Annotated in this window: 52 protein-coding genes and 1 pseudogene (1 of these 53 only partly in view); 25 read left to right on the forward strand and 28 right to left on the reverse strand. The window is 64.2% G+C overall.

Translation table 11 applies throughout. The features are described from left to right. The 3 genes from FXB38_RS22855 to FXB38_RS22865 all read left to right on the forward strand — a co-directional run. Nucleotides 1-1,200 carry the 3' portion of an aldehyde dehydrogenase family protein gene (locus FXB38_RS22855; RefSeq protein WP_148753220.1) on the forward strand. It extends 297 nt beyond the left edge of the window, so 1,200 of the gene's 1,497 nt are visible here — the last part of the coding sequence; its start codon lies beyond the left edge, outside the window; its stop codon occupies nt 1,198-1,200. 120 nt (nt 1,201-1,320) lie between these two features. Continuing rightward, nucleotides 1,321-2,448, forward strand: a complete 1,128-nt coding sequence (locus FXB38_RS22860) for an alkene reductase (protein ID WP_148753221.1) — start codon at nt 1,321-1,323, stop codon at nt 2,446-2,448. 243 nt (nt 2,449-2,691) lie between these two features. Then, complete coding sequence (locus FXB38_RS22865; RefSeq protein WP_148753222.1) at nt 2,692-3,198, forward strand: GFA family protein; 507 nt, start codon at nt 2,692-2,694, stop codon at nt 3,196-3,198. On the opposite strand, the gene FXB38_RS22870 is transcribed toward FXB38_RS22865, so the two are convergent. Then, the gene (locus FXB38_RS22870) at nt 3,152-3,577 is read right to left on the reverse strand and encodes a TfoX/Sxy family protein (RefSeq protein WP_187435071.1); all 426 of its coding nucleotides are present in this window, start codon (nt 3,575-3,577) and stop codon (nt 3,152-3,154) included. The two genes, FXB38_RS22865 and FXB38_RS22870, sit on opposite strands and share 47 nt — an antisense overlap. 144 nt (nt 3,578-3,721) lie before the next feature. Between FXB38_RS22870 and FXB38_RS22875 the strand changes: the two genes are divergently transcribed. Beyond that, entirely contained in the window at nt 3,722-5,383 is a 1,662-nt protein-coding gene (locus FXB38_RS22875; protein ID WP_148753223.1) for a thiamine pyrophosphate-binding protein, read from the forward strand. A gap of 13 nt (nt 5,384-5,396) precedes the next feature. Here FXB38_RS22875 and FXB38_RS22880 read toward each other — a convergent pair whose 3' ends face one another. Further along, complete coding sequence (locus FXB38_RS22880; protein WP_148753224.1) at nt 5,397-6,776, reverse strand: LLM class flavin-dependent oxidoreductase; 1,380 nt, start codon at nt 6,774-6,776, stop codon at nt 5,397-5,399. Between the two features lie 240 nt (nt 6,777-7,016). Here FXB38_RS22880 and FXB38_RS22885 point away from each other — a divergent pair, with 240 nt between their 5' ends. The 6 genes from FXB38_RS22885 (at nt 7,017) to FXB38_RS22910 (ending at nt 12,888) form a co-directional block, all read left to right on the forward strand. Continuing rightward, entirely contained in the window at nt 7,017-8,417 is a 1,401-nt protein-coding gene (locus tag FXB38_RS22885; protein WP_148753225.1) for a M20 family metallopeptidase, read from the forward strand. A gap of 84 nt (nt 8,418-8,501) precedes the next feature. After that, complete coding sequence (locus tag FXB38_RS22890; RefSeq protein WP_148753226.1) at nt 8,502-9,413, forward strand: amino acid ABC transporter substrate-binding protein; 912 nt, start codon at nt 8,502-8,504, stop codon at nt 9,411-9,413. 253 nt (nt 9,414-9,666) lie between these two features. Further along, nucleotides 9,667-10,398 carry an amino acid ABC transporter permease gene (locus tag FXB38_RS22895; protein WP_148753227.1) on the forward strand — a complete coding sequence of 244 codons (732 nt, stop codon included), beginning with the start codon at nt 9,667-9,669 and terminating at the stop codon, nt 10,396-10,398. 4 nt (nt 10,399-10,402) lie between these two features. Beyond that, a complete protein-coding gene (locus FXB38_RS22900; protein ID WP_148753228.1) occupies nt 10,403-11,095 on the forward strand; it encodes an amino acid ABC transporter permease in 693 nt (230 codons plus the stop codon). A gap of 12 nt (nt 11,096-11,107) precedes the next feature. Continuing rightward, entirely contained in the window at nt 11,108-11,839 is a 732-nt protein-coding gene (locus tag FXB38_RS22905; protein ID WP_148753229.1) for an amino acid ABC transporter ATP-binding protein, read from the forward strand. A gap of 188 nt (nt 11,840-12,027) precedes the next feature. Further along, the gene (locus FXB38_RS22910) at nt 12,028-12,888 is read left to right on the forward strand and encodes a D-amino-acid transaminase (protein WP_187435072.1); all 861 of its coding nucleotides are present in this window, start codon (nt 12,028-12,030) and stop codon (nt 12,886-12,888) included. A gap of 142 nt (nt 12,889-13,030) precedes the next feature. Here the strand turns inward: FXB38_RS22910 and FXB38_RS22915 are convergent, their stop codons facing one another. From FXB38_RS22915 to FXB38_RS22925, 3 genes are read right to left on the reverse strand one after another with little or no spacing between them, the layout of a single operon-like run. Continuing rightward, nucleotides 13,031-13,492: a carboxymuconolactone decarboxylase family protein gene (locus FXB38_RS22915; RefSeq protein ID WP_148753231.1), complete on the reverse strand. Its 462-nt coding sequence runs from the start codon at nt 13,490-13,492 to the stop codon at nt 13,031-13,033. A gap of 25 nt (nt 13,493-13,517) precedes the next feature. Further along, nucleotides 13,518-15,137, reverse strand: a complete 1,620-nt coding sequence (locus FXB38_RS22920; protein WP_148753232.1) for an MDR family MFS transporter — start codon at nt 15,135-15,137, stop codon at nt 13,518-13,520. Between the two features lie 60 nt (nt 15,138-15,197). Then, nucleotides 15,198-16,349: an HlyD family secretion protein gene (locus FXB38_RS22925; RefSeq protein ID WP_148753233.1), complete on the reverse strand. Its 1,152-nt coding sequence runs from the start codon at nt 16,347-16,349 to the stop codon at nt 15,198-15,200. A 140-nt stretch (nt 16,350-16,489) separates the two neighbouring features. Here FXB38_RS22925 and FXB38_RS22930 point away from each other — a divergent pair, with 140 nt between their 5' ends. After that, complete coding sequence (locus tag FXB38_RS22930; RefSeq protein WP_148753234.1) at nt 16,490-17,401, forward strand: LysR family transcriptional regulator; 912 nt, start codon at nt 16,490-16,492, stop codon at nt 17,399-17,401. A gap of 168 nt (nt 17,402-17,569) precedes the next feature. Here the strand turns inward: FXB38_RS22930 and iaaH are convergent, their stop codons facing one another. Next, complete coding sequence (gene iaaH / locus FXB38_RS22940) at nt 17,570-18,994, reverse strand: indoleacetamide hydrolase (RefSeq protein ID WP_148753236.1); 1,425 nt, start codon at nt 18,992-18,994, stop codon at nt 17,570-17,572. 76 nt (nt 18,995-19,070) lie between these two features. Continuing rightward, nucleotides 19,071-22,520, reverse strand: a complete 3,450-nt coding sequence (locus FXB38_RS22945; protein WP_148753237.1) for an indolepyruvate ferredoxin oxidoreductase family protein — start codon at nt 22,518-22,520, stop codon at nt 19,071-19,073. A gap of 154 nt (nt 22,521-22,674) precedes the next feature. Between FXB38_RS22945 and FXB38_RS22950 the strand changes: the two genes are divergently transcribed. Beyond that, nucleotides 22,675-23,130 (forward strand): Lrp/AsnC family transcriptional regulator, encoded by a 456-nt coding sequence (locus FXB38_RS22950; protein ID WP_148753238.1) that lies wholly within the window; start codon nt 22,675-22,677, stop codon nt 23,128-23,130. Nucleotides 23,131-23,139: 9 nt separating this feature from the next. On the opposite strand, the gene FXB38_RS22955 is transcribed toward FXB38_RS22950, so the two are convergent. The 3 genes from FXB38_RS22955 to FXB38_RS22965 all read right to left on the reverse strand — a co-directional run bounded on the left by FXB38_RS22955 (nt 23,140) and on the right by FXB38_RS22965 (nt 25,035). After that, entirely contained in the window at nt 23,140-23,979 is an 840-nt protein-coding gene (locus FXB38_RS22955) for an MFS transporter (RefSeq protein ID WP_148753239.1), read from the reverse strand. 89 nt (nt 23,980-24,068) lie between these two features. Beyond that, the gene (locus FXB38_RS22960; RefSeq protein ID WP_246230052.1) at nt 24,069-24,596 is read right to left on the reverse strand and encodes a hypothetical protein; all 528 of its coding nucleotides are present in this window, start codon (nt 24,594-24,596) and stop codon (nt 24,069-24,071) included. Nucleotides 24,597-24,636: 40 nt separating this feature from the next. Then, nucleotides 24,637-25,035, reverse strand: coding sequence for a hypothetical protein (locus FXB38_RS22965; RefSeq protein WP_246230054.1), 399 nt, complete (start codon nt 25,033-25,035; stop codon nt 24,637-24,639). Nucleotides 25,036-25,165: 130 nt separating this feature from the next. On the opposite strand from FXB38_RS22965, the gene FXB38_RS22970 reads away from it, so the two are divergent. Next, entirely contained in the window at nt 25,166-26,086 is a 921-nt protein-coding gene (locus FXB38_RS22970; RefSeq protein ID WP_148753240.1) for a LysR family transcriptional regulator, read from the forward strand. Between the two features lie 51 nt (nt 26,087-26,137). Here the strand turns inward: FXB38_RS22970 and FXB38_RS45070 are convergent. From FXB38_RS45070 to FXB38_RS43940, 3 genes and pseudogenes are all read right to left on the reverse strand, one after another. Next, nucleotides 26,138-26,230, reverse strand: a pseudogene (locus tag FXB38_RS45070) (Rv2993c-like domain-containing protein); the annotation flags it as partial. Nucleotides 26,231-26,245: 15 nt separating this feature from the next. Continuing rightward, nucleotides 26,246-27,613: an LLM class flavin-dependent oxidoreductase gene (locus FXB38_RS22980; RefSeq protein ID WP_148753241.1), complete on the reverse strand. Its 1,368-nt coding sequence runs from the start codon at nt 27,611-27,613 to the stop codon at nt 26,246-26,248. Nucleotides 27,614-27,634: 21 nt separating this feature from the next. After that, nucleotides 27,635-27,805: a hypothetical protein gene (locus tag FXB38_RS43940; RefSeq protein ID WP_246230056.1), complete on the reverse strand. Its 171-nt coding sequence runs from the start codon at nt 27,803-27,805 to the stop codon at nt 27,635-27,637. Nucleotides 27,806-28,100: 295 nt separating this feature from the next. Here FXB38_RS43940 and FXB38_RS22990 point away from each other — a divergent pair, with 295 nt between their 5' ends. After that, a complete protein-coding gene (locus FXB38_RS22990) occupies nt 28,101-31,667 on the forward strand; it encodes a bifunctional diguanylate cyclase/phosphodiesterase (RefSeq protein ID WP_187435073.1) in 3,567 nt (1,188 codons plus the stop codon). Here the strand turns inward: FXB38_RS22990 and FXB38_RS22995 are convergent. The 5 genes from FXB38_RS22995 to FXB38_RS23015 form a co-directional block, all read right to left on the reverse strand. Beyond that, the gene (locus FXB38_RS22995; protein ID WP_148753243.1) at nt 31,641-31,982 is read right to left on the reverse strand and encodes a hypothetical protein; all 342 of its coding nucleotides are present in this window, start codon (nt 31,980-31,982) and stop codon (nt 31,641-31,643) included. The genes FXB38_RS22990 and FXB38_RS22995 overlap by 27 nt on opposite strands. Before the next feature lie 204 nt (nt 31,983-32,186). Further along, entirely contained in the window at nt 32,187-33,179 is a 993-nt protein-coding gene (galE, locus tag FXB38_RS23000) for a UDP-glucose 4-epimerase GalE (protein ID WP_148753244.1), read from the reverse strand. 14 nt (nt 33,180-33,193) lie between these two features. Beyond that, a complete protein-coding gene (locus tag FXB38_RS23005) occupies nt 33,194-34,000 on the reverse strand; it encodes a WecB/TagA/CpsF family glycosyltransferase (protein WP_148753245.1) in 807 nt (268 codons plus the stop codon). Next, nucleotides 33,993-36,287: a GumC family protein gene (locus tag FXB38_RS23010; protein ID WP_148753246.1), complete on the reverse strand. Its 2,295-nt coding sequence runs from the start codon at nt 36,285-36,287 to the stop codon at nt 33,993-33,995. Before FXB38_RS23010 ends, FXB38_RS23005 begins: the two co-directional genes overlap by 8 nt. Nucleotides 36,288-36,584: 297 nt before the next feature. Beyond that, nucleotides 36,585-37,385: a class I SAM-dependent methyltransferase gene (locus FXB38_RS23015; protein WP_148753247.1), complete on the reverse strand. Its 801-nt coding sequence runs from the start codon at nt 37,383-37,385 to the stop codon at nt 36,585-36,587. A 391-nt stretch (nt 37,386-37,776) separates the two neighbouring features. Here FXB38_RS23015 and FXB38_RS23020 point away from each other — a divergent pair, with 391 nt between their 5' ends. After that, nucleotides 37,777-38,805, forward strand: coding sequence for a glycosyltransferase family 2 protein (locus FXB38_RS23020; protein ID WP_148753248.1), 1,029 nt, complete (start codon nt 37,777-37,779; stop codon nt 38,803-38,805). An 18-nt stretch (nt 38,806-38,823) separates the two neighbouring features. Here FXB38_RS23020 and FXB38_RS23025 read toward each other — a convergent pair whose 3' ends face one another. Then, complete coding sequence (locus tag FXB38_RS23025) at nt 38,824-39,720, reverse strand: glycosyltransferase (RefSeq protein WP_246230060.1); 897 nt, start codon at nt 39,718-39,720, stop codon at nt 38,824-38,826. A 300-nt stretch (nt 39,721-40,020) separates the two neighbouring features. Between FXB38_RS23025 and FXB38_RS23030 the strand changes: the two genes are divergently transcribed. From FXB38_RS23030 to FXB38_RS23045, 4 genes are all read left to right on the forward strand, one after another. Next, nucleotides 40,021-41,088 carry a glycosyltransferase gene (locus FXB38_RS23030; protein WP_148753250.1) on the forward strand — a complete coding sequence of 356 codons (1,068 nt, stop codon included), beginning with the start codon at nt 40,021-40,023 and terminating at the stop codon, nt 41,086-41,088. A gap of 39 nt (nt 41,089-41,127) precedes the next feature. Next, the gene (locus FXB38_RS23035; protein ID WP_148753251.1) at nt 41,128-42,480 is read left to right on the forward strand and encodes an O-antigen ligase family protein; all 1,353 of its coding nucleotides are present in this window, start codon (nt 41,128-41,130) and stop codon (nt 42,478-42,480) included. A gap of 152 nt (nt 42,481-42,632) precedes the next feature. Next, nucleotides 42,633-43,778, forward strand: coding sequence for a GNAT family N-acetyltransferase (locus tag FXB38_RS42935; protein ID WP_187435074.1), 1,146 nt, complete (start codon nt 42,633-42,635; stop codon nt 43,776-43,778). 79 nt (nt 43,779-43,857) lie between these two features. Continuing rightward, complete coding sequence (locus FXB38_RS23045) at nt 43,858-44,742, forward strand: protein-L-isoaspartate O-methyltransferase family protein (RefSeq protein WP_187435075.1); 885 nt, start codon at nt 43,858-43,860, stop codon at nt 44,740-44,742. A gap of 64 nt (nt 44,743-44,806) precedes the next feature. Here the strand turns inward: FXB38_RS23045 and wrbA are convergent, their stop codons facing one another. The 3 genes from wrbA to FXB38_RS23060 are packed head-to-tail and all read right to left on the reverse strand — an operon-like array spanning nt 44,807 to nt 46,941. Continuing rightward, nucleotides 44,807-45,406, reverse strand: a complete 600-nt coding sequence (gene wrbA / locus FXB38_RS23050) for an NAD(P)H:quinone oxidoreductase (RefSeq protein ID WP_148753252.1) — start codon at nt 45,404-45,406, stop codon at nt 44,807-44,809. Between the two features lie 47 nt (nt 45,407-45,453). Next, nucleotides 45,454-46,152, reverse strand: coding sequence for a pirin family protein (locus FXB38_RS23055; protein WP_148753253.1), 699 nt, complete (start codon nt 46,150-46,152; stop codon nt 45,454-45,456). A gap of 36 nt (nt 46,153-46,188) precedes the next feature. Beyond that, complete coding sequence (locus FXB38_RS23060; protein ID WP_148753254.1) at nt 46,189-46,941, reverse strand: SDR family NAD(P)-dependent oxidoreductase; 753 nt, start codon at nt 46,939-46,941, stop codon at nt 46,189-46,191. 117 nt (nt 46,942-47,058) lie between these two features. Between FXB38_RS23060 and FXB38_RS23065 the strand changes: the two genes are divergently transcribed. Then, nucleotides 47,059-47,994 carry a LysR family transcriptional regulator gene (locus FXB38_RS23065; RefSeq protein ID WP_148753255.1) on the forward strand — a complete coding sequence of 312 codons (936 nt, stop codon included), beginning with the start codon at nt 47,059-47,061 and terminating at the stop codon, nt 47,992-47,994. Nucleotides 47,995-48,113: 119 nt separating this feature from the next. Here the strand turns inward: FXB38_RS23065 and FXB38_RS23070 are convergent, their stop codons facing one another. Next, nucleotides 48,114-48,371: a hypothetical protein gene (locus FXB38_RS23070; RefSeq protein WP_148753256.1), complete on the reverse strand. Its 258-nt coding sequence runs from the start codon at nt 48,369-48,371 to the stop codon at nt 48,114-48,116. A 157-nt stretch (nt 48,372-48,528) separates the two neighbouring features. On the opposite strand from FXB38_RS23070, the gene FXB38_RS23075 reads away from it, so the two are divergent. Continuing rightward, nucleotides 48,529-49,515, forward strand: a complete 987-nt coding sequence (locus FXB38_RS23075; RefSeq protein WP_148753257.1) for a tripartite tricarboxylate transporter substrate binding protein — start codon at nt 48,529-48,531, stop codon at nt 49,513-49,515. Nucleotides 49,516-49,613: 98 nt separating this feature from the next. Further along, nucleotides 49,614-49,979: a hypothetical protein gene (locus tag FXB38_RS23080; protein ID WP_148753258.1), complete on the forward strand. Its 366-nt coding sequence runs from the start codon at nt 49,614-49,616 to the stop codon at nt 49,977-49,979. A 59-nt stretch (nt 49,980-50,038) separates the two neighbouring features. Here FXB38_RS23080 and FXB38_RS23085 read toward each other — a convergent pair whose 3' ends face one another. The 4 genes from FXB38_RS23085 to FXB38_RS23100 form a co-directional block, all read right to left on the reverse strand. After that, the gene (locus FXB38_RS23085; protein ID WP_148753259.1) at nt 50,039-50,884 is read right to left on the reverse strand and encodes an adenylate/guanylate cyclase domain-containing protein; all 846 of its coding nucleotides are present in this window, start codon (nt 50,882-50,884) and stop codon (nt 50,039-50,041) included. Between the two features lie 63 nt (nt 50,885-50,947). Continuing rightward, nucleotides 50,948-51,415: a YbaK/EbsC family protein gene (locus FXB38_RS23090; protein ID WP_148753260.1), complete on the reverse strand. Its 468-nt coding sequence runs from the start codon at nt 51,413-51,415 to the stop codon at nt 50,948-50,950. Nucleotides 51,416-51,471: 56 nt separating this feature from the next. Then, complete coding sequence (locus FXB38_RS23095; protein ID WP_148753261.1) at nt 51,472-52,203, reverse strand: haloacid dehalogenase type II; 732 nt, start codon at nt 52,201-52,203, stop codon at nt 51,472-51,474. A gap of 93 nt (nt 52,204-52,296) precedes the next feature. After that, nucleotides 52,297-52,878, reverse strand: a complete 582-nt coding sequence (locus FXB38_RS23100; RefSeq protein ID WP_148753262.1) for a TetR/AcrR family transcriptional regulator — start codon at nt 52,876-52,878, stop codon at nt 52,297-52,299. Between the two features lie 204 nt (nt 52,879-53,082). Between FXB38_RS23100 and FXB38_RS23105 the strand changes: the two genes are divergently transcribed. Beyond that, the gene (locus tag FXB38_RS23105) at nt 53,083-54,267 is read left to right on the forward strand and encodes an alpha/beta fold hydrolase (RefSeq protein ID WP_246230058.1); all 1,185 of its coding nucleotides are present in this window, start codon (nt 53,083-53,085) and stop codon (nt 54,265-54,267) included. Nucleotides 54,268-54,328: 61 nt separating this feature from the next. Here the strand turns inward: FXB38_RS23105 and FXB38_RS23110 are convergent, their stop codons facing one another. Then, complete coding sequence (locus FXB38_RS23110; RefSeq protein WP_148753263.1) at nt 54,329-55,213, reverse strand: amidohydrolase family protein; 885 nt, start codon at nt 55,211-55,213, stop codon at nt 54,329-54,331. A gap of 305 nt (nt 55,214-55,518) precedes the next feature. Between FXB38_RS23110 and ykgO the strand changes: the two genes are divergently transcribed. Together ykgO and FXB38_RS23120 are read left to right on the forward strand one after the other, a co-directional pair. Next, the gene (gene ykgO / locus FXB38_RS23115; RefSeq protein WP_006611362.1) at nt 55,519-55,644 is read left to right on the forward strand and encodes a type B 50S ribosomal protein L36; all 126 of its coding nucleotides are present in this window, start codon (nt 55,519-55,521) and stop codon (nt 55,642-55,644) included. Nucleotides 55,645-55,778: 134 nt separating this feature from the next. Beyond that, a complete protein-coding gene (locus FXB38_RS23120; protein ID WP_148753264.1) occupies nt 55,779-56,417 on the forward strand; it encodes a tetratricopeptide repeat protein in 639 nt (212 codons plus the stop codon). The last annotated feature ends 16 nt before the right edge of the window (nt 56,418-56,433 follow it).

Raw genomic sequence — 56,433 nt, forward strand, 5'->3', positions numbered from 1 at the left:
TTGTCGCAGCTCGACACACTCGACATGGGCGCACCGCTCAGCCGCACCCGCGCCTATCGCCTGCGCGCCGTCGGCATGCTGCGCTACTACGCCGGCCAGACCACCGCGATCCACGGCGAGACCATCGAGAACTCGCTGCCCGGCGAGATCTTCTCCTACACGCTGAAGGAGCCGGTCGGTGTCGTCGGCGCCATCATTCCCTGGAACGGCCCGCTCACCGCGACGCTCTGGAAGATTGGCCCGGCGATCGCGACCGGCTGCACCGTGGTGCTCAAGCCCGCCGAAGAAGCGCCGCTGACCTCGCTGCGCATCGCCGAGCTCGCGATGGAAGCCGGCATTCCACCCGGCGTCGTCAACGTCGTCCCCGGCTATGGCGAGACCGCGGGTGCTGCGCTGGCCTCGCATCATGACGTCGACAAGGTTGCCTTCACCGGCTCGCATGTCACGGGTCAGTCGATCATCCGTGCCTCGGCCGGCAACCTCAAGCGCGTGTCGCTCGAGCTCGGCGGCAAGTCGCCGGACATCGTGTTTGCCGACGCCGACCTCGATGCCGCCGTGCCGGGTGCCGCGATGGCGGTGTTCGCCAATTCCGGCCAGATCTGCAGCGCCGGCACCCGCCTGTTCGTCGAACAGTCGATCTACGAGGAGTTCGTCGGCCGCGTCGCCGAGTTCGGCAAGAAGCTGCAGGTCGGCAACGGTCTCGATCCGAACACCCAGATCGGCCCGCTGGTCTCCGAACAACAGCTTGAGCGCGTGACCGGCTATCTCGACATCGGCCAGAAGGAAGGCGCGCGAGCACTTGCCGGCGGCGGCCGCGTCACCGAAGGTGCGTTGTCGAAGGGCTTTTTCGTCTCGCCGACGGTGTTCGCGGGCGTCCAGGACAACATGCGCATCGCGCAGGAGGAGATCTTTGGTCCCGTCATCTCCGCGATCGCGTTCAAGGACATGGACGAGCTGGTCAAGCGCGCCAACAACACCACGTTCGGACTCGGCTCGGGCCTGTGGACGCGGGACGTCACCAAGGCGCATGCAGTCGCGAAACGCTTGCGTGCCGGCTCGGTGTGGGTCAATTGCTATCAGGCGATGGACCCCGCCGTGCCGTTCGGCGGCTATAAGATGAGCGGCTACGGCCGCGAGTCCGGCAAGCAGCATGTCGAGGAATATCTCAACGTGAAGGCCGTCTGGATCAAGACGGCGTAACATCTGTCCTCTGCCGCGTTCCGCGCTGGGGAATATCTGCTTTTAGAGGGGGCGGCGCCTTTTTCCGGCGGCCGCCCTCGCTATATGATCCGCATCCTTTCAAAGAAATCCGGGGCCCACATGAAATTCGAGGCGTTGTTTAGACCGTTGCAGGTCGGTCCGTACAAGCTCGCGCATCGCGTCGCGATGGCGCCGCTGACGCGCATGCGCGCCGAGCGCGAGAGCTTTTCGCCGCGGCCGCTCAATGCCGAATATTACGGCCAGCGCGCCACGCCGGGCGGTCTGCTGATCGCTGAAGCGTCGCCCGTGCTCTCGCACGGCCGCGGCAATCCGGCGACGCCCGGCATCTATTCGGAGGCGCAGATTGCCGGCTGGCGCAAGGTGACGGATGCCGTGCACGCCAAGGGCGGCATCATCTTCCTCCAGCTCTGGCATGTCGGCCGCGTCTCGCATTCGACCTATCATGGTGGTGCGCTGCCGGTCTCGGCCTCGGCGATCGCGATCAAGGCCGAAGGCATGAAGGCGATGACCGCCGACGGCAAACTCGCCGACTACGAGACGCCGCGCGCGCTGGAGACGGAAGAGGTCAAGGGCATCGTCGAGGCTTTTAGGCAGGCCGCGAAGAACGCGCTCGCCGCCGGTTTCGACGGCGTCGAGATCCACGGCGCCAACGGCTATCTGCTCGAGCAGTTCTTGCAGTCGCGCAGCAACCAGCGCACCGATCAATACGGCGGCCCGATCGAGAACCGCGCACGGCTTCTGATGGACGTCACCCAGGCCGCGATCGAGATCTGGGGCGCCAACCGCGTCGGCGTGCGACTGTCGCCGCACGGCATCGCCAACGATTCCGGCGAGCCCGATCCGATGCCGCTCTACACCCACGTGGTGAAGGCGCTCGACAAGCTCGGCCTTGCCTATCTGCACTTCATCGAGCCGCGCTCCAGTGGCGCGGGCCGTGCCGATGTTCACTGGGAGAACGTGCCGTCAGCCATGGTGCTGTTCCGCCCGCACTACAGCGGCGTGCTGATGACCGCCGGCGGCTTCACCGGCGAGACTGCGAATGCCGCGATTGCCGACGGTCACGCCGACATCATCGCATTCGGCCGCATCTTCATCTCCAACCCCGATCTGCCGCGGCGGCTCGAGCACGACCACCCGATCACCCCGTACAACCGCGCGACCTTCTATGGCGGCGAGGAGAAGGGGTACACGGACTATCCTGTTTATGACGAGCTGGCGCCGGCGTAGACTCTTTCCGTCATTCCGGAGCGATGCGAAGCATCGAACCCGGAATCCATTTCACGTCCTGGCTTGCCGCTCGATGGATTCCGGGCCCGCGCCTTTCGGCGCGTCCCGGAATGACGAGCTTGATTTGTCACGCGATCGCACCACAAACTCCGTCATTGCGAGCGTAGCGAAGCAATCCAGGCTCTTTCCGCAGAGGCAGTCTGGATTGCTTCGCTACGCTCGCAATGACGCCGGGGAGAGACAATGGCCAAAGCCGCACTCGCCGCAGGAATCGCCACCGGCCAATGCCTTTGCGGCAAGGTCACCTTCGAGATCGACGTCCCCGCGCGCTGGGCCTGGCACGATCACTCTGCCAATAGCCGCCGCGCCCATGGCGCGGCCTACGCCACCTATGTCGGCAGCTGGAAGAAGCGCTTTCGCATCACTTCGGGCAAGACCGCGCTCACCCGCTACGAGGACAAGGCGACCAAGACCGCGCGCAGCTTCTGCGCCCATTGCGGCACGCCGATCGCCTATGAGCGCCCCCGCAGCCCGCACATGGTCAACATTCCCCGTGCGCTGTTCAAGGAGCGCACCGGACGCCAGCCACTCTATCACATCGCCATCGAGGAGCTGCAGGAATGGGCCTATACCGGCGAGCCGCTGGTGCCGCTGAAGGGTTTTCCGGGCGTGGTCTGGCAGCGCTCAAAAAAGAAGAAGCGCGCTAGCGGCGAGGACCCGTTCGAATTGGGGCGCGAGGAGGCGCTTTAGCCTTCGCGTTGGCCGCCGCCGTGCGCGGCGCAGCCTTCCTCGCTGGCGGCTTGGTCGGCATCGTCGCCACGAAATCGAGCGCGCGCTTCACCCAGAGCTTGAGCCTGGCATCGGTTCGCGTGCCCTCATCAGAGACCCGCACGAACCCGGTCATGATGCGCCCGCGCATTTCCATCGGACTCGTGTGTGGCTCCTTCAGCATCCGCGCATGCGCCTCGGGGCCGACGCGAAACAGCATGCCGCCGCGGCCGCTGATGGTGCAGCACATGACGTTGTCCACCATGAAACAAAGCCCGCCCATCATCTTCTTCTCCGCGACGTGGCGTTGGCCCGCCAGCAACCTGCGAACCCGTGCGGCGGTGCCTTCGTCGTAGGCCATGACGGTCCCTCCGGCTTCGACCTATCTTTCCAGCTTCTCCTCGCGCGCGCAAGGCAGCCATGAGCGCGCTTCCTTGCGCGCATCCTCCGACTTCGGTCATCATGCGGCTCCCCCGCGGCAACGCCTGCGAGGCCTGGAGGAAACATGAAGAACAAGATCACCGGCCGTTCCGCCTTTCTCGCGTTGCTCAAGGACGAGGGCATCACGCATCTGTTCGGCAATCCCGGCACCACCGAGTTGCCGATCATGCACGCGCTGAAGGAACATCCCGATCTCACCTATGTGATGGCGATGCAGGAGAGCCTGGTGGTGGCGATCGCGGACGGTTACAGCCGCGCCTCCGGCAAGCTCGTCGCCTGCAACGTCCATGTCGCGCCCGGCCTCGGCAACGCGATGGGCTCGCTCTACAATGCCCGGTTCACGGGCACGCCTATGATTTTGACCGCGGGCCAGCAGGAGCAGGGCCACGGGCTGATGGAGCCGGTGCTCTACGGCCCGCTGGTGCGCATGGCCGAGCCGCTGGTGAAATGGGCGGTCGAGGTGACGCGGCTGGAGGATTTGCCGCGGATCGTGCGCCGTGCCGCCAAGGTCGCGATGACGCCGCCGACCGGGCCGGTGTTCATCTCGCTGCCGGGCGATATCCTAAACAGCGAGGCCGGCATTGATCTCGGCCGCTCCACCCGCATCGACGCGCGCACCAAACCGTCGGATGAGGCGCTCAGGGCTTTTGCTGCACGCCTGCTGAAGGCCGAGCACCCGGTGATCGTCACCATGGACGAGGTCGTCAAGAGCGATGCGTTGAAGGAGACAGCCGAACTTGCCGAACTGCTCGGCGCTGCCGCCTATCAATCCTCGACGCCCTATGGCTCGCACTTCCTTTCGGAGAGCCCAAGCTTCGTCGGTGCGCTGGCCCGCGTGCAGAAGGTCGCGCGCGATATGCTCGCGCCCTACGATCTCCTGGTCGCGCTCGGCGGCGATCCCCTGCGGATGTCGGTCTATAGCGAGGTCGATGCGCTGCCTGACGGACTCGGCATTGTGCAAGTCGGTCTCGCCGATTGGGAGATCGCCAAGAACTACGGCGCCGAGATAGCACTGAAGGCGGATGTGAAGGAGACGCTGCGCGCGCTGATCCCGGTGCTGAAGGAGATGGGTGGTGCCGCATTGGCGCAACGCGCAAAACAGCGGCTCGCCGAGCTTGCGCCGAAGAACTGGAGCGCGCGCCGCGCTGCGCTGGTCGAGCAGATCGGCAAGAGCGCCAGCCGCACGCCGATTGATCCCGACTATCTCGTACTGCAAATGGTCGAGGCAATGCCCGACCATGCGATCCTGGTCGACGAAGGCCTCACCTCCAGCCGCCAGATCACTGCGCTGCGTCCGCACCGCGATCGCTATGACTATCACGGTCTCGCCTCGGGCGGCATCGGCTGGGGCCTGCCGGCCTCGGTCGGTGCCAGCATCGCCAATCCGGATCGGCCCGTCGTGTGCTTCTCCGGCGACGGCAGCGCGATGTATTCGATCCAGGCGCTGTGGACGGCCGCACATCACAAGCTGCCGCTCAACGTCGTCATCGCCAACAATGGCGGCTATCGCATCATCAAGCAGCGCTTGCTCGCCTTCCATGGCGACGACAATTATGTCGGCATGGACTTTGTCGATCCGCCCGTGGATTTCGCCGGCGTGGCGAAGGCACTCGGCTGCGAGGCGATCAAGCTCAGCGATCCCCGCGAGCTGAAGGCAACGCTGGCATCGGCGTTTGGCCGGCCCGGAACGAAGCTGATCGAGGTAATGGTGGACGGGAAGGTGTAGGGCGACCCCGGGCCTACCCCTTTGTCCCCACCCGATATCCCGCCGCCGGATGCGGCGCGTCGAGCCTCGCGCGGCCGCCGCCGAACAGCTTCTCCCGCAGCGTGCCCTCGGCATATTCCGGCTTGTACCGTCCGCGCCTGGTCAGCTCCGGCACCAGCATGTCGGCGATGTCCTCGAAATCGCCGGGCGAGATCGCAAACGCGACATTGAGGCCGTCGACGTCGGTCTTCTCGAACCAATCCTCGATCTTGTCAGCAACGCTCTCCGGCGTGCCGACCACGACCGGGCCGGCGCCGCCGATGCCGACATGCTCGATGACGTCGCGCACGGTCCAGACGCGGTCGGGGTCGCCGCGGGTGACGTTGTCGAGTGCGCTGCGACCGGCATCGTTTTGAACGTGCCGGACCTGCTGGTCGAGCTCGTAGCCGGAGAAGTCGATGCCGGTCCATCCCGACATCAGCGCGAGCGCGCCTTCGGGATTGATATGCGACCGGTAGTCGGCGTATTTCGCCGCGGCTTCGGCTTCGGTATTGCCGAGGATGATCGTCATCATGTTGAACATGAGGATCTCTGCCGGGTTGCGGCCGAGCGCTGCGGCCTCCTGGCGGATCGCCGAGACGCGCGGTGCAATGATCTTGGCCGAGGGTCCCGACATGAACACGCATTCGGCATGCTTGGCCGCGAACTGCCGCCCGCGCGGCGAGGTGCCGGCCTGGTACAGCACCGGCGTGCGCTGCGGCGACGGCTCGCTGAGGTGAATGGTGTTGTTGATGCGGTAATTCGCACTCTCATGATTAACGCGATGAACTTTTGTGGGATCGGTGAAGATGCCGCGCTTGCGGTCCCGCAGCATCGCGCCGTCCTCCCAGCTTCCTTCCCAGAGCTTGTAGACCACTTCCATATATTCATCGGCGATGTCGTAGCGGTCGTCATGCCCGGCCTGCTTGTCCTTGCCGGCGCCGCGCGCGGCGCTGTCGAGATAGCCGGTGACGACGTTCCAGCCGATCCGACCCTCGGTCAGATGGTCGAGCGTCGACATCCGCCGCGCGAACGGGTAGGGCGGCTCGAACGAGAGATTGCTGGTGACGCCGAATCCCAGGTTCTTGGTGACCGCGGCCATCGCCGAGAGCAGAAGCAGCGGCTCGTTCGACGGCGTCTGCGCTGCATTGCGCAAGGCTGCGTCGGGGCTGTTGCCATAGACATCGTAGACGCCGAGCACGTCGGCCAGGAACAGTCCGTCGAAACGGCCGCGTTCCAGCGTCTTGGCGAGATCGATCCAGTAGGGCAGGCGGTTATATTCGGCGGTGCGGTCACGCGGATGGGTCCACAGGCCCGGTGATTGATGCGCGACGCAATTCATCGCAAAGGCGTTGAGCCTGATCTGCTTGGCCATATGGTCTCCCGGCGCCCTGTACTGAGCGCTCTTCGAATGATAGATGTGCGCCCCAACTTGGCGAAGTTCTTGCATATATCGCGACCTTGGCAAGGCCAAAATCAGCAGCGCTGCCGCCCTTGGCAAGCCAATCTCAAGAGAGCAAGAAGCAAATCCCAAGAGCGATCCAAGCCCCGCCACTTCCGAGCGCCAGTGTAGCCCGCTAAGCTCGCCCGCCTCGAGACCTTGAAAAAGCAAGTCATGACCAGAGCCGACGCCATCGCCCGCGCCCGCGACGATTTCAAATCCGGCGGGTTCCTCGCCGAACTCGATCGTCGCGTCGCCTTCAAGACCGAAAGCCAGAATCCATCGCGCGGCCCCGAGCTGCGCGCCTATCTGGAGCAGGAGATGCAACCGGCTTTTGCCGCGCTCGACTTCACCAGCCGCATCGTCGAATCCCCCAGCGGCAAGGCGCCGTTCCTGTTTGCCGAGCATATCGAGAGCACGTCGCTGCCGACTGTGCTGGTCTATGGCCATGGCGACGTCGTCGACGGCATGGAGGGCGAGTGGCGCGATGGCCGCGATCCCTGGCGCACGACGGTTGTGGGCACGCGCCTCTATGGCCGCGGCACCGCGGACAACAAGGGGCAGCACAGCATCAACATGGCCGCGCTCCGCGCGGTGCGGGAGGCCCGCGGCGGCAAGCTCGGCTTCAATGCCAAATTCATCGTCGAGATGGGCGAGGAGATCGGCTCGCCCGATCTCGGCAAGGTCTGCGACCTCAACCGCGACGCGCTGAAGGCCGATCTGTTCATGGCCTCCGATGGGCCGCGGCTGTCCGCCGATCGGCCGACGCTGTTCCTGGGTTGCCGTGGCGGCATCCGCATCCATCTCGACGTGAACCTGCGCGACGGCGGCCATCATTCCGGCAATTGGGGCGGCGTGCTCGCCAACCCCGCGACCATTCTGGTCAATGCGATTTCGACGCTGGTCGATGGCCACGGCCGGCTTCAACTCGACGCGCTGAAGCCCCCGCGGCTCACCAACCAGATCCGCAGCTATCTTGCCGATGTGCAGGTGGTGCCGACCGAGGACGAGCCCGCGCTTGCGGAGAACTGGGGTGAGGACGGTCTGTCCGCGGCCGAACGGCTCTATGCCTGGAACACGCTGGAAGTGCTGGCGATGTCGTCGGGCAATATCGAGAAGCCGGCGAACGCCATTCCCGGCCACGCCAATGCCGTGCTGCAGCTGCGTTTCGTGGTCGGCACAAGGGTTGATGGCCTGATCGACGCCGTCCGCGGCCATCTGGTTGCAAAGGGCTTTCCGATGGTCGAGGTGCGGGCGGCCCAGAGCTTTGCCGCCTCGCGCACCGATTTCGACAGCCCCTGGATCAAATGGGCGGCGGATTCAGTCCAAAACACCACCGGCAAGGTGCCGGCCGTGCTGCCGAACTTCGGCGGCTCGCTGCCGAACGACGTATTTTCCGAGATTCTGGGCCTGCCGACGATCTGGGTCCCGCACTCCTATCCCGGCTGCTCCCAGCATGCGCCCAATGAGCACATCCTGCTGCCATTGACCGAAGAGGCCTTGACGGTGATGGCCGGGCTGTTCTGGGATCTCGGGGAATTGCCAAAGCCGCTGACCCGAGGCCAATTAACCTGAGCCGGCATCCAGCCGAAAGTCACATTCTAATCCGGGCCGAGATGTGCTTGCATCCGGCCGCATCATCCTGAAAGGGGAGAAAAAGTGAAACATTTCCGTTACATCGGCCTTGCGCTCGCTGCGACCTTCGTCGTCAGCCAGGCCGGCGCCGAAGAGCTGACCGGCACGCTGAAGAACATCAAGGACACCGGCGCCATCACGCTCGGCTTCCGCGATTCCTCGATCCCGTTCTCCTATCTCGACGACAATCAGAAGCCCGTCGGGTTCGCGATGGACATCTGCTACAAGATCGTCGATGCCGTGAAGAAGGAGCTCAAGCTCGACAAGCTCGAGGTGAAGCTCAATCCGGTGACGTCGGCGACCCGTATCCCGCTGATGGCCAACGGCACCATCGACCTCGAATGCGGCTCCACCACCAACAATGCCGAGCGCCAGAAGCAGGTCGCCTTCACCAACACCCATTATCTGACCGCCAGCCGCTACGTCTTCAAGAAGTCGAGCGGGCTGAAGTCGATCGACGATCTCAAGGGCAAGACGGTGGTCTCCACCGCCGGCACCACCAACATCAAGCAGCTCACCGAGGCCAATGTCGCGAAGGGACTGGGTGCCAACATCATCCCGGCCAAGGACCATGCCGAGGCCTTCCTGATGGTCGAAACCGACCGCGCGGTCGCCTTCGTGATGGACGACGTTCTGCTCGCGAGCCTCGTTGCCGGCTCGAAGTCGCCGGATGACTACGTCATCTCCAAGGATGCGTTCTCCAAGCCCGAGCCCTACGGCATCATGCTGCGCAAGGACGATGCGCCGTTCAAGAAGGTGGTCGATGCGGCGACCGCTGCGGTCTACACCTCCGGCGAGGCCCAGAAGATCTACGACAAGTGGTTCACCGCCAAGATCCCGCCGAAGGGCCTCAACCTCAACACGCCGATCTCGGCCGAGCTGAAGAACGAATTTGCCAAGCCTTCGGACTCACCGAACCCGGACGACTATAAGTAGGATGCTATTTGCCTCTCCCCGCTTGCGGGGAGAGGCCGGATTCAAGCGCAGCTTGAATTCCGGGTGAGGGGGACTCTCCACGAGTCCGACTATCACCTCCCTCGCGGAGAGCCCCCCTCACCCTAACCCTCTCCCCGCAAGCGGGGAGAGGGAATTCCGCAGGAGAGTGGCCGGACATTTGCATACACGGCCAAGACCTATTTTCGAGACCTACTCAAGACGCCTGTGATTGGCGCGTTCGCGCGGGGGACACGTGAACTACCACTGGAACTGGGGAATTTTCTTCGAGCCGAACCCGATGGGGACCGGCACCTATCTCGACATGCTGCTGTCGGGACTGGTGCTGACCCTGAAGACGGCGGTGCTCGCCTGGATCATCGCGCTGGTCTTCGGCTCGATCGTCGGCGTCATGCGGACGCTGCCGTCCAAGGCCGCCGGCTGGTTCGGCTTCTGCTGGGTTGAGTTCTTTCGCAACATGCCGCTGCTGGTGCAGCTGTTCCTGTGGTACTTCGTGCTGCCGGAATTGTTGCCGAAGTCGACCGGCACCTGGCTGAAGCAACTGCCGAACGCGCCGTTCTGGACGGCGGCCATCGGCATCGGATTTTTCATGTCAGCCCGCGTCGCGATACAATTGCAGGCCGGCATCGGCTCGCTGCCGCGCGGTCAAAAGATGGCGGCGACGGCGCTCGGTCTCACGACCTTTCAGGGCTATCGATATATCCTGCTGCCGATGGCATTCCGCATCATCCTGCCGCCGCTGACCTCGGAGTTCCTCAACACCATCAAGAATACAGCGGTCGCCATCACCATCGGTCTGCTCGAGCTGACCGGCCAGGCGCGCTCGATGCAGGAGTTCTCTTTTCAGGTGTTCGAGGCCTTTACCGCTGCAACGCTCCTCTACCTCCTCGTCAACGCCGTCGTCGTGACAGCGATGCGCTTCCTCGAGCGCTGGGTCGCGATCCCCGGCTACATCACGGGGAAATAGCGCCATGTTCAGCAATTTCGATTTCGGGGTTATCATCCGCGCGTTGCCCTATCTGTTCTATGAGGGCATGACGTTCACGCTGATGCTGACGGGGCTCGCGGCACTTGGCGGCCTCGTCTTCGGCACCGCGATCGCCCTGATGCGGCTGTCCGGGTACAAGACGCTCGGCCGTATCGCCGGCGTCTATGTCGACTTCATGCGCTCGCTGCCGCTGGTGCTGGTGATCTTCTGGTTCTATTTCCTGGTACCCTATATCGGGCAGTGGCTGACCGGCGCCTTGCGGCCGATCAGCGTCGGTGCGTTCGCCTCCTCACTGATCACCTTCATCATGTTCGAGGCGGCGTACTTCTCCGAGATCATGCGCGCCGGCATCCAGTCGATCTCGCGGGGACAGCCGGCCGCGGCCAATGCGCTCGGCCTGACCTATGCGCAGACCATGCGCTACGTCGTGCTGCCGCAGGCGTTCCGCAACATGCTGCCGGTGCTGATCACGCAGACCATCGTGCTGTTCCAGGACACCTCGCTGGTCTACGTGCTGTCGATCACCGATTTCCTCGGTGCGGCCAGCAAGGTCGCGCAGCGCGACGGCCGTCTGGTCGAGATGTACCTGTTTGCCGCCGTCGTCTACTTCACCATTTCCTGTATCGCATCCTTTGGCGTGCGCCGCCTCCAGGCGCGCATCGCCATCATCCGCTAGAGCAAGTCGGTCATGATTGAAATCAGCCACGTCAACAAATGGTACAGCCCGACCTTCCAGGTGCTGACCGACTGCACCACCAGCGTCACCAAGGGCGAGGTCGTGGTGGTCTGCGGACCCTCAGGCTCGGGCAAGTCGACGCTGATCAAATGCGTCAACGCGCTGGAGCCGTTCCAGGAAGGCGACATCAGCGTCGACGGCACCAAAGTCAACGATCCCAAGACCAACCTGCCGAAGCTGCGCTCGCGCGTCGGCATGGTGTTCCAGCATTTCGAGCTGTTCCCGCATCTGAAGATCATCGACAATCTCTGCCTCGCCCAGCAGAAGGTGCTGGGGCGGTCGTCCGACAAGGCGGTGGCGAAGGGCATGCAGCTCCTGGACCGCGTCGGCCTGAATGAGCAGGCGCAGAAATTTCCGGCGCAGCTTTCCGGCGGTCAGCAGCAGCGTGTCGCGATCGCGCGCGCGCTCGCGATGGATCCGATCGTGATGCTGTTCGACGAGCCGACCTCGGCGCTCGACCCTGAAATGGTCAGCGAGGTGCTCGACGTCATGGTCGATCTCGCGCGCGAGGGCATGACCATGATGGTCGTGACCCACGAAATGGGCTTTGCCCGCAAGGTCGCCAACCGCGTGATCTTCATGGACCGCGGCGAGATCGTCGAGGATGCGCCGAAGGACGATTTCTTCGGCAAGACGCGCAGCGACCGCGCGCAGAAGTTCTTGTCGAAGATCTTGTCGCATTAGCCTCCGCCGTCATTCCGGGATGGCCCGAAGGGCCAGGCCCGGAATCCATCGGGCCGCAGTACATGAGGTGAGATGGATCCCGGGCTCGCGCTACGCGCGCCCCGGGATGACGAAGAGCGGGGTTTATCGCGCTCATCAAATCCCCTATACAGGTCGATAAATCCCCCTTTCCCGCCAGGAGACCAGCCTTGGATTCGACCGCCTACGTCAACGGCTCATTCGTCCCGCTCTCGGACGCGAAGATCTCGGTGCTCGACCGCGGCTTCCTGTTTGCCGACGGCATCTACGAGGTCTCGGCCGTGCTCGACGGCAAGCTGGTCGACAACGCCTCGCATCTGGCGCGGCTGGAGCGCTCGGTCGGCGAGATCAGCTTGAGGCTGCCGGAGACGGTCGAGCGCATCACCGAGATCCAGAAGGAATTGATCGCCCGCAACAAGGTCGTGAACGGCCTGGTCTATCTCCAGGTCACCCGCGGCGCCGACAAGGGCCGCGACTTCGCCTTCCCCAAGGGCGACGTCAAGTCGAGCCTGGTGATGTTCACCTCCGAAAAGGACATCATCAACGCGGCTTCCGCCAAGACCGGCATCAACGTGATCACGGTGCCCGACATCCGCTGGGAGCGGCGGGACATCAAGAGCGTGGCGCTGCTGGCGCAGGTGCTGGCGAAGCAGGCGGCGGCCGAAGCCGGCGCCGGCGAGGCCTGGATGCTGCAAGACGGCTACGTCACCGAAGGCGGCTCGTCGTCGGCGTTCATTCTCACCAAGGATGACGTCATCGTCACCCGCAAGAACTCCAACGCGATCCTGCCCGGTTGCACCCGCAAGGCCGTGGTCGCGCTCGCCGAAGAGCGTCAGCTCCGCGTCGAGGAGCGTTCCTTCACTGTGGAAGAGGCACTCGCGGCGAAGGAAGCCTTTGCGACGTCGGCCTCGCTGTTTGTCCAGCCGGTGGTGGCGATCGACGGCAAAAAGGTCGGCGACGGCAAGCCCGGCCCGCTTGCCGCGCGGCTTCGCGAGATTTATGTGGAGTTCGCCAGGGCGACGGCGGTCTGAGCCACACCCACCGCCGTCGTCGCCCGCGAAGGCGGGCGATCCAGTACGCCGCGGCGGTTGTTATAAACTTCGCTGTCTCTGGAATACTGGATGCCCCGCCTTCGCGGGGCATGACAGTTGCCCGCGAGGGCGCGTCGCACCCCTACGCCACCGATGCCTTCACCTTCACCGGATGAACCGCGCGGAACGCGATCGCGATCCTGTTCCAGGCATTGATGGCGCCGATCAGCATGGTCAGGTTCACCGTCTCTGCGTCGGAGAACTGCGCGCGGACCTCGGCGTAGACGTCGTCGGGCGCGCGCGTTTCCGCGATCAGCGTCACCGACTCGGTCCAGGCCAGCGCGGCGCGCTCGCGGTCGGTATAGAGCGGGGATTCGCGCCAGGCGTTGAGCAGATAGATGCGCTGCTCGGTCTCGCCGCGCTTGCGGGCATCCTCGGTGTGCATGTTGATGCAGAAGGCGCAGCCGTTGATCTGCGAGGCGCGGATCTTGACGAGCTCGATCAGCGATTTCTCCAGACCCGTCGACTGAATCTGCTCTTCCAGCGCCATCAGCGCCTTCATCGTGTCGGGGGCGGCCTGGTAGAAATTCATGCGGGGCTTCATGGTCGTTCTCCTTTGCTGGGTTGATTCAGTGAGTTCCGCCGGCCGAGGCCTGGCCGGGCTTCTTCAGGAAGAATACGGCGATCAGGGCCACGATCAGCGCCATGCCGAGCAGGTAGAAGGTGTCGCTAAAGGCAAAGATGTAAGCCTGCTTCTGAACGGTATGGCCGATCGCGACATAGGCGCGATGCGCTGCGTCGGCACGGTCGAGCACGCCGTGGTTGATGAAATACTGCGTGAGCTGTTCCAGCCGCATGCGGGTGGCCTGCTCGAACACCGAAACCGACTGCATCAGCACGTTGGAGTGATACTGCTCGCGCTTGGTCAGCACGGTCTGGAGCAGCGCTATGCCGACGGCGCCGCCGAGATTGCGCATCATGTTGAACAGGCCGGAGGCCGATCCCGCGTTCTCCGGCTCGATGCCGGCGGTTGCCACGGCCGACAGCGGCGCCATCACCAGCGCCTGGCCGATGGCGCGTACGACGTTGGGCCACAACAGCTGGTCGGCGGCGTAGTCGTTGGTCATATAGATGTTCATGAAGTTTGAGCCTGCGAACAGCACGAAGCCGACGCCGATGATGATCCGCGCGTCGAACTTCTGCATCAGGCGCGGAACCAGTGGGATCAGCACGAGCTGCGGCAATCCGGTCCAGGCCAGCACTGCGCCGATCTGCTCGGCATTGTAGCCCTGGATGCGCGACAGATATTGCGGCAGGATGAACACCGAACCGTAGAGCGCGACGCCGAGCAGGAAATTGGCGAGCATGCCGAAGCCAAAATTGCGGCGGACCAGCAGGCGCAGGTTCAACAGCGGCTTCTTGACCGTGAGCTCGATGATCAGGAACGCGCCTAGCGCCACGACTGCGATGACGGACAGCTTGACGATGAAGGGCGAGCCGAACCAGTCGTCCTTGTTACCTTCCTCCAGCACGGTCTGGAGCGCGGACAGGCCGATCGCCATGGTGATGATGCCGGCCCAGTCGCCGTCCGCGAGCAACGACAGCTTCATGGGCCTGGCGTCGAGTGCGTACCAGAGCATGCCGACCATGATCGCGCCGGGCGCGAGGTTGACGTAGAAAATGTACTGCCAGCCGAAATTCTCGGTGAGATAGCCGCCGATAGTCGGGCCGATCGCCGGCGCAAACGTCGCTGACAGCGCGAACAACGCAAGACCCACCGGTTGCTTGGCACGCGGCAGCAGCGTGATGATCAGCGTGAAAGCCATCGGGATCAGCACGCCGCCGGTAAAGCCTTGCACGGCGCGCAGCACGATCATCTGCGGCAGGTCCTGCGCCAGCGCGCAGGCTGCGGAGAGAATCAGGAACAGGATCGCGTTGGTGAGCAGATAGATCCGGATCGAGAACACCTGCGCGAGCCAGCCGGACAGCGGGATCACCACGATCTCGGCGATCAGGTAGGAGGTCGAGATCCAGCCGCCGTCGTCGATGCCGGCGCCGATCGCGCCCTGGATGTCGGCGAGCGAGGCGTTGACGATCTGGATGTTCAGCACTGCCATGAAGGCGCCGAGCGTGGCACCGACCACCGCGATCCAGGTTTTGGCAGAGACGGCCGGCGCTGCGGGAGCTGCAGCCAGAGCGGGGAGATTGGCGGCGGAAGCGGCGTTGAGGGTCGGTTGAAGCGTGCTCATGGAAGCCTCTCTCGGTTACAGAGACAGGATGCATTAGGCGGATGGTTTGGATAATCAGCGTCAGCCGCCGTTCGGTCGCGTCGCGTTGTCGGCGACGCTCCTGATCGTCTCGCGTTCGGCCACCACGGTTGCCTTGGTGTCGACGGTCGGCACCGCCGACATGCCGGGCCGCAACAGGCCCGCGAGGCTGTGATCGTCGAGCACGATCTTCACCGGCACGCGCTGCACGATCTTGGTGAAGTTACCCGTTGCATTGTCGGGAGGCAGCAGCGCGAATTCAAGTCCGCTGGCCGGCGAAAGGCTGTCGACATGACCGTGCAGCGTGCGATTGCGAAAACTGTCGACACGCAGCTCGACCGGCTGGCCGGCGCGCACATGCGTGAGCTGGGTCTCCTTGAAATTCGCGACCACATAGACCGCATCAAGCGGCACCACCGCCATCAATTGCGTGCCGGCCTGCACGTACTGGCCGACTCGCAAGCTGCGGGCGCCGACCGTGCCGTCAACCGGCGCGGTGATCTCGGTGTAGGACAGGTTCAGCTCGGCCTGGTCCGCGACCGCGCGAGCGTGATCGAGCTGCGCGGTGGCCTGCGCGCGCTGGGTGGTCAGCACGTCGATCTTGCGCTGCGCGGCGACCAGGCCCGACTTGGCGTGCTGCAATTGCGCGTTGCTGGCGCGGAGCGCCGCATCGGTCTGCTGTGCGCGCTGGATCGTGCCTGAGCCCGACTTCATGAGGTCGTCGTAGCGGGCGCGCTCTTCCTGCGCGAATTTCAGATTGGCGTCGGCAGCCGTGACGTCGGCGGTGCTCTGCTCGATGATCGGCTGTTGCAGCTGGAGCTGGGCATCGAGGTTGCGAACCGAGGCTTCGGCTGCGGCGACGTCGGCGCGGGACTGGCCGAGCGCGGCCTTGAAGTCGCGGTCGTCGATCCTGGCCAGCACCTGGCCCGCTCTCACCTTTTCATTGTCGCCGACCAGCACCTGGGCGATGTAGCCCGACACCTTCGGGGCGATGATGGTGGAATCGGCCTTCACATAGGCGTCATCGGTCGATTCCAGGTAGCGGCCGGTCGTCAGGTAATCGTAGCCAAAATCGCCGGCCACAGCGACGCCAAGGGCCAGCGCCAGCCCGAGCGCCGCGCGCTTGATCGCCTGCCGGGACGGCTTCAGGCTGATTTTATCAGTAGTTTCAGCAGTATAAGCCGCGTTCGACATGACATCCTCCGGATTCCCCAGACGTCCCGTTCCGAAGGGGCGCTGTTGTCTGGGCAGAAGATGCGCTGTTCCGGCGCTTGTGATAATCCGCCAAAAAGCAAAATGATTGTCCACTCATACTGCATAATCCGAGGCGCCCCATGGACCGGCTGACTAGCCTGACCGCTTTCGTCCGGGTCGTTGATACCGGCGGGTTCTCCGCCGCCGCCCGCAAGCTCAATATGTCCACGACGATGGTCAGCAACCACATCCAGGCGCTCGAGGAGCGGCTCGGCGCGCGCCTGCTCAATCGCACCACCCGCAAAGTCAGCGTCACGGAAATCGGCAAGGCCTATTACGACCGCTGCGTCCAGATTCTGTCCGACATCGAGCAGGCCGACGACATCGCCGGCGCGTTGCAGTCGGTGCCGCGGGGCACGCTGCGGATTCATTCCGCTACGCACATGGTGCCTTTCGTGGCGGGCGTGGTGGCAAAGCTGCTGTCGACCTATCCGGACGTGAAGGTCGATCTGCGCATGGGCGAAGCCAATGTCGACCTCATCGAGGAGGGATATGACGTTGCGCTGCGCATGACCCCGCCGCCGGATTCAAGCCTGATCGTCCGCAGCCTCGCCACCTGGCGTCACGTGCTGTGCTGCTCGCACGATTATCTCGAAAAGCACGGCCGGCTGCAGCAACTCGCCGAGCTCACCGGCCACAATTGCGGCCGTCACCTCAACTATCCCTTCGGCGACGAGTGGCGCTTCTTCGATCGCAGGGGTGCGCCGGCATCGGTGCGCATCTCGGGTAGCCTTGTCACCAACAGCGGTGAAGCGCTGCGACGGATGGTGATCGAGGGCGCCGGCATCGGCCTGCTCGCAGGATTCCTGGTGAGCGACGATCTCGATGCCGGCCGACTGGTGCGCCTGCTGCCGGAATACCGGCCGGTCGAGATGTCGATGAACGCGGTTTATCCGCATCGCCATCACCTGTCGGCCAAGGTCAGGACCTTCATTGACATGCTCGTGCATCACAGCGCCGAGCAGCAGAAGCTGATCAATCCGTATTCTTAGCTGGCGCGGTGGGCAAAGGCGCCCTTGCGCCGTGCCCACCACCTTTCGTCATTGCGAGCGAAGCGAAGCAATCCAGAATCTTTCCGCAGTAAGACTCTGGATTGCTTCGTCGCAAGCGCTCCTCGCAATGACGAGGGTCTTTGGTCTAGGCAAGAAGCTACGATCGCGTCAACGCGGCGCGGGAAGCCGCCCAAACACGGCATCGAGCGCGATGCCGATGGCGAGCAGCCGTTTGTCGCTGCCCGCGGGGCCGTCGAGCTCCAGTCCGATCGGCAGTTTGCTGGTCTCGCCAAGCGCAATCGGAATCTGGATCCCGGGAATGCCGGCATTGCTGCCGGGATCGGTGTTTTGGATGAACAGGCCGAAATTCTCGAGACTGCTGGATTCCGGATTCGAAGCGATCGCAACCCTGGGTGTGGTCGGGAACGCGATCGCATCGATCCCATTGCTTGCAAAGGTCTGCTGGTAGAGCGCCTGAAGCGCCGGCCTCGCGACATTGATGGCTTCGACGTAAAGCGGCTTTGCATCGACAAGGCTGCCGTCGGGCGCCGGCAATTTGCGCGGCAGCACCAACCCTTCATAGGTGCCCTTGACGTCGGGGCTCGCGATCCTCGCGACCATGGCCTCGATGGTCACGCCTGTGCCGGTGCGGTTGAGATAGGCAACCATGTCGTCATAGGCCTCGTAGAGCGCGACCGGAAATCCGACCCGGCCGTTGAGCTGGGTCAGCTCAGGCATCTCGATGTCGACCACGGTCACGCCTTGCGCTTTCAATCGGGCGAGCGCGGCCTGAAAGGCGGTTTCAGTATCCCCGTCGAGGTTCGCCAGCATGCTCTTCACGAGGCCGATACGGACCCGCCGCAGATCGGCCGGCCGAACGATATCACCGCCCGCGATAACGCTGTCTAGCAGCGCAACGTCTGCCATCGTCGCCGCCATCGGCCCTGCGGTATCGCGGGTATGCGAGATCGGCGCGATGCCGGCTTGCGGATAGCGTCCGACGGTCGGCCGCAGCGAGGCGCAGCCATTCAGTGCGCCGGGGACGCGCACCGATCCGCCGGTGTCGGTGCCGAGCCCGCCTGCAACGATCCGGGCGCCGATCGCGGCGCCCGTTCCGGACGAAGAACCACCGGCAATCAAGGCACGATCATAGGCGTTACGCACGCCGAACTCCGCGCCGGTCTTGAATGCGGTGTTGTAGCCGGAGATACCGAACGCAAGCTCGTGCATGCTGGTTTTGCCGATGATGACCGCGCCGGCGGCGCGCAGCTTTGCGACCACGGGTGCATCGGCCTTCGGAACGTAATCCTTCAGCGCAGGCGTGCCGGCGCTACAGGGCAGTCCTGCGACCTCGATATTGTCCTTGATCACGATGGGGACGCCGCCGAGCGGCCTGCTCCCGGCGCCCGCACCTTGCGTATCGAACGCGACGGCAGCCTTCAGGGCGCCTTCTTCGTCCAGGGTGACGAAGGCGTTGAGGTCGGCATTGGCCTTGGCGCGGGCGAGCGCCTCGGAGGTGAGCGCGTGGCTCGTGCTTTTTCCGGCGGCGAGCTCGGCCACGGCCTGGATCAGGGTCAACTGGTCGAAATCCATGATGCGTCACCTGATTGCAGGGGCGCCAACAGGGCACCCACTTAGGCCTGGAGGCTGAAGCCTTGCCGGAGCCACGTCAACCGTAAGCGTGCATCTTTGGCGACGCTGAATTTGCCAAATCCGTGAGCAGCGTTTCGGTCTCGGATCGCACCTTGTGGATCGCGGCATCTTTCACCGGGCCGTAGCCGCGGATCTCCATCGGGGCCTTCGCGATGGTGATGAGATCGGGGAGATGCGCCGCTTCGAGCCCGTCGAGCATCCGTTCGATCAAGCCTTCATACCAGACGATCAGCTCCCGCTCGGCGCGCCGTTCTGCCGTGTAGCCGAATGGATCGAACCGCGTTCCGCGCAATCCCTTCAGCCGCGCCAGCATGGCGAGCGGCATCTGAATCCACTGACCGAAGGCGCGCTTGCGCGGCCGATCGCGGGCGTCGTGCCTGGATGGCAGGAACGGTGGGGCGAGATGATACTGGACGCTGAAGCCATCCTCGAACTCGCGCTTCAATTCGTCGAGAAAGCCGGTCTGCATGTGCAGGCGCGCGACCTCGTATTCGTCCTTGTAGGCCATCAGCTTGAAGAGTGCGCGGGCGACGGCCTCGGTCAGGGCCTCGCTGTTCAGCGCGGCTTCGGCAGCACGAACTTTTGCGACGCGTGCACGATAGCGCGCCGCATAAGCCCCATCCTGATAGGCGGTGAGGAAATCGCCCCGGCGAGCAATGAGCTGGTCGAGCGTCTCTGCTTTTGGCGTCTCGTTCGCCTCCGGCAATAGGCCCGGATCAGCAGCGGCGATCCTGCCCCAGGCAAAAGCTTGCTTGTTGCGTTCGACCGCGACGCCATTGAGCTCGATCGCGCGCAGCAGCGCCGAGAGAGAAACCGGCACCAGTCCACGCTGCCAGGCAAAGCCCAGCATGATGATATTGGCATAGACGGCGTCTCCGAGCAGCCGCTCGGCCAGGGCATTGACGTTGATGCTGTCGAGATTGTCGTTGCCGATGACACGGCCGATCGCGCTCAGGCGGGCAGGGGAAGCGAGATCGGCGTCGCGGAAGCGGACGACGTCGCCGGTCGGCATCTCCGCGGTGTTGATGGTCGCGCGCGTGCCGCGGCGATAGGTGCCGGACGCCTTCGGCGAGGAGCTGACGACGAGGTCGCAACCGATCAGCGCATCGGCCGCGCCCTGGTCGATGCGGACCTGGTGCAGCGCCTCGGGACTTGAAGCGAGGCGGATGTAGCTCAGCACCGGGCCAAATTTCTGCGCAAAGCCGGTAAAATCCAGCACCGAGACGCCGCGTCGTTCCAGATGCGCGGCCGTCCCGATCAGCGCGCCGATCGTGATCACGCCGGTGCCGCCGACGCCGGTCACGAGCAGATCGTAGGGACGGTCGAGCGTGGCGGGGGCGGGGAGGGGGAGCGTGGCTGCGCGACCGATTGCATCGAACTGGGTCGCGCTCTTCTTCCGGCGCGTCGCGCCTTCGACGGTGACAAAGCTCGGGCAAAAGCCGTTGAGGCAGGAGAAATCCTTGTTGCACGCCGACAGATTGATCTGGCGCTTGCGGCCGAAGGGCGTCTCCTTCGGCTCGACGCTGAGGCAGTTGGACTCGACCGAGCAGTCGCCGCAGCCCTCGCAGACGAGATCGTTGACGTAGGCAAAGCGCTTGGGATCGGCCATCTGGCCGCGCTTGCGCCGGCGCCGCTTCTCGGTTGCGCAGGTTTGCTGGTAGATCAGCACCGATACGCCGGAGATGTCGCGCAGCTCGCGCTGCACGGCGTCCATCTCCTCGCGTGGATGAATGGTGACGCCGCCGGGCAGATCCGCGGACAGGAATTGCGCGGGATCGTCCGACACCACCGCGATGCGGGCCACGCCTTCGGCGCGGACGCTGTGCGCGATGGCATGCACGCTGATGGGACCGTCGACCGGCTGGCCGCCGGTCATGGCCACCGCATCGTTGAACAGGATCTTGTAGGTGATGTTGGCCTTGGCGGCGATCGCCTGCCGGATCGCCATCGAGCCGGAGTGATAATAAGTGCCTTCGCCGAGATTCTGGAAGACGTGCTTGTGGCCGGTGAAGCGAGACGAGGCGGCCCAGTTCACGCCTTCGCCGCCCATCTGGATCAGCGAGGAGGTCTCGCGGTCCATCCAGCTCGCCATGAAATGGCAGCCGATGCCGGCCAGCGCCTTCGATCCCTCGGGCACCTTTGTCGAGGTGTTGTGCGGGCACCCGGAGCAGAAATAGGGCGTACGCGTCGCGCCTGCGACGTTGATCGTGCGCTCGGCTTCCGGCAGCAGTGCGGCTGCACGCGCCGCAAGATTGAGGCCCGGAAAAATCGGATCGAGCCGGCGAGCGAGCACGGACGCCAAGGCGCGCGGCGACAATTCGCCGATCCAGGAGATCAGCCGCGCGCCGGTTTCGTCGTGCTTGCCGACCATGCGCTCGGGTTTTGCGCCGGGATAGTCGTAAAAATATTCCTTGAACTGGCTCTCGATGATGCCGCGCTTCTCCTCGACCACGAGGATCTCGCGCTTGCCCTTCACGAAATCCATGGCGTCGTGCAGTGCCAGCGGCCAGACCATGCCGACCTTGTAGATGTCGATGCCGATGCTGCGGCAGGCGGCTTCATCGAGGCCCATCAGCCGCAGGGCTTCCATCAGATCGAGATGCGCCTTGCCTGTGGTGACGATGCCGTAGGTGGCGTTTGGAATGTCGTAGATATGTCGATCGATCGGATTGGCTTTGGCGAAGGCGTAGACCGCGTGCTTTTTCGCTTCCAGCCGCTCCTCGATCTGCGGGCCCGGCAGATCGGGCCAGCGATAGTGCAGTCCGCCTGGTGGTGGCGTGAAGTCGGGCGTGCGGAACATGCGCGGTGGGCGCAGCGCGACGGATGCGCCAGACTCGACGATCTCCGAGATCGCCTTGAAGCCGACCCACATGCCGGAGAAGCGGCTCAGCGCGTAGCCATATTCGCCGAACTCCAGATATTCGCTGACGCTTGCGGGATGCAGCGTCGGCATGAACCAGCTCATGAAGGCGACGTCGGACTGGTGCGGCATCGAGGATGACACGCAGCCATGGTCGTCGCCGGCAACCACCAGCACGCCGCCATGCGGCGACGAGCCGTAGGCATTGCCGTGCTTGAGCGCATCGCCGGAGCGATCGACGCCGGGGCCCTTGCCGTACCAGAGCCCGAACACGCCATCGACTTCGCGGTCGGCTTGGGTTTCGACCTGCTGCGAGCCGAGCACCGCGGTTGCCGCGAGGTCCTCGTTCACGGCGGGGAGGAATTCGATGTGGTTGCGCTTGAGGCGCTCCTGGATGCGCCACAGCTCGAGATCGATGCCGCCGAGCGGTGAGCCGCGATAGCCGGAGATGAAGCCGGCGGTATTGAGCCCCGCGGCGCGGTCGCGCCTGATCTGGTCGAGCGCGATGCGGACGATGGCTTGCGTGCCCGTGAGGAAGGCGCGGCCGTCCTCGCGGTCGTAGCGGTCTGAGAGCTCGTAGCTGTCGAGTGACGGAATGGCGTCCATGGCGGGCCTCGCGCGGCATCCTGCCGAATAGGCCAAGGTTAGGCTTGGGGCGTTGGTAGGTCTTACCTATTCATCCCCGCGGTGCGCGTTAATTCGGTAGAATTTTGCAATGAAAGCGAGAATCTGGTAGATTTAATCGTTTTTTGAGGTACCGATGATCGAAGATCAGGACACGCGGATTCTCGCCCACCTCCAGAAGGACGGCCGCGCCACCAACCAGCAGCTCGCTGACGAGGTCGGCATGTCAACCTCGGCCTGCTGGCGCCGGGTGCGTGCACTCGAGGACAGCGGAGTTATTCGTGGCTATGCGGCACTGGTTGCGCGCGAGCAGGCAGGGTTCGCAATGTCCGCCATCCTCCACGTCTCGCTGGAGCGGCACGACGCTAAATTCGTCGACGAGTTCGTGTCCCGCGTCACCGGCCGCCGTGAGGTGTTGGAGTGTTTTGCGACGACGGGCGACGCCGACTATCATCTGCGCGTCGTCGTGCAGGACATGGCGGCCTACAACCGCTTCCTCGATGAGTTCATGTTCCGCATTCCCGGCATCCGCTACGTCCGCAGCAATGTGGTGCTGAAGGAAATCAAGACCAGCGTGGCGCTGCCGTTTTGAGACCGCGGCTTACACCGTCTCCGCCCGGCTGCGCCGGATCAGTTGGCGCAGCGACAGCGCGTGCAATAGGATCGAGCTTGGCACGACGAAGGCGGGGGTCAGCACGTTCGGAAAGGTGTCCAGGGCCATGCTCGGGCCGTATGGAACGATCAGCTGGAACGGGCCGGGCGACATGATCATTCCCAGGGTGATCGCGACGGCGAGATCTGCGAGGCCGAAGATGTTCCAAAGGATAGCCCCTTTCCGCCCCGCAGCCGTTCCAGCTGCGAGCGCAAGGGCCGCCGGCACGGCGAAGAGACCGGTCAGCACATCGCCAATTCCTGCCGGGAGCGCCCATAGGCCTGGCTGCATCCCACTCAGCCAGTAGACGAGCCATTGGGTGCCAAAAATGCGGTAAAGCTGAAGGGCAATGAGCCAGGTCGGCGGCATCGCATCAAGCAGCTGCCCCACTCGTTTTGACCACAGCAGCACCGGAGCACCGAAGATCACCGGCAGCAGGATCGCCACTGGCAGCAGCGGCAAGGGAGAGGTGCCCGTGCGAAATGCGCCGTTGATGGCTGCCGTCCAGGCGACGGCAGCCCAGAGCGTGAAAGGCACCATGAAGACCAGCCAGGTTGCTTGGCGTTGCCTTGCTGTCAAGTCGGTGCCTTCGAGGCCGAGCCACAAGCCAACCGCTATGAGCCCATGAGCCATCAGCCGAACGCCCAGCGCAGGAAAGCCGCTCTCCGCAAGTGCGGGTAGCGAGTAGATCAACCAGGTCCACAGCATCGCGAATGAAACGGTCCATATCAGGCTGAGCCGGACGGGACGCGGGACGATCACAGCAACGGAAACAGCATCGGTGTTCATTGGCATTCCTTCGGGAGAGGAGATCCCGGTCGCGGACAGACGCAAGGCATCTCGGACGGCATGTCGCGGATTGCGATCCGCTCGCGGTGTCACGGTGTCTGTTCTTCCGGTCCGGACCTCAACAGAATCATGAAGACCAGAACGTGGCTGACCAGCAGCAGAGGCACATAAAGGGCCGGGATATAAATGCCGGCGCCGAAGAGGCCGGGATTCTGGATCTTCGTCGCGCCCATGTAGTACGCATTCAGAAGATCCAGCGTGCCCCAGACGTTGAATATCCAGACCATCGGAACGGCGATGGACCATCGCCAGGAGAGCGCCGCCATTGAAACAAGCGCGAGAGTGGCGGCGATGAGGTCTCCCCATCCGACTTCGCTGGCGAAATCCGGGCTCAACTCCGAAGACACGAACCCGGCAACCAGGAAGTTCCCCAAGAACCTGAACGCATGGAAAGCCGCGAGAAGTCTCAAGGCGTCGTGACGCGGCATCGTGCGGACCACCGGCCAAACATAGACGATGGCCACCACCGAGCTTGCCAGGAAGGCGCCGGCGACGCTGAGGACGAACGGAAGGTTGAAGCTCGGTGGCACGTTCGGGTGTCCTTGATTGTCCGACATGTCGGGTGGGGTTCGAATCCGGTTCTGCGCCGGCGGGTGCTCAGGGTTTGGTCATGAGCAGGCGGAGTGGCATGAGCGGACCGACCGCGATGTATTCGTGGTCGATGAGATCCTGCTTGGCGAGCGGCAGGCCATCCATGATCGCGTGCCCTTCGGCGACATCCTTGACATCCAGCAGGAAGACGGTTCCGCGCCCATCGGACCGCGAATACCATTCGCGAACTTTTCCGTTGAGATAGAGCTGCACGGTCTGCCTGATTTCATCGGGCATGACGGCCATGACCTGTTCGCGTGTGACGCCGGCCTTGACGGTCAGGATGACCATGACCCCGGAGGTCGGCGGCGTGGCTTGTGCTTGGGCAAGGGATGGATCGGCCATGGAAATAGCGCCTGTCAGTGTGAGGGTGAGTGCCAGGATGACGTTGCGGATTGCCTTCATCGGTTTTCTCCGATCACGGCGGTCGCCGCGATGTCGCAGGTGTCGGGCGCGTGCAACGGTGCGGCCCATTTGCAATTCGGATGTAAGGCCGCTTTCCGCGCGCGACTATTCGCGATAATGTTGACGGGCTATGAAGCAGAACTTCACAGTCAGGCACGGCGCGCTCGACGGCGTGGAGGCGTTTCTGAGTGTCGCCCAGCATCGCAGTTTCCGCCGGGCGGCCGCTGAACTCGGGGTAACGCCATCGGCCATCAGTCAGGCGATACGAGCGCTAGAGGCGCGCGTCGGCGCAGCGCTGTTCATCCGCACGACCCGCAGCGTCGGGCTGACCGAAGCCGGCGAGAGATTCCTTGCGCGCGCAAGACCGGCCTTCGAGGAACTGATCGCGGCAAGCGGGGCGGCCCGTGAGCTCGGACAGCGGCCGGCCGGTCTCCTGCGTCTCACCGTACCGCGCTCGGTCGTGCCGATCCTGCTCGAGCCGGTGGTCGCGTCGTTCTGCCGGGCGTTTCCCGAGATTGAGGTGGAGCTTGCCGCAAGCGAAGAACTGGTCGACCTCGCAGCCGGAGGTTTTGATGCCGGCATCAGGATGGGGCAGTTCATTACACCTGACATGGTTGCGGTGCGGCTGACGAAGCCGCTACCCCTCATCATCGTCGGCAGCCCGGTTTACCTTGCCCACCGCGGCCGGCCCGAGCGCCCGGACGATCTGCGCGAGCACGCCTGCTTGAGACTGCGACGATCGAACGGTGCGCTCGCATCATGGTCGCTCAACGATAACGGCCGTTCGATCGAGATTGCCGTTTCGGGACCTTTCATCGCCTATGACTTTCCCACGATGCTCGGGGCCGCCGTCGAAGGTGTGGGTCTTGCGCAAGTGCCCGCACCACTGGCCGCCGGCGCCATGGCGAGCGGAAAGCTCGTCCATGTGCTGGAGCAATTCGCGCCGATGACACCGGGTGTGTTCCTGTACTATCCCGGCCACCGACAAATCATGCCGAAGCTGCGGGCCTTTATCGACCATGTGAAGGGCCGCTCAGGCGCCATAAGCTGATCTACCGCTCCTCCCGCACAAACCGATTGCGCAGCGTGCCAATGCCGAGCGTGTGCGCGACGTCCACTGCCATTCACTGAGCGGATCGCCTTCGACCAGGCCCCAGGAGGTTTTGCCGGAGGCGGTGAACTTCAGCCACCGCATGTCTTGTCCTCGTTGTTATTCCGCGGCGTCGCGCGGCTGTACTTTCCAGGCGCCGGCAGCCGGCCGCTTCAGCCCGAGATTGTCCCGCAGTGTCTTGCCGCGATATTCCTTCTGGAACAGCCCGCGCCGCTGCAATTCCGGCACGATATGCCGCACGAAGTCCGCGTAGGAACCGGGCACGTAGGTCGCGGCGATGACAAAGCCGTCGCAACCGCGCTCGACGAACATCTCTTCGAGCTTGTCCGCGATCTCCCTGGGGCCGCCGACCATGGCATCGTGCACTTGGCCGCGGCCGGAGAAGGTGACGAAGTCGTGCGCGCTCGGATTGCTCTTGCCGGAATTCTTCAGCACGCCGTCGCGGATGCCCAGGATGCCCTGCATGCTCTTCAAGTCGTCCGTCGTCAAAGGTTCGTCGAGATCCTTGGAGGCGAAGTCGTAATTGAGCGCTTCGGCGAGCAGCGACAGCGCGTCGATCTCCAGCGGCAGCTTGTTGATCAGCGCCATCTTGTCCTCGGCTTCCGCCTTGGTCGCGGCGCAGACCGGCGTCGTCAGATTGCAAAGTCGCATCTGGTCGGGATCGCGGCCGGCTTTCGCGGCCTCGTTGCGCACGGCGACATAGCCTTCCTTGGCGCCGGCGAGATTGCGCGCGGCGGTGAAAATTACCTCGCCCCAACGGCCGGCAAAGCGCTGGCCGCGGCCGGATGCGCCGGCCTGGATGATGACGGGATGGCCCTGGTCCGAGCGCGGCACGGTGAACGGCCCGCGCGATTTGTAGGCTGGCCCCTTGTGATCGAGCCGCTTCACCTTGCTCGGATCGGCGAAGCGGCCGCTCGTTTTGTCCATGATGAGCGCGCCGTCTTCCCATGTGTCCCAATGGCCGAGCACGACCTCCATGAATTCGTCGGCCTTGTCGTAGCGGGAATCGTGTTCGGGATGGGAGTCGCGCCCCATGTTGAGCGCCTCGCCGTCGTTCAGCGACGTCACGACGTTCCAGCCTGCGCGCCCGCCCGACATCAGATCGAGCGTCGCGAAGCGGCGGGCGACGTCGAAGGGCTCGTAGTATGTGGTCGAGCAGGTCGCGCCCAGCCCGAGCTTGTCGGTGACCAGGCCCATCGTGGTCAGCACGATCAGCGGATCCATCTTCACGCAACGGATGCCGTATTCGACGGTGTGGGCGTGGTCGTTACCGTAGCGGTCCGGCATCGCCAGCCGATCATCGAAGAACGCCATGTGGAGTTTGCCGGATTCGAGGATTCTGGCGATCTCCTGGTAATAATCCGCCGACATCGAATCTGAGCGCGAGTCCGGATGCCGCCACGAGCTTGGCAGGTTCGTGCAGTTCTGCGCCTGAAGGAAGCCGACCAGGACCATCTGCCGATTCATGCTGCTGTTCTCCGGATGGGGTCAGGCGAGATCAAGGACGGTGTCGAGCCTGTATTCGCGCGCCAGCGCGCGCAGCTTCTTGGCGTTGACGCAGCCGACGGCAACAGCGTCGGCTTCTTCCTCGGAGGCTCCAGCGGCGCGGAGCAGCGCAGCGCTGACGCGCGCGAGGCGATCGGCCTTGACGATGGGCATGGCGTTCCCTCGGCTTGGTGCCCTTAACGGGCTGCTTGTTGGGAGCCATCGTCTCAAAGCGGGGCTCCGATATCAATCTCCCGTAAACCAATACAGGGCTGCAAATTCGTGAAGAGAGCGCGGCTTTGGTCGTCAATTCCTGCCGCGCGGCGGTATTCCCGACAGTTTCGTGGCGGTCATTCGCAGCTCGTTCACTTTGATCGGCGGTTTCCCGTGCGCAATAACGACCACTTAGCCGATCCCCGTTCATAAAGCACCCGGGAGAAATCGGCAGAAATGCCCGGGAGTTAAGATCGTGCAGACGACCCTCGCGCGCACCTTTGCAGCGTTGAGTGCCATCAACGAAGCGATCCTCTACGCGAAATCGCCGGACGAGCTGCACCAGAAGGTCTGCGACGCCGGGTTCGCGAGTGGAGACTTCATGGCTGTTGCCGTGTTCCTAGTGGAGCCGGATGGCCAGCGCTTGCGCTTTGCGGCCGGCTGCGGCGACGACGTGGCGCGGCTGCGCGCAATCGAGATCACCACGGAAGCCGGCACCCCCGAAGGCATGGGCGTCGGTGGCGAAGCGTTTCGCAGCCAGAAGCTCTGCATCAGCAACGACTATCTGAATGACCCGCGCTCGCTGGCGTGGCGCGAGGGGGCGGCCAAGGCGCATATCGGCGCGGCCGCGGCCCTGCCGCTGCTGTGCAACGGCAAGAGCGTCGGCGTCCTGTTCGTGACCCGCAGCGAGGCCGGCTCGCTGACCGAGCAAATGGTGTCGCTGTTCGAGCGCATGTCGGCCAACATTTCCTATGCGCTGGAGAATTTCACGCGCGAGACCGCGCGGCAGACCAGCGAGCGGGCGACACGACGTCTCAACCGAATGTTCGGCGCGCTCAGCGCGACCAACGAAGCCATTCTGCGTGCGAAAAACGAGCAAGAGCTGTACCAGCTTGTGTGCGATGCCTCCGTGCACGGCGGCAAGTCGCTGGTGACATTCGTCTTGCTGAAGGAGCGGGGCTCGCATTGGCTCAAGCCTGTCGCCGGTACCGGTGAGAACGTGGAGATCGTCGCCCAGACGAGCTATTCGGTCGATCCCGAGAACCCCTATGGCCGTGGTATTTCCGGCGAGGTGTTTCGGACCCAGAAGCCCATCGTCGAGCGCGATCTCGCGCGTCGCACCAGGGGTACGCCGTGGGAGCAGGCCAACGTCAACACTGGCGTCGCCGCCTGTGTCGCGGCCCCCCTGATCAAGCACGGCCAAAGCATTGGCGTGATCCTGGCCTTCCTCAGCCAGTCCTGGGCCAAGGACGAGGAAATCGTCGGGCTGATGCTGCGCATCGCCGAGAACGTCTGCTTTGCCATCGACAATTTCGACCGCGAGGCTGAGAAGGCACGGATCGCCGAGGAAGAGGAGCGCCTGGCGCGCATGTATGCGGCGCTGAGCGCGACCAATGAGGCGATCCTGCGCGCACACTCGCGGGCCGAGCTGTTCGACCTCGTTTGCGAAGCAACAGCGAAGGGCGCGAAGTTTACTTCCGCCGCCATCGCGCTGGTCGATCATCAAGCCGAGCTGCTCCGCGTTACCGCCTGCTACGGGCCAAACGCGGATACGGTCCGCAACTTCAAATTCTCCACCTCCGACCAGGTGCCCGAAGGGCGCGGGTTGACCGGAACAGCCTTCCGCACGCGCCAGCCCTGCATCAGCAACGACGTGCTGTCCGACGACCGGATCACGCCTTGGGTAGCCAACGCCCGCAGCAACGGTATCGGATCCTCCGCGGCGCTGCCGCTGCTGAACGGCGATCGTGTCGAAGGCGTATTTCTCTTCAACTCGCCGGAGTGCGGCACGTTCACGCCGGAATTCGTCGAGCTGCTGCAACGGCTCCAGGCCAATGTCGCCTTCGCGCTCGACAATTTCGACCGGGCCGAGGAGCGGTCGCGGACCGAGGAGCAGAAGGAGCGCCTGACGCGCATGTTCGCGGCGCTGAGCGCCACCAACGAAGCGATCGTGCGCGCCAAGTCACGCACCGAGCTGTTTGAGCTCGTGTGTCAGGCCGCGTCCACCGGCGGCAAGTTCACCTCGACGACCATTGCGCTCGCCAAGGCCGACAACGACCAGCTCGAGATCGTCGCGGCCGCGGGGCCGTCGGCCGAGACCACGCGGAACGTTCGTCTCTCCATCGATGCCGACCGGCCCGAAGGCCGCGGCATGAGCGGCACCGCGTTCCGCACCCGGCAGCCCTGTGTCAGCAACGACTATGTCAATGATAGCCGTGTGAGCGCCTTCCATGGCGTGCTGCAGGGCGATGGCGCGCGCTCTGGCGCGGCGTTCCCGCTGATCACGCACGACAAGCCGGTCGGCGTCATGATCTACATGTCGACCGAGCAGGATACCTTCACATCCGAGTTCGTCGAGCTGTTGCAGCGTCTCGCCGACAACGTCTCCTTCGCGATCGAGAATTTCGATCGCGCCGACGAGAAGAACGAGGCGGACGAGCGCATCGAATATCTGGCGTCGCATGACAGTCTGACCGATCTGCCGAACCGCGAGACCTTCAACGGGCTGCTGCGCGAGGCGATCGACGCGGCGCAGCGCCACGATCACCGCTTCGCGGTGCTGTTCATCGATCTCGACCGCTTCAAGGTCATCAACGATTCGCTGGGTCATGAGGCTGGCGATTTGCTCCTGCTCGAGGTGGCGAACCGCTTGCGCGGCGCGCTGCGGGAAAGCGACGTGGTGGCTCGCCTCGGCGGCGACGAGTTCGTGGTGATCCTCGACCAGTGCGGCGAGATCGACGACGTCCAGCGCATCGCCACCGGGCTGTTGACGGCGCTCGCCGAGCCCATGGAGCTCGCCGGCCACGAGTGCCACACCACCGCCTCGATCGGCATCGCGATGTATCCGGCCAACGGCGCCGACGCGCAGACGCTGACCAAGAACGCCGACATGGCGATGTATCTCGCCAAGGAAGACGGCAAGAACGGCTATCGCTTCTTCTCCAAGGAAGTGAAGACGCAGTCGATCGAACGGCTATCGCTCGAAAGCGCGCTGCGCCGGGCGCTGGAGCGCGAGCAGTTCTCGCTGAATTATCAGCCCAAGGTCGACATGGAGACCGGACAGATCACCGGCGTGGAAGCGCTGTTGCGCTGGAGCCATCCCGATCTCGGCAATATCTCGCCGGCGCAATTCATTCCGCTTGCGGAAGAGACCGGTCTGATCGTGCCGATCGGCCGCTGGGTGGTGAAGGAGGCCTGCGCGCAGGCGATGGCCTGGCAGCGCCGCGGCCTGCTGCCGGTGTCGATGGCGGTCAATCTGTCACCGCGGCAGTTCGTCGACGAGCATCTGTTGCAGGACGTCGACGAGGCGCTGGCGGCCTCCGGCATGTCGCCGGTGCTGCTCCAGCTCGAGGTCACCGAGAGCATGATGATGCGCAACGTCGGACGCGCGCTGAAGGTGCTCGACGCCATCCAGAGCCGCGGCATCCGGCTTGCCATCGACGATTTCGGCACCGGCTATTCGTCGATGTCGCTGATGAAGCATTTTCCGATCGACACCATCAAGATCGACCGCTCCTTCGTGCGCGACCTGCCGCAGGATTCGGAAGACCAGGCGATCGCGCAGGCGATCATCAGCATGGGCAAGGCGCTCGGCATGACAGTGGTTGCCGAGGGCGTCGAGAACGCCGAGCAGGAGGCCTTCCTGCGGACCCATGGCTGCGACGAGATGCAGGGTTTTCTGATCTCCAAGCCGGTGCCGGCGCGGCAGATGGCCGAGCTGCTGCGGCCGATGGAGGCGCTCGTCGCGCCGCCGCTCCAACCGGAGGCGGATCCGACTGCGGACGAATCCGCGGCACTACGGCTGAAACGCGCTGTCGTCTGACGGCTGCGGGTGCAGCTCGCGGATGTCCGCTTCCTTCACTTTCGCTTTGCGCGGAAAATTATCCGGCCAGGACGGCGAGGTTTGCTCGGCGAACAGCTCGAAAATGGCATGTGCGCCTTCGGCGAAGCTCGAGCCGTCGCCGAGGCCCAGCTCGCAACACCACGCGTGTCGCATCGGCTCGTGCGCGTCGAGCACGGCCATCGCGGGTCCCCACCACCAAGCCGGTGCCGGCGAGCGTTCGTCCTCCGGCACGGCGTGCCAGAGGACGAGCTCGCCCATCACGCGCTCGAATTGCAGGCTTGCGGCCTGATGCATTCGTGCTCCTTGGACCGCGCCAGATAGCGGGCCGATGCGCGGACTCGATTGTCGCCTTCGCTGTGAAAAATCGGCTCGCGCTGTCGGTCGAGCCACGTGCGCCGCTTCCATTGGCGGCCATGCGGCGGCCGGCTTGGTCGCCGCCGCTGACTGTAACAATCTCTTTAGCCGCTCGGAGTTCCGGTCGGCAAGATAATACGACGCCTAGCGCGATTTGAGCGGATGCGCCTTCTGGTGCCAGGCCCAGGCGGTGCGGATCACGGTCGGCAGGTCGGAATGGCGCGGCACGAAGTCCAGCACTTTTCGGGCGGCCGAAGGGTCGGCGACCAGATAGGTGGGATCGCCGGCGCGGCGCGGCTTGACGGTGTGCGGCACCTCGCGCCCGGTTTCCTGCCTGATAGCAGTGAGGATCTCGCGCACGGAGAAGCCCGCGCCGGTGCCGAGATTGAAGCTGCCGCCGGTATGTCCCGTTTCCAGCAGCTTCAAAGCCGCGACATGCGCAGCAGCGAGATCAGTGACGTGGATATAGTCACGGATCGCAGTGCCGTCGGGTGTGTCATAGTCGCCGCCGAACACGGCGAACTCGACATGACCCTGCAGCGCCATCATGGCGCGCGGAATGAGATGCGTCTCGTTGTCACGCAATTCGCCGATGCCGCCGGCCGGATCGGCGCCGCTGGCATTGAAATAGCGCAGGCAGAACGCGCCGAAGCCGTAGGCCGCGCGATAATCGGCGAGCATGCGCTCGATCATCCACTTCGAAGCACCGTAAGGATTGATCGGCGCGCAGGGAAAATCCTCCGGCAGCGCCTTGGAATCGGCGTTGCCATAGACCGCGCCGCTCGAGGAGAACACGATGCGGTGGCAGCCGGCGTTGCGCATCGCCTGGAGTAGCGACAGCGTGCCCTGGACGTTGTTGATGTAATATTTCTGCGGGTCGGTCATGGATTCGCCGACAAGGCTCGCCGCCGCGAAATGCATCACCGCCGTCGCCTTATGGTCGGCAAAGGCGCGCGCCAGCGTCGCGCCGTCGAGCAGATCGCCCGTCACCAGCTCCCCGGCCACGAAGCTGCGATGACCCGTTGTGAGATTGTCATAGACGACGGGCCGATAGCCGGCAGCGGAAAGGGCACGGCAGGCATGCGAGCCGATATAGCCCGCGCCTCCTGTGACGAGGACAGTCGGCTGGTCATTCATGTCGTTCTACCTTCTCAGCGATTGAACGGCCGATTGCGGCTGAAGAGAAGATAGATCGCGCGGGGGTTGGTGGTCAAATAGCGCCAGAACAGGCGGCGCGGCTCGAGCCAGGTGCGCCAAGCCCATTCGAGTCCGATCCGCTGCATCCATTGCGGTGCGCGCGAGCGGCTGCCCGACAGGAAATTGAACAGGCCGCCTGACGTCTTGATAACGCCGACATTGGTCAGCAGCGGCGTGTATTTCTCGACGAAGGCCTGTTCAGAAGGTACGCCGAGCGCGACCCACAGGCAATCCGGCGCGAGGGCGTTGATCTCCTCGACCTTGGCCCGCAGTGCGTCGCCATCGAGATAGCCGTGACTGTGCCCGACGATCTTGAGCTTCGGATACATGTTCTGGACCCGTCTGACCGCCGCAGCGTTCTCTTCCTCGCTGGCGCCGAGCATGTAGAAGGTGCGGCCGGCAACCTCAGCCTTGCGCGCGACGATATGGAACAGGTCCGTGGTGGCAACGCGCTCCGGCAGCGGAAACCAGGACTGCAGCTTTGACGCCGCCACCAGCGGCTGGCCGTCGGCATTGATCAGATCGGCGGCGCGGAACAGGCGTTCGGTCTGCGGCTCGGTCGAGCAGCGCGCCAGCACCTCGCCATTGGCCGACGTCATATACAACGGGCGGCCAATGCGATGACGCGGATCCGTCGCCTCGATCATGAAATCGGCGGTGGCTTCCAGGTCGAGTGCGGCCATGCGAAGGCCGCCGACGGTGATCCGTGGCACCTCGGCAGTCGCGGCCCGGCCGTCCAGATTGACGCGGCGCTCAAGCATATTGTTTGCCTCGCTGGCGCGTTTGGGTCGCGGGGGCGAGCTCGTCGAGCACCACGCCGACGAGCTTGCGCTGGGCACTGCCGAGTGCGGCCAGAATCTCTTCCATGCTGTCATTGATGTCGAGGCTGGTCGGCAGCACCGCCACCAGCGCATCGGCGCTATCGAGCAGCTTGCGGCCGGCGGCAGAAAGCGGCATCGCGGGGCCGTCGAGAATGACGACGTCATAACCGCCGGCCGAGCGCGCCTGCGCGATCGCCTTGCGGATGGCATCAGCGGCCTTGCCGGCATCGCTCTCGGCCGCCGGCAACACCGAGATGCCGTTGACGGTCTTGATCTCGCGCGCAGTTTTGGCTCCGATCGAGAGCCAGCCAAGCTTGCTCGGCTCGCTCTTGCCGGGACGATTGACCTTGCTCGAGAGCCTGTGCGCCTGATGGTCCGCGTCGATCATCAGCACGCGGCTGCCGTCGCGCGCGGCTGCGAGCGCGAAATTCAGTGCGGCCACACTGCGCCCGGTGGTGTCGCCGGCGCCGACCAGCGCCATCACCGGCATGGTTTTGCCGCCGGCTCGACGAGCCATCGCCGCCCGCATATCGCGCAAGGCGTTGAGCAGCGTCGTCAGCGGAAATCCGGGGCGCAGCGTCGGCCAGCCGACGCGGGTCAGATCGACGCCACCGCCGGTGGCGAGAATGGCGCCGAGCGTGCGGATCACGTCGGCTTCCTGAAGGCGGGCGATCAGTGGTTTCTCGACCAGCGCGAGCGCAGGTGGAGGCGCGGCCGCTTCGGGCTGAGGTCTCGTAAGATCCTGCGCGGGCGTGCGCTCGCGGCGGCTCGGTTCGGGCGCGGTCGCGCCGTTGAACAGATGCTCGGCCGCGACGAACCAGGAGGCGGCGGCAAGTGCGCCGAAGATGAAGCCGATCATGGCGAACAGGCTCATCGCCGGCGGGAACGAGCGCCGTTGCGGCACCGTGGCCTCGCCGATAACCCGGGCCGCGGAGGTGTTCAGGGTCTCCTGCTCCTCGGTCTCGCGCGAGCGCTTGAGGAAGGATTGATAGACGTCGCGGCTGGCTTCGGCCTCGCGCTCGAGCTCGCGCAGGCGCACGGCGGCCTGGCTGAGCTGCACGCTCTGCCGCTTCTGCACCTCCAGCGCCCGGTTGAGCGACGCCTCATAGTCGCGGGCACGGGTCAGATCGTTCTTGGCCGATTGCGCAAAGCGCTCGATCTCCTCGCTGATGGTGCGCTTGAGATCCTCGACCTGCTTTTCGGTCTGGCGCAGTGCCGGGTGGCGCGGGCCGAGCTCGGCGGTCTGCTCCGCATATTTCTTGCGGGCGTCGGCATATTGCGCGCGCAGGTTCGCGATCGTCGGCGATTGCAGCGCTTCGGGAATGGCGCCGGCATCCGCGGCGGTCCGCTTGTTTGCCTCGATCTGGTCCAGCCGTGCCTGCGCGTCCATCGTCGCCGCGCGAGCCGCGGAGAGCCGCTGGTTGCTGGAGGAGAGCTGCTGATCAGATATCAGCGCGTCCTGGGTGCCGACAAAATTGTTTTGCGCCTTGTAGGTGGCAAGTGCTGTTTCGGCGTTGCGCAGCCGTTCGCGCAGCTCCTTCAGCCGGCCGGACAGTTCGCTGGTCGCGCGCCGCGCCGCCAGGGCCTGCGAGTTGCGGGACTCTGTCAGATAGACGTTGGTCAAGGTGTTGGCGAGCATCGCCGCTTTGGCGGGGTCGGTCGACCAGACCTCGATATCGACGATGAAGCTCTTTTCGGTCTTGCGGATGGTGATGTGCTTGTTCAGCGCGTCGAGGGCGGCGAGTTGCACGTCCTTGATGTCCGCAGCGGAGGGAGCACGGGGCTGGAGACCGATCAGGCCGAGCAGTGACGACATCGGGCTATTGCCATCACCACCGCTGCCGAATTCGGGATCCTTGTCGAGATTGGCTTGCTGGATCACTCGCAGCAATACGCTGTTGGACGTGATCAGGCGTGCCTGGCTTTCGATCACCATCGACATGCCGGAGAGATCTTGCGCGCGCGGCGTGAGCTCGCGATCGACGAGCTGGAGCTCGCGAGGATCGACGTAAAGCTGGGCGGTCGCGGTGTAGCGGGGCGTCAGGCTCTTGCCGACGGTGACGGCGAGGCACGCGCCGATCAGCGCGGCAGAAGCAATCGCAATCTTGCGCCGCCATAGCAGGCGGACGAGCTCCAGCACGTTGAAGCTGGCCTCGGATGTCCGCTGCGGGGCCTCCGACATGGTCGGATGTCTGGCCCGGTCGATCGGCTGGTTATAGTCAAGCATAATCCCCAGCTTTCATTCCAACGCCCGCGCGCTGAGGGGTTACTCTTCGCTTTACGCCTCGCACCGGGGAAATAGGTGCGCAATCAACGCAACAGGGAAAATTAACCATACTCATTGAGGGACTATTCACCGAAATGGCAAACAAAGCGTTTAAGCGCAGGTCGCCATTTGCCGCGTCGTCGTGACGCCCCGGCGGCAGCGCTCCCTCAGTGATTAACGGTTCGTTACCGTGCGTACCTCGCGGCGCGCGCGCGTGCGGCTTCGCAGCGTGACAGCCGGCCAGCGCGCGCATGACCGTCAGCGCTTTCGCAGGATGACGTGATAGTCGCCGCGGCGGACGTCGGTGCCGCGAGGAAGCACGGCGTTCATCATCGCGGCGCCGGCGTCGACGAGGGCGGCGAACAGCGGCTTGCGCTGGCGCATCTCGGGATAGCGCGGGCTCTCGACCTCGCGGCGGTAGATCATCTCCAGGCCATGGTCCACGGCGAACGCTTCGAGTTTCGACAGCGTCACCAGCGGGTGGAAGAAGGTCGGGAACGGCGCCTCGCCGGGCAGGCCGGCGGTCCTGATGCCGCGGATAGTGCGGTAGAACCAGACATGAAACCAGTGCGGCGAATATTTGGTGACGACGCCGGACAGCGAGCGTGGATTGGGCGCCCCGATCAGGATCATGCCGCCGCGCTTGAGCGCATCGCGGAAGTTTAGGAGCGCCGCCTCGACGTCGGGCAAGTGCTCGATCACGTTGTAGCAGATCACGACGTCGAACGTTTCCGGGCCGAAACGATAGGTCTGGACGTCGCCGAGGATCGCCTCGTCGGCGTAGGTGTTGTTGCGGACCTGGTCTTCGTCGATATCGACGACGATCACACGGCTGCGGCCGAGCACGTCCATGGGCAGGAAGCTCGAGGAGCCGCCGCCGGCCTCGTAGATTGCAAGCCGGCCCTGCGGCAGCTCGCGGCGCAGCACCTCGTGAACGCCGAGCAGGCTGTCGCGGGCTTCGCCGGCGACGAGGTCGAGCAGAGCCTGGGTGTGCGCGGGACTTGTGAGGTTTTGGGCACTGGTAGGCGTCGCGAGATCGATCGTGGCTGACTTGTTCATGTTTTTCTGACCGCGCTTGTTCGACTCAAATTTACAGGAAAAATATCTCGTGCCCGAAGAGCAAATCTGATGCCGCAGGCCTTCACCGGTCGCGGTGCTTACGGCCGGGTTAATCCGGCCATGCGTTAACTACGGCATTGTCCATGTTACGCTGTTGGCGGGTGATGGACTGCAAATTGCAGTACCACGCGCGCAGGAATTCGCAGGGAAAACACGCGAAAGCGGTTAAGCGCATGATAGGACGCGTCATAGCGGGCACACTAGCGTCGCGGTGCAGCTTGAGCGCTGCAGCAGGCCGTTCATCTTGGGACGTATCTGTCCCGCCCGGCCGTATCGCCTTGGGACTATGGACGCAGGGCTTTTTCAACATATCTCGGTCATCTAGAACGCCATGACGCTGATCCCGATCGATTTGTCCGCCAGCCGGATCTCGGATGCCGTGCGCGATCCCAACCGGGAGATCGCCGCGAGCTCGCGCGTCATCGATCTCTCGGTCGGCATCGTCGTCTGCATTCCCTGCTTCCGTCGCCCCGACCATCTGCGGCTGACGCTGGACTCGCTCGTCAACCAGCGCACCCCGCGCGCCTTTGCGGTGGTCATGGTCGAGAACGACGCGGCCGGGCGCGCGAGCGCGCCGGTGGCCGCGGAGTATCTCACTTCGGGCAAGCTCCAGGGCATCTGCCTGGTCGAGAAGCGGCAGGGCAATTGCCAGGCGATCAACGCCGCGTTCGAGACGGCGCAGGCGCTGTTTCCGGCTGCGACCCGCTTCCTGATGATCGATGATGACGAGATCGCTTCGCCCGACTGGCTCGAGCTGATGGTTCGCACTGCGGAGGCGACCGGTGCCGACGTGGTCGGCGGTCCGGTGCTTCCGGTGTTCGACGACCACAGCCGGCCCTGGCTCGCTCGCCATCCCGCCTTCTGTCCCGCTTACGACTACACCGGTGCGGTGCCGCTGATCTACGGCTGCGGCAACTGCCTGATCACCCGCGCGGCGTTCGAGCGGCTCGGCAGCCCTGCCTTCGATCTACAATTCAATTTCCTTGGCGGCGGAGACTGCGACTTCTTCTATCGCGGCCGCAATGCCGGCATGAATTTCCATTGGACCGCGGAGGCCGTCATCACCGAGACCGTGCCGCAAGACCGCACCAGCCTCGGTTGGATTGCCAGGCGCGGCCTGCGCATCGGCGCGATCAACTATCGTGTGCAGATCAAGGCTGCGCCAGGCGCGGCGGCGCGGGCGCGGGTGTTTGCGCGGATGCTCGGGCGGTTGCCGCTGTCGCTGGTCCGCTCGGCTCGCCTGCTGACGTCATCGAAAGCCGTCGTCGCGATGCACCCCGTATTGGTGGCCGTCGGTTCTGCGCTCGCGGCTTTTGGTTTTGATCCGAAGCCCTACAAGGCCTCGACGACCGTCTCCTGACGTGTTCGCGCCGGGGCGTCAGATTCCAAAATAAGACAGAGCGATCCTGATCGCGGACCGCGGCATCGCCTTGAGCGAGCGCCGGCCGACCATGCCGAGATAACCGAGCGCTTCGCGATATCTCCCGAAGCGGACGGCTTGCGTCGCCGCATAGGTCACGAGGTGGATTTCCGCTGCCTGCCGCAAACGGGGCGCAGTGCCGGCCGGCAGCTTGCCGAGGATCAACTCATCGTCGAACACGCGCGCGACCGCTGGAAAGAAGTCTTGCGGCGTCCGCACCGCCGCGTTCATCGTGTTGGCCGTGTGCAGGCGATAATCGAGCAAGAGTTCTGGCACGTAGGCGAAGTCACCGAGTGCGGCGAGGCGGCACCAGCAATGCCAGTCCTCGCAGTAGCGGAGCGAGACGTCGAAGCCGCCGGTGGCGCGGAAGGCGTCGGCGCGAACGAGCATGATGCCGCCGTTGACGATGAAATTGCCGCCGGCGAGCGGCTCCAGCACGTTGCCGGACGGCTTGCGGCGTCCCTTCAGGAGGCCGCGGCGGCCGATCGTCTGTCCCGCGCTGTCGATCGTGTTGTAGTCGCCATAGACCAGCATCGCGCGGGGCGCAGCCTTCGCCGCCGTCAGCAGCGTCGTCACGGCATTGGGCCGCAGCCGATCATCGGCATCGAGGAACATCAACCAGTCCCCGCGCGCGCTTCGTGCGCCGAGATTTCGCGCAGCCGATACGCCGCTGGCGTCGTTCATCATCAGACATAGCCGCGGATCGCGGATGGCATGGACGATCGCCACAGTATCATCGGTCGAGCCGTCATCGACGACGATCACCTCGGAGACATCGGCCTGCGCCAGCGCGCTTGCGATGGTCTCGCCGATATAGGCCGCGGCATTCTTCGCAGGGACGATCACGGAAACCACAGGCGACGTTGCGCGCGCATCCGCGGCCGCGGCGGCCGGTGCATCGAGCGTGGCGTCGGTGAGGGTCAAGCGATGGCTCGTCGTGTTTAAGAATCTGTTAACCAGGCCGTCGGCAATCGCGGTCTGAGCTGGCGCGGATGATACCCGCATAACGATCAAATCGTTGCTGCGAAGGCCGTCTCGTCGTCGGTTTCGTAGATTAGCGTTAAACCTGCTGCGTTAAGTCTGTCGCTGCATTTTCAGAGGTGCGACAGCGGGTCTCATGCGAGAATGCAGGCCCGATTGCCGCGGATGGATCCAGTGCCCGCAAAGACATTCGACTACGATCCGGACGACATGATCCTCAACCTGTTCTACGAGGATAAGGACGATCGCTGGGTTCCCGGCGACCGGCATCTGCGGCGCATGGCACGCAAGATGTTGTTCGGCGAGCCGCGCATGAGCGGACAGCTGCGCGTGTTCCTCAATCTCTGCGCCGGGCTCGACCGGCTCGGCATCCGCTATCGTGTCAACGACTACGGCTACATCGGGCAGCATCCCGAGGAAGTCGCCTGCATCATCGGCCGCACCTTCCTGCTCGACAAGTTTGCGTGGAAGAACCCGATCCTGCTTGGCGTTGCCGCCCACAATCATCCGCTCGACGATCCCGATCTGTTCAAGCGCCTTCCGGTCAAGAAGGTCGTGGTGCCCGGCGACTGGTATGCCGACATGTACCGGCCTTATTGGCCGGAGACCGAAGCCTGGCCGGTTGGCATCGACACCGATCTGTGGGCGCCGTCGCGCCCGCGCGACAAGACCGTCGACGTTCTCCTCTATGACAAGGTCAGCTGGGATCGTGACCGCTACGTGCCGGAGCTGGTCGAGCCGGTTCGCGCGCGGCTGATCAAGGAAGGCCGCTCGTTCACCGAGCTGCGTTACGGCGGCTACAACGAGGAAGACTATCAGGCCGCGCTGGCGCGTTCGCGCGCGATGATCTTCTTGTGCCAGAACGAGAGCCAGGGCATCGCCTATCAGCAGGCGCTGTCCTGCGGCGTGCCGGTGTTTGCCTGGGATCCCGGCGGCCCCTGGCCCGATCCCGATTATTATCCGCACCGCGTCCAGTTCGAGCCGGTGTCGTCGGTGCCCTATTGGGACGATCGCTGCGGTCTCAAATTCGTCGACCGCGCCGGCTTCGAGGACCGCTGGACCGATTTCTGGGCCGGCTGCACCTCGGGCAAATTCGATCCGCGCGGCTACATCATGGACAACCTGACGCTGGAGGAGCGCGCGCTGCAATATTACGAGATCGCGCGCAGCGTCGCGCGGCAGCAGCGGGTCGCCGCCACCTCCGGCATGCTGGTTGACGGATGGTTAACGGGGATGGGCTAGACCTCTGAGGTCCCCCATCCTCCCACCCGGCCTAGAGGCATGGATCGCAGCGCCGCAGACATGACTGACGTCGAGGCCCGTTCGCTCGGCCATGCGCTGCGCGACGAGCTCGCCAAGCTGAATGTCGTCCAGGTGGCGCGCTGCCTCATTATGGTGGCGGCCCTGCTGCTGGTCATGATCACGCTCGATCCGTTTCCGGACCTGCGCAGCGAGGACGTCGCCACCGTCGTCGGCGGGCGCATGGCGCTGAACTACATTACCTTCGGCCTGCTCGGCGCAATCGGCGTGATGCTCGTTCTCACCACCGATGCGCCCTCGCTGAAGACCCTGGTGACGCCGCTGCATCTCTGCCTGGTCGGCTGGATGCTGATCAACGTCGTTCTGTCGGAGAGCCGCGAGGTCTCGATCCAGCGCTTCGTGCTCGCAGCCAGCGTCACCTCGCTCGCGGTGATCCTGCCGCTGCTGCCGCCGACGCAGCGGAGCTTTAACCTCTGCCTCGGCGGCGCCGCGCTGGTGCTGCTGGCGCTGTGCTTTCTCGGGGTCTTTCTCGCCCCGCAATATTCGATCCATAGCGCGCTCGACATCACCGAGCCGCAGCTCGCCGGCGACTGGCGCGGCAGCTTTGGCCACAAGAACGTCGCCTCGCCGGTGATGACCATCCTGGTCTATGTCGGTATCTACCTGTCTGCCGTCGGCTCCTTCGTGATGGGGCCCGCGGTCGCCCTGCTGGCCGGCATCTTCCTGATCTTCACCGGCGGCAAGACATCGTCGGTGCTGTGCCTGGCGATTTATGCGCTGGCGTCGCTGGTCTACGTCACGCGCAGCCTGTGGCTAAAGCGGATCATCTGCTTCGCGCCGCTGATCGTGATGAATCTGCTGACGGTCGGCAGCGTCCTGAGCCCGGCGCTTGGCAGCATCACGCGAGCGCTTCCGGTCGATCCCACCTTCACCGGCCGTTCCGACATCTGGGAATTCGCGCTGGCAGCGGTGGCGGAAAAGCCGATCACCGGCCATGGCTATGCGGCATTCTGGGACGACGTGACCGCGCGGCAGACCGCAAAAGGCTCCGAATGGGCGGTGACTGCGGCGCACAGCCACAACAGCTATCTCGATCTCGCCGTCACCATCGGCCTGCCGGGCCTGTTGCTGGTCGTCCTCATCTTCGTCCTGGCGCCGCTTCGCAATTTCCAGGAGACCCAGGCTCACAACCGCAGCAACGCGCTGGGCAAGCTGTTCCTGACCATCTGGCTGTTCGGCCTGTATTTCGGGACGACCGAGACCTTCTTGCTCGAGCGGCAGAACCCGGTCTGGTTCATGTTCGCGCTCGCGGCCGCCGGGTTGCATTTCCTGGCCCGGTTCCAATGCGTCGCGCAAATGGAACCCGATCGCTGACAGCTTGTCGCAGTCGTGCGTTTCATATCGGGACACGGGGGCGTTGCGCGCGCTGCGACGGTATCGGCTTAACGATAAGCATCGACGTAACTTGTGGTCTGCGACAAAACATAATCTATCTGGACACGTTCAGTAACCGTATGCCCCCGCAAATGGCGTTTCTCAGCCTCGAGCAACTAGATGGTCGGGTGTCCAGCACATCGGGAATCTCAGTCGATTTCTTGCGTGACTGGCGACAGGCCGCATTGCGCCTGAATGCGGGCTATCGCACCGCATTCCAGCATGGTTACTGGCTCGGTGCCTGGTACGAAGCCTTTCATGGCGTAGCGCCGCTGATCGCAATCATCGCAGATCCGGCGACCGGCAAGGACATCGCGATGGTGCCGATGTTCAGCCACTTCAGGCGCGGCATCCGCGTCGTCGAGTTTGCCGATCTCGGTGTCTCCGACAACAACGCTCCGATCCTGGCCTGCGACGCGACCTTCGATGCGGTCGGCGCGCAGGCGATCGGCGCGGCGCTGGTGGATGCGTTGCGCGCCTTGCCTGACGGCTTCGACCTGCTGCGGCTGAAGAAGATGCCGGCCTATGTCGGCGCCAAGCCGAACCCGCTGCTGTCGCTGGGCCGTTCCGGCTCCTGCTCGCTCAACGGCAATCTCGTGCTGACCGGCGACGACTATGCGGACTATCAGGCGTCGATCAAGCGCATGCAGATGCCGCGCTGCTGGCGCGTGTTCAGCCGTCATGCCGGCGCGCGGTTCGAGATTGCCAACGATGTTGCCCGCGCGCACGAGCTTCTCGACGTGATGGATGTCCAGCAGCAGGAGCGCATGCAGAAGCTCGGCTCGCGGTTCGTCCTCAACGACGAGGCCCATGCTGCTTTCTATCGCGAGGTGGCTCGCCAAGGCGTTGTGGAAGGTTATGCCGTGATCTCGGCATTGGTCTGCGACGAGGGCGTCGTCGCCACCACGCTCGGCGTCAGATATGGTGCGACCTATTATTTGCTGCGGATCGGCCATGCCGGCAAGACGTGGGCGAATTGCTCGCCGGGGCTGCTCGTGACCGAGCGCACCATGGCAGCGCTGCATGCGCAGGGCGTGCGGCGCTTCGATCTCAGCATCGGCAATCACGATTACAAGCGCCGCTTCGGCGCGGAGCAGGTCGCCCTGACCGATGTCAGCGTCGCCCTGTCATGGCGCGGGCTGCCCTATGTGCTGCGCGACCATGCTGCCCAGGGCTTGCGCCGCCATCCGAGGCTCGCCGCCTTCGCGGCGCGGGCGATCGGCAAGGGTACGCGCTAGAGCCGTCCACGTTCGCGGGTTGCACGGTCACTCGAATATCGCAATGATTGTGCTATCGTCGCCGCCGCCAGGAGGCGACATGGACGATCGTTCGGACAAATTTCGCGCGTTCTATGCGCAGTTGATCTGCGCTGCAGCCAAGACCACGGACCCGCGTCTCGAGCAGGCGTTTCGCAACGTGAGGCGCGAACCCTTCGCCGGGCCCGGGCCGTGGTCGATCTCGTTCGGCGGCCATCGTTACGTCGAGACGCCCGACGACGATCCCGCCTTTCTCTATCAGAACGCGCTGCTGGCGCTGGATTCGGCGCGTGGCGTCAACATCGGCATGCCCGGCGCGCACGCCTATTGGCTCAGTGGCTGCGGCGTCAGGGAAGGCGAGACCGTGCTGCAGATCGGCGCGGGCAGCGGCTATTACACCGCCATTCTCGCCGAGCTCGCCGGTCGCAATGGCCGCGTCTATGCCTATGAGATCGACGAACGCCTGGCGGCGCTTGCACGCGAGAATTTAAAGCACTTCGCCACAGTCGAGCTGCGCGAGCGCTCGGGCATTGCGTCCGATCTGCCTGATGTCGACGTGATTTATGTCTGCGCGGGCGCCGCGCAGCCGGCCACGGAATGGCTCGCGGCGTTGCGGCCCGGCGGGCGGCTGGTGTTTCCGCTGGCGCCGGAAGGCGTGCTCGGCGGCATGCTGATGATCACGCGCCCGGAGCAGGGCGCGGCCTGGCCGGCCAAATTCCTGGGGCGGGCCCAGTTCATCGGTTGCGCCGGACTTCAGGATGCGGATGCCGGCCGCCGATTGGCCGAGGCGTTTGCGAAGGGATGGGAGAGCGTGCAGTCGCTGCGGCGAGGAGACGTGCCCGACGATACCTGCTGGTTCGCCGGCGACGGCTGGTGGCTTTCAACGGCGCCCGCATCGGCGCCGGCGGTTACCATCCCGCCGCACGCAGACATCACTCAGGCTTGACCGATGCCGGCCTAATCGCATCTGCCATGCAGCTGGTTGTGCAGCTGAAGCTTAGCCGTGCAGCTTAGCCGTGCAGTTTTCTGGCGGTCTCCGCGATCTGGCGTCCCTGATAGCGCGCGCCGGCCAGCTCATTGGCGCTGGGCTGGCGGCTGCCGTCGCCGCCGGTGATCGTGGTGGCACCGTAGGGCGCGCCACCGGTGACCTCGTCGAGCTTCATCTGGCCGGCAAAGCCATAGTTCAAGCCGACCACGACCATGCCGAAATGCAGCAGGTTGGTGATGATCGAGAACAGCGTGGTCTCCTGGCCGCCATGCTGGGTTGCGCTCGCGGTGAAGGCGCCGCCGACCTTGCCGTGCAGCGCGCCCTTGGCCCAGAGTCCGCCGGCCTGGTCCAGAAAGTTCGCCATCTGCGAGGCCATGCGGCCGAAGCGGGTGCCGGTGCCGACGATGATCGCGTCGTAATTGGCGAGGTCCTCGATCTTTGCGACCGGGGCGGCCTGATCGACCTTGTAATACGAGGCCTTTGCGACTTCGGCCGGAACGAGTTCTGGCACGCGCTTGATGTCGACGGTGGCGCCGGCTTCGCGCGCGCCTTCGGCAACGGCATTGGCCATCGCTTCGATGTGGCCATAGGCGGAATAATACAGGACGAGAACTTTGGTCATGGTGGTCTCCGTTGGGATCGGTTGAGATGATGGGTTGCTTGGATTGTTTAGGCCGCGTCCACGAGCACGAGCTCGGTGTCTTCCAGCGCGGTGATCGTCAGCCTGGCCTCGTCGCGGATCGCGGCGCCGTCGCGGGCATTGACGCGCACGCCGTTGATCTCGACTGCGCCCGCCGCGGGCACCAGGTAGAGGTGCCGCGCCTTTTGCGGCTCGTACTCGGCGCTCTCGCCGGCCTTCAGCGTGGTGGCGAGCACCCGCGCATCGGCGCGGATCGGCAGCGCGTCGGTGTCGCCTTCGATGCCGCTCGCAATGGTGACGAGCTTGCCGGAGCGACCCGACTTCGGAAACGGTTTTGAGCCCCAGGTAGGCTGACCGCCGCGCAGCGTCGGCTCGATCCAGATCTGGAAGATCCGCGTCTTGGTCGGCTCGAGATTGTACTCGGAGTGGCGGATGCCGCTGCCGGCGCTCATCACCTGCACGTCGCCCGCTTCGGTGCGGCCCTCGTTGCCGAGGCTGTCCTGATGGGTGATCGCGCCCTCGCGCACATAGGTGATGATTTCCATGTTGGCGTGGGGATGGGCGGGAAAGCCGGTGTTCGGCGCGATCTCGTCGTCGTTCCACACCCGCAAGGCGCCGTGGCCCATGTTGCTCGGGTCATAATGGCTTGCGAACGAGAAATGATGCTTGGCCTTGAGCCAGCCGTGATCGGCGCCGCCGAGTTTTGCAAAAGGTCTGAGTTCGATCATGGAAGTGGTTCCCTGATTGGAGGGGCGGGTTTGGCGTTATGCGCCAAACCCGCCGTCGACGTTGAGCACGGTGCCGGTGACGAAGGAGGCTTCCGGGCTTGCGAGGAAGACCACGCCGGCGGCAACCTCCTCAGGCCGTCCGAAGCGCTGCAGCGCGTGCTGCTTGCGCTGCGTCTCGGCGAACTCGCCGCCATCCTTCGGGTTCATGTCGGTGTCGATCGAGCCGGGCTGCACCACATTCACGGTGATGCCGCGCGGGCCGAGGTCGCGCGCCGCGCCCTTGGTGTAACCAACGACCGCCGACTTGGTGGCGACGTAGTCGGCCAGGCCGGGGAACGAGGCACGGTCGGCGAGCATCGAGCCGAAGGTGACGATGCGGCCGCCTTCACCCATCAACTGCGAGGCGGCGCGGATCGCCGCAATCACGCCATGCACGTTGACCTGGTCCTGCCGCTCCAGCGCGGCTGTGTCGGCGTTGGCGTCGTCGATCGCGCCACCATTGGCGACACCGGCGTTGTTGACGAGGATGTCGAGATGGCCGAATTCCCTGGCGACATCGTTGACGAGCTTCGTCACGTCCTTGGCGGAGGCCTGGTCTGCCCTGAAGGCGCGGGCTTTGACGCCCCGGGCCTTCAGTTCGCCGACGACGGCTTCGGCTTTTTCGGGCGAGGCGACGTAGCTGATGGCGACGTCTGCGCCTTCATCGGCGAGAGCGCGGGCCGAGGCCGCGCCGATGCCGCGCGAACCGCCGGTGACGAGAGCAACCTTGCCTGAGAGCTTCTTGGTCATTGGATTTCTCCAGTCCTGAATTTCCGATGACCCTTGGATAAGCCTCCGCCTGTGGTATAGAAATAGAAACTGTCGAAACACATTGTTTCCCTAAATATCCTGATTGGGACCGTTGCCATGGCAAAACTCCCCGATTTCGAGGCGCTCGCGATTTTCGCAAAAGTCGTGGAATTGCGGTCGTTTGCGGGGGCAGCAGGCGAGCTCACGATGTCCAAGGCCACGGTGTCGAAGGCCGTGACCCGCCTGGAGGAGCGGCTCGGCGCCCGCCTGTTCAACCGCACCTCGCGCCGGCTGGCGCTGACCGATGCCGGCCACAAGCTCGCCGACCGCGCGACGCGCCTGCTCGCCGACGGCGAGGCGGCCGAGAACGAGGCGCTGGCGCAATCGGTGGCGCCGCGCGGCCTGGTGCGGCTCGCGGTGCCGATGACGTTCGGGATCAAGGCGGTGGCGCCGCTGCTGCCGGAGTTTTTCGAAACCTATCCGGAGGTCTCGGTCGATCTGCATTTGAGCGACGCGACCATCGACCTGATCGGCGAGGGCTTTGACATGGCGGTGCGGATCGCGCGGCTGCCGGACTCGTCACTGATCGCGCGGCGGCTCTTCACCATGCCGCGCTTCACCGTGGCCGCGCCGTCCTACCTCACGAAGCACGGCCGGCCGACGCATCCGATGCATCTCGCCGAGCACAAATGCTTCAGCTACGCCTATCTCTCGACGGCGAACGTCTGGCACTACACCAATTCCGCCGGCGAGCAGGCCAGCGTCCGCCCCGGCGGCCTGCTTCGCGTCAACAATGGCGAAGCCGTGATGCCGTCGCTGATCGCCGGCCTCGGCATCGCCGAGCTCCCAGAGTTCATCGTCGGCGATGCCATTTCGTCCGGTGAAGTCGAAGTGATCCTGAAGGACTGGAAGCAGGCCGAAGGCGCCGTGCACCTCGTGACCCCACCGGGCGGCCCCCGCCCCGCGCGCGTCGAAGCGCTCGGCGACTTTCTCGCAGCGAAGCTGCCGGGCACATGCAAGCGGCAGTCGAAGAAGGGTGGGAAGGCGGGGTAGCCGTCGCAAGATAGGCACGGCTTCATCCGCTCGTCATTGCGAGCGCAGCGAAGCAATCCAGAATCGCTCCGCAGAGACACTCTGGATTGCTTCGCTACGCTCGCAATGACGACTTCGGACTACGACACCTTCACGCCGTCGATTGCGACAATGCGCAAGCTCGGCTTTACGGTCTGCTCGAGCTGCGACTTCAAATCGTGAACACGCGGGTCGGTCGAACGTGCGGCGCACACTGCGTATTGATGCACCGATTGCGCCAGGGCACGCCGCGCTTCCGGCGTTCGCGTCACTTCGGGCTTTGAAAGCCGCAGGACGATCGCTGCGAGGTTCACCAGCATCTCGTCCAGCGCCACGTCGATGGTCGCGAATTTTCCCATGGCACTCTCCCTGGCAAGACCTTCTGAAGGCAACGGAGGGTGCCGCGATGCGTTCCGGAGCGGGGCGAACATGGATAACGCTTCGTAAACAGCTTGTTCTTGCCGATCGCCGCGCTAGGCTGGGAGCGAAACAAGAAAATAAGAGGAGGGGGCTGCCATGGATCGACGCGACGTCTTGCGCGCCGTTGCCGCATTGCCGTTGTTGCGGGCCGCGTTGTCAGAACAGGCCTTCGCGCAAAGCTACCCCGCCCGCAACATCACCATGATCGTGCCGTTCCCGGCCGGCGGCCAGGCCGATCTTGCGGCACGTCCCGTCGCGCAGGCGCTGGAGCGGATCCTCGGCAAGTCCGTCATCGTCGACAACCGCGCCGGCGGCGCCGGCGGATCGGTCGGCAACGCTGCAGCCGCGCGCGCCGAGCCCGACGGTTACACGCTGCTGATGACATTGTCCTCGCTCGCGGTCCTGCCCGAGGCCGACCGGCTGTTCGATCGTCCGGTCGCGTATGAAGTGTCGCAGTTCATGCCGATCGCGCGCGTGCTGGCCGATCCCACGCTGCTTGCGGTGCCGACTTCGGCGCCATGGAAGACTGCGCAGGAATTCGTCGAGGACGCGAAGAAGCGCCCGGGCCAGATCACCTATGGTTCATCCGGACCTTACGGCACGCTGCATGTGGCAATGGAGATGTTCGCCAACAGCGCGGCCATCAAGCTGCTGCACGTGCCGTTTCGCGGCGCGGGGCCGGCATTGACCGCGCTGCTCAGCGGCACCGTGCAGGCGATCGCAGCGGCACCGGGCACGCTGAAGCCGCAGGTCGACGACGGCAAGCTGCGCGTGCTCGGCAATTGCGGTGCGCAACGTGTTGCGAGCTTTCCCGACGTGCCGACCTTCCAGGAGCTCGGCTACAAGGATGTCGAGATGTACATCTGGGCCGGGCTGTTTGCGCAGAGCGCTCTTCCCGCGCCGATCGCAAGCCGCTTGCGCGAGGCGATGGCGCAGGTGATGACGAGCCCTGACGTGCTCAAGACCTTCGATGCTTCGGGCAGTCTGGTCGCCTATCAGGATGCGCCAGCGTTCTCCGATTTCGTGGCGACCGACAGTGCGCGGCTGATCGCGGCGGTCAGGAAGATCGGCAGGGTCGAGTAGGTTCCTACCCGAATTTTCACATTTTTTTGTTGGGCCAGAACCTGACCGCGTCTCATTGATTCAGGACAAATCGAGGGATTCGAGAAGGAATTGGGACCATGCGAACAGAGCGAATTGCGCTGGGTGCGGCGCTTGCGATCAGCGGCATCGTCGCGCAAAGCGCCGCGTCCGCCGAGGAATATCGCGGCACCATGGAGCAGCAGATGGCCTGCACGCCGGATGTCTGGCGCCTGTGCAGCGATCAGATCCCGGATGTGAGCCGCATCACCGCCTGCCTGCGGCAGAACACGCCGCAACTCTCCAGCGGCTGTCGCGCGGTGTTCCAGTCCAACAACCAGATGCCACCACAGCAGCCGGTTCCGCGCGGCCGGGCTGTGCCGCAGCCTCGCTATAACAATGCGCCGCCGCCACCTCCGCAGGCGCAGCCGCGGCCCTATGACGATGGCGACGATCAGCGCTTCTGAGAACATGATCCGGAAAGATGCGCAGCGGCAGGCGTGAAGACGCGGTCATGCCGCCTCATTCAGCGGTTCCTCTTGCCGTCCGACTCAGGTCGACGCCCGAGCGCTGTCCGCATGAGGACGCCGAAGAGTATCGCTGCAACTGGCCAATGGAACCAGATCCTGTGCATCCCAGTGAAAACATTGATCAGGATCAGGAAGGCCGACACCGTGAGGGCCACTGCGACCGGGCGGGGCAGCTTTGCAAGCCCATCCGAAACGAAGCGCATCCACGTGGATTGCTGGTATCTGTCGCGGTGTACGGCGCCAGTCTCCGAACCCGCAACAGCGCCCTGAGACGTCAGGCGTTCGCCAGGCGGAAAGCTCCGTGCTTGAGCGGTTTGGCCGCTCATGGTCACACGATAGCTGGTCATGGGAGCAATGTTTTTCATGGGACGCTGGCCGAGACAGTCGAAGCCAACAGATAATTTGTTGTGCACTTGGTCATAGGCGGAGCTGGAGATCACGATGCCGCCGGGTTCGGCGAGTTCTTGCAGACGCGCCGCGATATTGACCCCGTCTCCATAAAGATCGGAACCATCCACCATCACATCGCCGAGATTGACGCCGATGCGAAACCGCATCGGGTTTGCGTCAGGTGGGCCCGAATCCTGGTTGGAAATTTCCTGCTGAATCTCGACCGCGCATTGCACGGCCTCGACGACGCTGGCGAACTCGGCGATGATAGCATCGCCCCAGGTATTCACGATGCGGCCGTCATGACGCTCCACCAATCCCGCAATGGCCGTGCGGTAGCGGCGGAGCGTTTCCAGCGTTCCCGCCTCGTCTGCTTCCATGAGGCGAGAATAGCCGTGCACATCGGCACACAGCACAGTGGTCAGTCGTCGTTTCACCTTGTCGTCGGGCATGGTCCAGACATTAGCCTCCCTGACCGGCAAATGCATCAGGCATCAGTACCGGCTGTAGCCGCTTTACGGCCTGACCTCGCAGACATCGATCCATTCGGCCGCGGTCAGCTCGGCCATCCGCCCCGGCGTGATGCGCACGGCGCTGTGGGTCGAGCCTGCGGCCGGCACCACCACGTCGAACTCTTTCAGCGAGACGTCGCAATAGATCGGCAGTGGCGACTTCAGCCCGAACGGGCAGACGCCGCCGACCTCGTGGCCGGTGATCTCGGCGACCTCTTCCAGGCCGAGCATCTTCGGCTTGCCGCCGAAAGCAGCCTTGATCTTCTTGTTGTCCATCCGCGAGGTGCCGGCGGCGACGATCAGGATCACGCGCTCGCCGACGCGTAGCGACAATGTCTTGGCGATCATGCCGGGCTCGACACCGTAGGCTTCCGCAGCCAGCGTCACGGTCGCCGAGCTGATCGGGGATTCCATGACTGTGATGTCGGGGGCTTTCTCGGCGAAGAAGGCGCGAACGGATTCCAGGCTCATTCCAGTCAGCTCATCGAGGACTTACGGGGGGCGGCGATACTCAGGCGATGCTTGATTCAGGCGATTCTTGCCAGCTCCGAGAGCGAGCGGACGCGATGATCCGGCGCAAAGCCGAGCTCGTCCATCTGTGTGCGGATCGCCTTGAATAGCGTCAGCGGTGCCACGAGTTCGTTCTCGACGCAAGCCAACGCCATGGCCTCCGGCGTCACCCGTTCGATCCAGGCAACGTTGAGCCCGAACGCTTTCGCGCCGGCCACGTCCCAGGGATTGGAGGAGACGAACAGCACCTCGTCTGGTTTGGTGCCGAGCACCTCGCCGATCAGCTCATAGGCCTGCGGGCTCGGCTTGAAGATCTTCTTCGCGTCCACGCTGATGGTGGCATCGAGCAGGCGGTCGAGGCCTGAATTGCGCACCAGCGTAGTCAGCATGTCCGGGCTGCCGTTGGACAGGATCGCGAGCTTTCGCGGTTTCAGCGCGGTAAGCGCTGCGGTCGCATCCGGATAGAGATCGAGATGCAGATATTTCTCGATGACGCGCTCGAAGGCCTCGCGCTCGTAGGTAAGCCCGAGCACGCGCAGCGTATAGGCCAGCGAGTCGCGCGTGACGGTGGAAAAATCCTGGTAGCGCCGCATCAGCGAGCGCAACCAGGTATATTCGAGCTGCTTGATCCGCCAGACCTGCGTGATGATCTCGCCATAGCCCGGAAACGCATCCTCGGTGATCTCTGCGACCGACTGGATGTCGTAGAGCGTCCCGTAGGCATCGAAGACGACGGCTTTGAGGGGCAATTGACCGGTCCTCCGGGGTCGTAGGGGCGCAAGGACTATACAAGGCGTCCGGATGGCGATCCATGCGCCCGGGGCGAGAACATTGAACCCGGATCACCCCTCGGGGGCGGCCCACCTCTGGACGCTGACATCCGCCAGCGCCTTGAATACAGCCGGCGTGCGCTCCAGGCGGGCGATCGTTCGCGCGCCTTCGACGGCGGCTACCAATGCGGCTGCGGTAGAGGATGCGCGCGCGGGAGCGAAACCGCACCCCCTGAAATGCTCCGCAACAATCTCGGTTGAATCGGCAAATCCGCGCGCTACCCGTTTGGTCAGCTCAGCGTCGAGCGCGGGCAGCTCATTCGCCAGATTTTGCATCAGACATCCATACTGGAAATCAGAGGCGACCATTTCGGCCGCGAATGTACCGAAAATCTGGCGAACGAAATTCAGAGCATCGCCCGTCGTATTCGCCGAGATAGTCCGCAATACCGCAATTCTAGTCGCAACGTAATGATCGATGGCCTCCTCTGCGAGCTGCGCCTTGCCGCGTGGAAAGTGGAAGTAGAACGATCCTTTGGGCGCGCCGCTTTCTTCAATGATCTGGGTCAATCCAGTCGCAGTGTAGCCCTGGATGCGAAACAGGCGTTCGGCCGTGGCAATCGCGCGAGCGCGGGCATCAGTCTTACGTGGCATGCCGTGAACCTAACACGATCCGCTTGACGCGACTATGGTGATCGCCATACTATGGCGATCACCATAGAAAGAGCCCGGCTGATGAGTCGTCCATGTAGTTTCAAGCCATCAGTGTCCCGACGAGCCGTCTTAGCGATGGGCGCGGCCAGCCTGATTGCGGCTTCGCTTTTCCCGGCCCGCGCAAACCCTATTGGAGGAAGTGATTTGACCACATCATCATACGGCGGGCGAACGCTTCCCAAGGGGGTGCGCTCGCGCATGATCCATGGGGTCAACGGCCTCGATGTCCATATTCTCGAAGCCGGTTACGAAAGCTCCGGCCGACCGCTCGCGCTGCTTCTGCACGGCTTTCCGGATTTGGCTTACGGCTGGCGACACCTGATCCCAATTCTGGCTGACGCCGGGTACCATGTCGTGGCGCCCGACCAGCGGGGTTTTGGTCGCACCACCGGTTGGGTGAACGGCTATGACGCCCCGCTAGAGCCTTTCAGCTTGTTGAATATGACGCGTGACGCCCTCGGATTGGTTTCGGCGTTGGGGTATCGAAACACGGCAATGCTCGTCGGGCACGACTTCGGCTCACCCGTGGCGGCCTATTGTGCGTTGGCCCGACCCGACGTCTTTCCCTCGGTGGTGCTGATGAGCGCACCGTTCCCCGGTCCGCCGGCGTTTCCGTTCAACATTGCGGAAAGCGAGGCATCGTCGGCTCAACCGAACACTGGAAATCAAAAGTTGGCGGCCGCGCTGGCGGCGCTCGATCCGCCGCGAAAGCATTATCAGCAATATCTGAGCACGCGGGAGGCGAACGATGATCTGTGGCACCCGCCTCAAGGCTTACACGCGTTTCTTCGTGCATTTTTCTACGCCAAGAGCGCTGACTGGCCGGGAAATAAGCCGCATCCGTTGAAGGCGCCGACCGCCATCGAACTTGCACAAATGCCCACCTACTACGTCATGGATCTCGGTAAGACGATGCCGCAGACCGTCGCTCCATTCCAACCTTCCGCCGCGGAGGTGGAGGCCTGCAAATGGCTCACCGAGCCGGAGCTTGCCGTGTACACGGAGGAGTATGGCCGCACCGGGTTTCAAGGCGCCCTGCAGGCTTATCGCGTCTTTTCCGACCCCGACCTGAACGCTGAGTTGCGCCTGTTTTCGGGCAAGACGATCGACGTCCCGTCGCTCTTCATTGGCGGGAAAAGCGATTGGGGCACCTATGCGGCGCCGGGCGCGATCGATCTCATGAGGACGAAGGCGGCAACGAGGATGCGTGACATCGAGCTGATCGACGGCGCCGGTCACTGGATCCAACAGGAGCAACCGGTTCGGCTCAGCACGCTCCTGCTCGCCTTCACCAAGGAGGTGGGTGGGGCGGATCACACCAGCCGTTAGGTCGGGGAATGCGTATCGCCGCTCTGCAGAGCGGCAATGCGCTGCGCTGACGCGTACCTGCCTAGATCCCCAGAATCTTGCGCGCGTTGGCCTTCAACACCTTCAGGCGGATCTCGTCGCGGATCTCGATCTTGGCAAAGTCCGACAGCCAGCGGTCCGGCGTGATCACCGGCCAGTCCGAGCCGAACAGCATCTTGTCCTGCAGGATCGAGTTGATATAGCGCACCAGGATCGGCGGGAAGTATTTCGGCGACCAGCCGGAGAGGTCGATGTAGACGTTCGGCTTGTGGGTCGCGACCGACAGCGCCTCCTCCTGCCAGGGGAAGGAGGGGTGGGCGAGGATGATCTTGAGGTCGGGGAAGTCGGCTGCGACGTCGTCCATGTACATCGGGTTGGAATATTTCAGCCGCATGCCCATGCCGCCCGGCATGCCCGAGCCGACGCCGGTCTGGCCGGTATGGAACAGCGCGATCGCGCCGCCATTGTTGATCTCCTCGTAGAGTGGGTAGGCCATGCGGTCGTTGGCGTAGAAGCCCTGCATGGTCGGATGGAATTTGAAGCCGCGCACGCCGTATTCCTCGATCAGCTTGCGCGCCTCGCGGGCGCCGAGCTTGCCCTTGTGCGGGTCGATCGAGACGAAGGGGATGAGCACGTCGAGATGGTCGGAGGCGGCCTCGATCATCTCGTAATTGTTGTAGCGGCGGAAGCCGGTCTCGCGCTCGGCGTCGACCGGGAAGATCACCGCGGCGATGTTCTTGGAGCGATAATAGGCCGCGGTCTCCGGCACGGTCGGCGGATGCTTGTTCGGCGACTTGAAGTAGTCGGCCATTTGCGCCTGGAAATCGTCGTAGCCGTCGTCTGGATGGCAGCCGCAGGGCTCCTCGGCATGGGTGTGGATGTCGATGGCGACGACATCGTCAATGTTCGGCAGCTTCAGCTTAGGCATGGGTGTCCTCCCGACGGGTTGCCAAATTGATTATATGATATAACGAACTTGGCAAGCGAACCTTGGTTGGGCGGAGCGGTCAGAATCGGGCCGGTCCGGCCGTTTCTACTGTGCATGGGGTTGTTTTCACGAATTTGCCGGTTCGGAACCGGGCAGTTAACATTGACATCACCTCCCGCCATGCCTTAAGAACCGCCCCGTCCCGGGCGGTCAGTCCGCCAGCGGGAAAGATCTCATTTTGCCACATTCGCGCGTGCCGAAACGGTAGTGCCGAACACGGCCTTTCGAACGTTCAGGATTCTGCCATGAAGGTCCGTAACTCGTTGAAGTCGCTGCGCGGTCGCCATCGCGCCAACCGCTTGGTCCGCCGCAAGGGCCGGGTCTATGTGATCAACAAGGTGCAGCGCCGCTTCAAGGCTCGCCAGGGCTGATCCGGGCGGGCTGATCCGGGCGGCTGATCGCCTTCGCGCTCGCCTCGCGCACGCGCCCCGCAAGACCACGGTCTCACACGAGTTTGACGCCGCCCTGCTTTGCAAGGGCGGCTTTACGCGTTTAGACTTTGATGATGGCAGTGAGATTCCCTTTCGCGCGCACGCTGTGCCTGGTTCTGGTTCTCGGGACCGCCGGCTTCGCGCCCGTGTTGGCGCAGGATGATCCGGCCCCTCCGGCGAAGCAGCAGAAGAAGCTGCCGGAAGCGCCGGCCAAGCTGCCCAAGGCCGAGCGCACCAAGAATCTCGATTTCCTGTTCGGCGCGCTGAAGGCCGCCCCCGACGAAGACAGCGCCAAGCATGTCGAGGCGCGGATCTGGGCGATCTGGCTCCAGACCCCGAGCGACACCGCAGCATTGTTGATGGCGCGGGCCAAGGCGGCCGTCGATGCGAAGAAGATCGACGTCGCGATCAAGCTGCTGGATTCGGTCATCAAGCTCCGCCCCGACTACATCGAAGCCTGGAATCGGCGCGCCACGCTCTACTACATGCAGAACGATTATGCCCGCTCGCTCGCCGACATCCGCGAGGTGCTCACCAGGGAGCCCCGTCATTTCGGCGCGCTCGCGGGGCTCGGCATGATCATGCAGGACGTCGGCGACGAGAAGCGCGCGCTCGAGGCCTATCGCAAGGCGCTCGCCGTCAATCCGCACCTCGAGAAGATTCCCGATCAGGTGAAGGCTTTGACCGAGAAGGTCGAAGGCCGCGACATCTAGAGCGTTCGCCCATCTG

This window comes from Bradyrhizobium cytisi (assembly GCF_008123515.1).
Taxonomy (GTDB): Bacteria; Pseudomonadota; Alphaproteobacteria; order Rhizobiales; family Xanthobacteraceae; genus Bradyrhizobium; species Bradyrhizobium cytisi.

Coding starts and splice junctions, on each gene's coding strand:
- FXB38_RS22965 (WP_246230054.1), bottom strand. CDS start 25,035: ATGAAGGCAATCCGCAACGTCATCCTGGCACTCACCCTCACACTGACA.
- FXB38_RS22865 (WP_148753222.1), top strand. CDS start 2,692: ATGGCCAAAGCCGCACTCGCCGCAGGAATCGCCACCGGCCAATGCCTT.
- FXB38_RS22995 (WP_148753243.1), bottom strand. CDS start 31,982: ATGCATCAGGCCGCAAGCCTGCAATTCGAGCGCGTGATGGGCGAGCTC.
- FXB38_RS43940 (WP_246230056.1), bottom strand. CDS start 27,805: ATGCCCATCGTCAAGGCCGATCGCCTCGCGCGCGTCAGCGCTGCGCTG.
- wrbA (WP_148753252.1), bottom strand. CDS start 45,406: ATGACCAAAGTTCTCGTCCTGTATTATTCCGCCTATGGCCACATCGAA.
- FXB38_RS23055 (WP_148753253.1), bottom strand. CDS start 46,152: ATGATCGAACTCAGACCTTTTGCAAAACTCGGCGGCGCCGATCACGGC.
- FXB38_RS23075 (WP_148753257.1), top strand. CDS start 48,529: ATGGATCGACGCGACGTCTTGCGCGCCGTTGCCGCATTGCCGTTGTTG.
- FXB38_RS22900 (WP_148753228.1), top strand. CDS start 10,403: ATGTTCAGCAATTTCGATTTCGGGGTTATCATCCGCGCGTTGCCCTAT.
- FXB38_RS23060 (WP_148753254.1), bottom strand. CDS start 46,941: ATGACCAAGAAGCTCTCAGGCAAGGTTGCTCTCGTCACCGGCGGTTCG.
- FXB38_RS22860 (WP_148753221.1), top strand. CDS start 1,321: ATGAAATTCGAGGCGTTGTTTAGACCGTTGCAGGTCGGTCCGTACAAG.
- FXB38_RS22945 (WP_148753237.1), bottom strand. CDS start 22,520: ATGGACGCCATTCCGTCACTCGACAGCTACGAGCTCTCAGACCGCTAC.
- iaaH (WP_148753236.1), bottom strand. CDS start 18,994: ATGGATTTCGACCAGTTGACCCTGATCCAGGCCGTGGCCGAGCTCGCC.
- FXB38_RS22880 (WP_148753224.1), bottom strand. CDS start 6,776: ATGGCCAAGCAGATCAGGCTCAACGCCTTTGCGATGAATTGCGTCGCG.
- FXB38_RS22950 (WP_148753238.1), top strand. CDS start 22,675: ATGATCGAAGATCAGGACACGCGGATTCTCGCCCACCTCCAGAAGGAC.
- FXB38_RS22905 (WP_148753229.1), top strand. CDS start 11,108: ATGATTGAAATCAGCCACGTCAACAAATGGTACAGCCCGACCTTCCAG.
- FXB38_RS42935 (WP_187435074.1), top strand. CDS start 42,633: ATGGCGTTTCTCAGCCTCGAGCAACTAGATGGTCGGGTGTCCAGCACA.
- FXB38_RS23070 (WP_148753256.1), bottom strand. CDS start 48,371: ATGGGAAAATTCGCGACCATCGACGTGGCGCTGGACGAGATGCTGGTG.
- FXB38_RS23110 (WP_148753263.1), bottom strand. CDS start 55,213: ATGCCTAAGCTGAAGCTGCCGAACATTGACGATGTCGTCGCCATCGAC.
- FXB38_RS23085 (WP_148753259.1), bottom strand. CDS start 50,884: ATGCCCGACGACAAGGTGAAACGACGACTGACCACTGTGCTGTGTGCC.
- FXB38_RS22920 (WP_148753232.1), bottom strand. CDS start 15,137: ATGAGCACGCTTCAACCGACCCTCAACGCCGCTTCCGCCGCCAATCTC.
- FXB38_RS22870 (WP_187435071.1), bottom strand. CDS start 3,577: ATGGCCTACGACGAAGGCACCGCCGCACGGGTTCGCAGGTTGCTGGCG.
- FXB38_RS23080 (WP_148753258.1), top strand. CDS start 49,614: ATGCGAACAGAGCGAATTGCGCTGGGTGCGGCGCTTGCGATCAGCGGC.
- FXB38_RS23005 (WP_148753245.1), bottom strand. CDS start 34,000: ATGCTTGAGCGCCGCGTCAATCTGGACGGCCGGGCCGCGACTGCCGAG.
- FXB38_RS23065 (WP_148753255.1), top strand. CDS start 47,059: ATGGCAAAACTCCCCGATTTCGAGGCGCTCGCGATTTTCGCAAAAGTC.
- FXB38_RS22930 (WP_148753234.1), top strand. CDS start 16,490: ATGGACCGGCTGACTAGCCTGACCGCTTTCGTCCGGGTCGTTGATACC.
- FXB38_RS22970 (WP_148753240.1), top strand. CDS start 25,166: ATGAAGCAGAACTTCACAGTCAGGCACGGCGCGCTCGACGGCGTGGAG.
- FXB38_RS22885 (WP_148753225.1), top strand. CDS start 7,017: ATGACCAGAGCCGACGCCATCGCCCGCGCCCGCGACGATTTCAAATCC.
- FXB38_RS22925 (WP_148753233.1), bottom strand. CDS start 16,349: ATGTCGAACGCGGCTTATACTGCTGAAACTACTGATAAAATCAGCCTG.
- FXB38_RS22955 (WP_148753239.1), bottom strand. CDS start 23,979: ATGAACACCGATGCTGTTTCCGTTGCTGTGATCGTCCCGCGTCCCGTC.
- FXB38_RS22915 (WP_148753231.1), bottom strand. CDS start 13,492: ATGAAGCCCCGCATGAATTTCTACCAGGCCGCCCCCGACACGATGAAG.
- FXB38_RS23015 (WP_148753247.1), bottom strand. CDS start 37,385: ATGAACAAGTCAGCCACGATCGATCTCGCGACGCCTACCAGTGCCCAA.
- FXB38_RS23045 (WP_187435075.1), top strand. CDS start 43,858: ATGGACGATCGTTCGGACAAATTTCGCGCGTTCTATGCGCAGTTGATC.
- FXB38_RS23035 (WP_148753251.1), top strand. CDS start 41,128: ATGGATCGCAGCGCCGCAGACATGACTGACGTCGAGGCCCGTTCGCTC.
- FXB38_RS23100 (WP_148753262.1), bottom strand. CDS start 52,878: ATGCCACGTAAGACTGATGCCCGCGCTCGCGCGATTGCCACGGCCGAA.
- FXB38_RS23020 (WP_148753248.1), top strand. CDS start 37,777: ATGACGCTGATCCCGATCGATTTGTCCGCCAGCCGGATCTCGGATGCC.
- FXB38_RS23010 (WP_148753246.1), bottom strand. CDS start 36,287: ATGCTTGACTATAACCAGCCGATCGACCGGGCCAGACATCCGACCATG.
- FXB38_RS23090 (WP_148753260.1), bottom strand. CDS start 51,415: ATGAGCCTGGAATCCGTTCGCGCCTTCTTCGCCGAGAAAGCCCCCGAC.
- ykgO (WP_006611362.1), top strand. CDS start 55,519: ATGAAGGTCCGTAACTCGTTGAAGTCGCTGCGCGGTCGCCATCGCGCC.
- FXB38_RS22875 (WP_148753223.1), top strand. CDS start 3,722: ATGAAGAACAAGATCACCGGCCGTTCCGCCTTTCTCGCGTTGCTCAAG.
- FXB38_RS22980 (WP_148753241.1), bottom strand. CDS start 27,613: ATGAATCGGCAGATGGTCCTGGTCGGCTTCCTTCAGGCGCAGAACTGC.
- FXB38_RS22960 (WP_246230052.1), bottom strand. CDS start 24,596: ATGTCGGACAATCAAGGACACCCGAACGTGCCACCGAGCTTCAACCTT.
- FXB38_RS23120 (WP_148753264.1), top strand. CDS start 55,779: ATGGCAGTGAGATTCCCTTTCGCGCGCACGCTGTGCCTGGTTCTGGTT.
- galE (WP_148753244.1), bottom strand. CDS start 33,179: ATGAATGACCAGCCGACTGTCCTCGTCACAGGAGGCGCGGGCTATATC.